Below are 56,118 nucleotides of genomic sequence, written 5' to 3'. Positions count from 1 at the left end.
GGTCGTCGAGCGCCACCACGACGGGCCGCCCCTGGGAGGCGGCGACCAGGGCGCTGGTCACGGCGTCGTGCAGCCGGAAGCTCGCGGCGCCCTCGGCGCTGTGGTCGACGGCGGCGGTGACCAGCGCGCCGGGGCCGGCCGCGACGCCGGGGGTCGGCTTCGGCGGGGACCCGGCGAACAGCGTGGAAAGACCGCCGCCGGCGGCCCGCTCCACCGCCGGCCAGCCCTCGGGGCCGAGCGCGCGGCGCAGCGCGCGGACGGCCTGGGTCCACGGCCAGTACCCCGGCGCGTTGTCCGACTCCCAGCAGGATCCGGAGAGCACCAGCGCGCCGCGCCGCCTGGCGGCCTCGGCCGCCTCGGTGACCAGCGCGGTCTTCCCGATCCCCGGCTCCCCCGTGACCAGCACGAGCCCGCCGTGGCTCGCCACGGTCCTGGCGATCTCGGCGTCCAGCACGCCGGCCGCGTGATCCCGCCCGATCAACCGTTCGAACAGCAGTGCGGTCCGTCCTTCCTTCCCCCGAGCCCCTGTACGAGGATGGCACAATGACCACTTCTCCGACCGCCCCCTCCGAGGCGGCAGGCCCGGCGACCCCGCGCGCCGTCGCGGACGCCTACGTCGAGACCCTGGCCGACCTCGACCCGCTCTACGGCACCAGCCTCGGCATCCGCCCCGGCGTCGCCGACCTCCCCGACTTCTCGCCCGAGGGGCGGGAGGCCCTGGCGGCGGCCCAACGCGCCACCCTGGCCGAGCTCGACGCGGCCGAGGCGGCGGCCGGCGGCCCCGGCGCCCTGCCGGCCGTCGAGCGAAGGGCCGGCCGGCTGCTGCGCGAGCGGCTGGGCGCGGTGCTCGCCGAACACGAGGCCGGCGAGGGGCTGCGGGAGGTCTCCAACCTCTTCTCGCCCGTGCAGCAGCTGCGTTCCGTCTTCCTGCTGATGCCGACCGAAACCCCCGACGACTGGGCGGTGATCGGGCGGCGACTGGCCAACGTGCCGGCCTCCCTGGCCAGTTACGCCGCCGCGCTGGCCGAGGGCGCGCGGCGCGGCCTGACCGCCGCGCCGCGCCAGGTGACCACCGTCGCCGGCCAGTTGGACACCTGGCTGGCGGCCGACTGGTACCGGGAGTTCGCCTCCGGCGGCCCCGAGGCGCAGCGGGCCGAGCTGACCGCGGCGGCGGCCAAGGCCACCGAGGCGCTCGCCGAACTGCGGGGCTTCCTGCGCGACGAGTACCTGCCGAAGGCCTCAGGCACCCCGGACGGCGTCGGCGCCGAGCGCTACCTCGTCGGCGCCCGCCGCTGGACCGGCGCCGACCTCGACCTCGGCGACGCGTACGCCTTCGGCTGGGCCGAGTTCCACCGGCTCGCCGACGAGATGCTGGCGGTCGCCGCCGAGGTGCTGCCCGGCGAGACGCCGCTGGCCGCGATGCACCACCTGGAGCACCACGGCGAGGCGATCGAGGGCGTGGACGCGATCCGCGACTGGCTGCAGAACCTGATGGCCGAGGCCATCGAGGCGCTGGACGGCCGGCACTTCGACCTGGCGCCGCCGGTGCGGCGCGTCGAGGCCATGATCGCCCCGCCGGGCAGCGCGGCCGCGCCCTACTACACGCGCCCCTCGCTCGACTTCTCGCGCCCCGGCCGCACCTGGCTGCCGACCATGGGGGCCACCCGCTTCCCGCTCTGGAACCTGGTCTCCACCTGGTACCACGAGGGCGTGCCGGGACACCACCTCCAGCTCGCCCAGTGGGTGAACGTGCAGGACCAGCTCTCCCGCTACCAGGTCAGCGTCGGCTCGGTCAGCGCCACCACCGAGGGCTGGGCGCTGTACGCGGAGCGGCTGATGGACGAGCTCGGCTTCCTCACCGACCCAGGGCGGCGGCTCGGCTACCTCTCCGCCCAGATGCTGCGTGCGGTGCGGGTCATCATCGACATCGGCATGCACACCGGGCGCCGGATACCGGCCGACGAGACCTTCCACCCGGGGGAGGTGTGGACGCCCGAGCTGGCCACCGAGTTCTTCGCGGCGAACACCGGCTGCGACGCGGCCTACACCGAGTCCGAGCTGACCCGCTACCTGGGCATGCCGGGCCAGGCCATCAGCTACAAGCTGGGCGAGCACGCCTGGGTCGCCGGCCGCGAGGCCGCTCGCGCGGCGGCCGGCGCGGACTTCGACGCCAAGTCCTGGCACATGGCCGCGCTCTCCCTCGGCTCGCTCGGCCTGGACGACCTGACCACGGAGCTGGCGACGCTCCGCTAGCCGCGGTGTGCTGGCCGCCGGGCTTGGCCGTGGCGTCAGGCGGGGCGGCTGCCGCCGCCGCGGACGACCAACTGGTCGAGGAGGCGTTCGGTGGCCGCCGTCACGGTGGCCACCGCTTCGTCGAACGCGGCCTGGTTGTGGGCGGCCGGCTGGCGGAAGCCGGACACCTTGCGGACGTACTGGAGGGCGGCGGCGCGGATGTCGTCTTCCGTGACATCCGGCGTGGCCGGCGGACGGAGCGTCTTGATGCTGCGGCACATGCGTCCAGTGTGCCGGGCGCCGCGAAGCGGCGTGCTCCGCCGGTGGGCCGACCCGCCGCGCGGCGGGTGGTGGCGTGGTTGGGTTTCCCCACCCGCCCGCCCTTCCGCGCTGTGCGCGGGGGCGATGGCGCGGCGCGTCGGGGCGTCGCGGTCTGTCGGTGGGGCAAGCCTCCGCGCCGGGGGCTCGTGCCGGTGCGCTTGCTCACCCGCGGCCCGCGCGGCGGCCGTGCGGTGCGTCGGGACGTCGCCGTCTGCCGGCGGGGCGAGCCTTCGTGTGGCGGGTGGTGGGGTGGTTGGGTTTCCCCACCCGCCCGCCCTTCCGCGCTGTGCGCGGGCACCTGTCCTCCACGCGTCTGCCTTGCCCACGGCGGCCGTGTGCGGGCGCCCCGGCGACCGGCGCGGCGCGTCGCCGTCTGGAGGGGGCGAGCCTCGGCGTCCCGGCGGTGGCGCTGGTGCGTTTGCCCCCCCACCCACCCGTCCTTCCGCGCTGCGCGCCCCCGTGGCCGCAGTGCGAGGCGCGTACTGTTGGCGCGGCTGCCCCGCGCTGCCGGCGCTGCGCGTCTGCCGCCGTGGTGTGGGCCACCCGGGCCGGCCCGCGGCGGCTCGTGCCGCGCCCCGGAGCCCGGCGCGGTGCGCCGAGGCGCCCTCGCCTGCGGGCGGAAGGTGTGACAGGCTGCCGGTCAGGCCGGCTTGCGGCGGCCGCGCCGTCGCCCGAGCCCGCGCGGCCAGCGCGTCGCCGCCGCGCAGCGGCAAGCCCGCCCAGGCGCTCGGCCCCGGCCGGCGCGCAGCGCCGCCGCGCCGCCGAAGCCCGCCCGGCCAGGGCCCCGCGCGTCATAGTCCACACACTCACCGTCATCGTCCACAGCGCCGGTCCTAGCATCAAAACGATTCACCCCCCACACAATCCGGACGGAGAATCCCATGCGCAGGACGAGCGCGCGATTCAGGCTGGGCAGTGCAGTGGCAGTGATGACAGCGGTGGTGACCCTCGGCGGGCTCACCGCGACGAGCGGAGTCGCGGCGGAGCCCGTCGAGACGGTCGCCGTCGGGACCCCCACCGGCTTCGGGCGGGCCACCACCGGCGGAGCGGGCGGCAGTGTCGTGACGGTGACGTCCGCCAGTGCCTTCGCCTCGGCGGCACAGAGCAGTTCCACCCAGGAGATCCGCGTCAGCGGCACGATCAACCTGTCGAGCATGACGCGGGTGACCTCCAACAAGACGATCATCGGCGTCGGCAGCAACGCCCGGATCACGGGCTACGGGCTGAACATCCGGCAGGCCAACAACGTGATCATCCAGAACATCACGTTCTCGGGCTCGGCCGACGACGGCATCAACATCGAGTACTCGACCAACATCTGGGTCGACCACAACAACTTCACCGGCCACAACGACGGCGCCCTCGACATCAAGCGGGCGTCGGACAACATCACCGTGTCCTGGAACCGCTTCTACGGACAGGACAAGAACAGCCTGCTCGGCCACTCGGACGACAACAGCTCCGAGGACTCGGGTCGGCTGCGGGTGACCTACCACCACAACTGGTACGACGGCACCAACCAGCGCAACCCGCGGGTGCGCTTCGGCAACCCGGTGCACGTCTACAACAACTACTACAGCAACATCGGTAGTTACGGCGTCGCCTCCACCACCAACGCCGGCGTGCTGGTCGAGGGCAACTTCTTCGAGAACACCGACGACCCGTTCCACCGGGGCGAGGGCAGCTCGCCCGACGGCGCGCTGGTGGCCCGTAACAACCACTTCGTCAACTCGGGCACCGGCGAGACCGGCGGCAGCGTCGCCGGCATCCCGTACAGCTACAGCGTCGACACCCCCTCGGGCGTCAAGTCCAGCGTGACCTCCGGGGCCGGTGTCGGCAGGATCTGACCCGCCCGACCCGGAACCACCCGCACCACTCCCGGACTTCCCGGCGACAGGCCGGCGGCTCGCGGTATCCCACCGTGCCGCCGGCCTTGTCGGCGTCGCTCCCCGGCGCTATCGTCCACGCCACCCCAGCACTGAAACGTTGAAAGCCCCCAGCGCCCCCAGCGCTCGCAGCCGTCCGTCCGTCCCAGGAGCGAGGAAGCCCCATGGCGGAACACGGGTCCCCACCGGCGTGGCGTCACAACGGTCAGCGGCAGCCGCGGCCACGGCGTCTCCGCAGGCCGACCATCGGCCTGGTCACGGCCAACATCCACCTCGGCGTCGGCGCCTCGCTCTGGTCCGGCGTGCTCGAGGCGGCGGAGCGCGAGGACGTCAACATCGTCTGTTTCCCGGGTGACGCCCTCACCCCGGGCGGCGCCCCGCGCAACGCGCTCTACGAACTCCTCGACCAGTCGGGCCTGGACGGCGCGATCTGCTGGACCTCGACGCTCGGCCTGCCGGTCGGCGGCGAACGCTCCGCCGCGCTGGTCCGCAGGCTGGGCGGCCTGGCCCAGGTGATCAGCCTCAACCGGGCGCTGGACGGGCACGAGACGCTGCTGCTCGACTCGTACGCGGGCATGCGCAAGGCCGTCGGGCACCTCGTCGAGCACCACGGCCGCCGCCGACTCGCCTGCCTGCGCGGGCCGATGGCCAACCCGGTGGCGCTCGACCGGTTCCGCGCCTTCAGCGACGCGCTGGCCAGGTACCGCATCCCGCGGGACCGGGCGCTGGTCTCGGCCTCCCTCGACTACGCGGCCGGCGCCGGCGCCACGGCGATGCGGGTGCTGCTCGACGTGCGCGGGCTGCGCCCGGGGCGCGACTTCGACGCCGTCGTGGCGTGCAGCGACGTGCTGGCCGCCGACGCGCTGCGGCTGCTCACCGAGCGCGGTGTGCGGGTACCCGAGGACGTCGCGCTGATCAGCTTCAACGACTCGGTCGAGGCAAGGATCAGCGACCCGCCGCTGACCTCCGTGGCGCTGCCGTTCGGCGAACTCGGTTCGCTCGCCGTGGAGACCATCCTCGCCAGGCTGCGCGGCGTCCGGCCGCCGGAGCGCAGGGCGGTGCCCGGCACGCTGGTCATCCGCAGGTCCTGCGGCTGCCCCTCGCCGCTGGTCACCCAGGGCGGCGCGGGTCCGCAACCGCCCGCCGAGCCGCCGGAGTCGGCGCCAGGCCCGCTCGACGAGGAGTTACGCACCGCCTTCCACGCGGACGCCGAGGCCGACGGCGGCTCGTTCCTCGGCGAGTTGGAGCGCCGCGTCGGGGGCATCGAGGGCTTCGAGGACGTCGCCGCCTGGGACCGCGCGCTGCTGCGGCTGCGCGCCGCGGTGCCGGCCGACCTGCGGGCCGAACGGCTGCTGGGCCAGGCCAGGTTGATGGTGGCCGACAAGTCGCGCCGGCTGCTGGAGTACGAGCGCTGGACCCTGGAGCAGGAGTCCCGGCGGCTGCGCGTGCTGTCCACCACCCTCACCACCGCCGTCGACCTCTCCGAGATCGACGCGGCACTCGACCGCCATCTGCCGCAACTCGCCATCCCCGGGCACCGGTTGGTCGTCGCGGAGGCCGAGGGCGGGGCGCCGCAGGGGCCGCCGCCGCTGCCGCCGGTGGACGGCGAGCGGCGGTTCACGGCCGTGCTCGAACCGCTGCACATCGGCGACGAGCCGCTCGGCTACGCCGTGTTCGACGCGGGGCCGCGCCGCTTCGCCGCCCGGCACGGGGCGCTCTACCGGGCGCTCGGCGAGCAGATCAGCGCCGCGCTCAAGGGGGTTCGGCTGTTCACCGAGGTGCGCCGGGCGAGGGACGCCGCCGAGCAGGCAAGCAGCTTCAAGACCCGGCTGCTCGGCAACGCCAGCGACGAGTTGCGCACGCCCGTGGCGGCCATCCTCGGCCACACCACGCCGGGCGAGCCGGCGCACGAGGAGGCGGCCCGGCTGCTGCGGCTGATCGACGACCTGCTCGACCTCTCGCGCTCCGAGATCGACGCGCTCGGCCTCGACCGGCGGCTGCTCGACCCGCGTCCGCTGCTCGCCGAGACGTTCCAGGACGCGGCGGCCGGCGGCCGGCTCGGGCTGCCGCGCCGGCTGCCCGCGCTCTGCGCCGACCCGGACCGGCTACGCCAGATCGTCCACAACCTGTTGACGGCGGCCGGGCGTTACCCGGACCTGAGCGTGGACGTGGCGCCGCCGTGGCTCACCGTGCTGGTCACCAGCCCCGAGTTGGCCGCGCCGTCGCACGAACCAGCCGAGGACGAGCGGTACTTCCAGCCGTTCGCGGCCGGCGGGCCCGGCGGCCGGCTCGGCCTGGCGATGGCCCGCAGGCTCGCGGTGCTGCACGGCGGCTCGGTCACCCTGCACCGTGGCCCCGGCCCCTTCGGCTTCCGGCTCGACCTGCCGCTGCCCACGCCGGCCGAGCCGACCGGGCCCCGGGCCGCACGGGGTCCCGCCGGCCCCACCCTGCTGATCGTGGAGCGCGCGCTGCCCGAGGTGGCCACCGTCGCGCGCCGGCACGGTCTGCGCCCGCACCGGCCGCACCAGGACGAGGACATCGCGACCGTGGTGGCCGCCCACCCGCCGGCGGCCGTCGCCTGGGACGCCGGCCAGGCGACCCCACAGGAGTGGGCCGCCGTCCGCCGGCTGCACGACCATCCGGCGCTGCGCGACGTGCCGTTCCTGCTGTACGGCCCGATCGTCGGCAAGGACCTCAACCAGGCGCTGCACGCGCTGCGCCCCTCGGGGCTCGCCGCGCCGGCGCTGGTGGTGGGCGGCTCGGCGGCCTCCAGGGAGCGGTTCAGGCGGCTGCTGACCGGCGTGCTGCCCGGGCGCACGGTGCGGGCGGCGGCGGACGGGACGACGGCGCTGGCGCTGCTGGCCGAGGAGGCGCCGGGGCTGCTGGTCGTGGAGCGGGTGCTGCCCGACATGGGCGGCTTCGAGCTGGTGGAACGGCTGTGGCACGACTGCCCGGTGCTGATGCTGAGCGACGAGGGGTTCACGTTCGCCGACGTCCGGCGCGCCGAGCCGCACCCGGGGCTCGTCCTGCTGGGCCGGGGCATCCTCACCGACGCGGAGACGGCGCGGCTGCTGACGTCGTTGACCTCGGCCTCGCAGCGCCAGCAGCGGGCGGCCGACCCGGCTCCGGTGCGCTATGCGCTGGCCTACATCGAGCAGCACTACCGGCACCGCTTCTCGCGCTGGCAGATCGCGCAGGCGGCGGGCGTCAGCGAGGACCACCTGGGCCGGCTCTTCCACCGCGAACTCGGGCTGACGCTCTGGGAGTACCTGACCCGGCTGCGCATCGAGCGGGCCAAGGAGCGGCTGCAACGCAGCGACGACAACGTGCAGACGGTGGCCCGGGCGGTCGGCTTCCACGACCGGGCCTACTTCAGCCGGGTCTTCCGGCGGCTGACCGGGGTGGCGCCGCACGCCTACCGCGACGCCTCGTGACCGGGGCGGAAAAGGGTTGGTGGCCGCGCGGGCGCCGCTGTTACGGTCGCGGGTCGTGAACGACGACTGGCTGACGGTGAACCGCGAGAACTGGGACGACCGGGTGCGGGTGCACGCGGCGAGCTCCTTCTACGACCTGCCGGGGTTCCGGGCCGGCGCCTCGCCGCTCCGCGCGTTCGAGCGGGCCGAGTTGGGCGAGGTGGCGGGGAAGCGGCTGCTGCACCTGCAGTGCCACATGGGGCAGGACACGCTGTCCTGGGGGCGGTTGGGGGCGGAGGTCACCGGCCTGGACTTCTCGGCGAAGGCGGTCGAGCAGGCCCGCGCGCTGGCGGCCGACGTCGGCCTCGCCGACCGGGCGCGCTTCGTGGTCTCCGACGTCTACGAGGCGCCCGCCGCGCTGGCCGGCGAGCGGTTCGACATCGTCTACACGGGGCTCGGCTCCCTGGTGTGGCTGCCCGACCTGACCCGCTGGGCCGAGGTCGTGGCCGGCCTGCTGGCCGAGGGTGGGGTGCTGTACCTGGTGGAGTTCCACCCGGCCACCGACATGCTGGGGGAGGACGGGCGGACGGTCGACCACGACTACTTCGACGCGGCGCCGTCGCGCGAGGACTACGCGTACACCTACACGGACGGGCCCGCGCTCGAGAAGACGGTGTCCGTGCAGTTCCTCCATCCGCTGGGGGAGATCGTCAGCGCGCTGGCGGGGGCCGGGCTGCGGGTCGAGTTCCTGCACGAGCACCCGTTCACGATCTTCCAGCGCTATCCGGTGCTCGAGGAGAGCGAGCCGGGGATCTTCACCTTCCCGCCGGGGCATCCCCGGGTGCCGCTGATGTTCTCGCTCCGGGCGCGCCGTTGAACAATTTGTTTACGTCATTACGTTGACAACGTAGCGGGCGCCGAGGCAGGCTTGTGCCATGACGGAAGCACTCGCACCCGACCCGTTCACTCCTCCCGACGCCGCGGCGGCGCGCGAACACCGGGGCGCCGCCGCGCTGTTCAGAATCGCCGAGCGGCACGCGGCCACCGAGGCGCAGCGCGCCCGCCAGACCAACCCGCACCTGCCGGCCCCACACGAGGCCGTCCGGCTGGTCGCCTTCCTGCTGAGCGGCGCGGCGCAGCCAGAGGAGGGGGAGCCCGAGGTGGACCGGGCGGACATCATGGCCGCGCTGACGCTGGTGCCCCGGGTGCGGGCGGAGCTCGACGAACTGGAGGCCGGGCTGCTCACCATGGCCCGCGGGCGCGGGCTCACCTGGCAGGAGATCGCCTTCGGCCTCGGCCTCGGCACCCCGCAGGCCGCCCGCCAGCGGCACGCCCGGCTGAGCGAGCGCGCGCCCGAGGCGGGCGACGACTGAGCCGAGCGGCCGAGGGGCTCAGGCGATCCTGGAGGTGGAGGAGCGCATGCTGCGCTTCTCGTACTCGGCCTTGGCGGTCTGCAGCAGCCGCTGCCACGAGGCGACCGTGGGGCGCCTGCGCAGCAGGGCGCGGCGCTCGCGCTCGGTCATGCCGCCCCAGACGCCGAACTCCACGCGGTTGTCCAAGCCGTACGCCAGGCACTCGGCCCGCACGGGGCAGCCGCTGCACACCGCCTTGGCGCGGTTCTGCGCGGCGCCCTGAACGAACAGTTCATCCGGATCCGTCTTGCGGCAGACCGCGTGCTTAGTCCAGTCCACAACCCAGCTCATGCCGGTGCCGTTCCTCTCCCAGACGAGGGCTCCCCCACGGCGGCAAGTGGCATATGACCGCTTGCCAGTTGAGGACGTTACGGAAGGCGGAGGGCAACGCAACACCCCCTATGGGCCTAATCTTTGATGGCCCGATCGGACTATGCGGTCCGTGAAGTCACCCGTGTGAGGGATGTTGGGGGTCCTGGTGGGGAGAACGAGGACTCTCTCTGTGAAATACCCAGCGGAACGGAAACCACCCGTCCGGGCTAAGGCGACTTGACGGCGCCGCAGAGGGTGGCATAGAAGCGCCGGAACGACGGTACCTCCCGGGCGGCCGCGCCGCCCGGGGTACCGCGAAAAACCGGGAAATCCAAGGGGACCAAGGGAGAGGCCGGAGGCCTCAGACCAGCGCGGCCAACTCGGCGGCCGGCAGCGAACCGGGCTCCCGGCCGTCCCGCGCGAAGGCGTTGGCGATCCGCGTCAGCGCCTCGTTGACCGGGGTCGGCACCCCGTGCAGGCGGCCCAACAGCACGATCTCGCCGTTGAGATAGTCCGCCTCGATGGTTCCGGTGCCGCGGCGCAGGCTCTGCCAGGACGAGCCGCGGCTCGCCGGCGCCCCCGGCACCTCGCAGATGTCCATCCGGTCGCCGCGCAGCGCGCGTTGCTCCTCCTGGCCCGCGAAGGGGATGCCGGCCGCCGCGAACACCTCGCGGCCCTCGTTCGCGGCCCGGTGGAACAGCTCGCCGAGCGCCGGGTCGGCGTCGAGCGGCCCGGCGACCGCCTCCACCGAGTTGGCCAGGTTCATCAGCAGCTTGGCGTACTTCCAGCGCATCACGTCCTCCTGGACCGGGGCCAGGAAGCACGAGCGCTCCAGGTCCGCGGCGATCCGCCGCGCCGTGTCGTCCACGCCGCCCGGGTAGCGACCGACGTGCAGCATCCCGCTCAGCGGGGCGCAGGGCGCGACCACCACGCCCGGCTCCAGGAACACGGAGGGCAGCCACACGCAGACCCCGTACACCCGGGCGAACCGCCGCAGCGCGAGACGCTCGTTGGCCACGCCGTTCTGCGCGCACAGCAGCGGCAGGTCGCCGGCCACCGGGGCCCAGGCGTCCAACGCGGCCACCGTGTCCTGCGTCTTGACGGCCAGCACCAGCACGTCCTCCGCCGTCGGGCGGTACTCCTCGGGCCCGGACAGCACCGGCAGCCGCAGCGTCAGCGAGTCGTCCGGGGTGAGCAGCCGCAGGCCGCCCTCCCGCAACGCCTCGCCGTGCGCGCCGCGCGCCACGAGCACGACCTCGTGCCCGGCCTGTGCCAACCGTCCGCCTATGCTTCCGCCGACCGCGCCGGCGCCGATGATGATGTAGCGCATCACACCATTCTCGCTCCGGCGCGCCCCGGCCCGGGCCACGGGCGGGGCGCGCCGGACCCGGCGTCACCAGTAGACGACGACCCGGTCGCCTTCGGTGACCTCGTCGAAGAGCTGGGCTATCGCGGCCTCGTCCCGGACGTTGACGCAGCCGTGGGAGGCGCCGTTGTAGCCGTTGGCCGCGAAGTCCTGCGAGTAGTGCACGGCCTGGCCGCCGTCGAAGAACATCGCGTAGGGCATGGGCGAGTCGTAGAGCGTCGAGTGGTGGTTGCGCGACTTCCAGTAGACCTCGAACTCGCCCTCCCTGGTGGGCGTCTCCTCCGCGCCGAAGCGCACGTCCACCGTCATCCGCACCTCGCCGTCGATCACCCAGGACAGCGTCTGCGAGGTCTTGGAGATGCACAGCACGCGGCCCGTCAGGCAGCGCTCGTCCAACTCCTGCGCCGGCTCGACCTCGGGGATCTCGACGGGCGGGAACATCTCCTCCTGGCTCGGGGCCCTGGTCTGGCTCGTCAGCGCCTCCCAGGTCGGCTCGAAGACCGTCCCCGTGGCCTCGATGCCGGCCGCCTCCTGGAACGCCCGCACCGCGGCCGTGGTGACGTCCCCGTAGTAGCCGGTGGGGTTCTCCTCGAAGTGGCCCGCCTGCTTGAGCCTGGCCTGGAGCTCCCGCACCTGGTCCGAGTTGTCCCCGTAACCGAGTATCTGCTGGGGCGGGTACAGCTCGTCCTGGCTCGGCGCGCCCGTGGCCTCGGTGAGCGCCGCCCAGGTGCTCGCGAACACCGTGCCCGAGACGTCGAGGCCCTCGGCCCGCTGGTACTCGGAGACGGCGCCCAGCGTGACGTCCCCGTAGTAGCCGGTCGGCTGGGCCAGGAAGTGGCCGAGCGCCGCCAACCTGGCCTGGAGCTCGCGCACCTGCTCCGACTCGTCGCCGAAGTCGAGCACGACCTCCTCGGCCTCCTCCTCGGCCGCGCCGTCGTCGGCCTCCGACTCCCCGTCCTCCCGCGGCGATTCCTCCTCGCCCGGCGCCGAGCTGGACGGATCGTCCGACCCCCCGCCCTCGGCGCCCTGCGCCGAACAGCCGGTGAGCAGCAGGGCAGCCACGGCGGCTGCGGCCGCCGCCGGAGCGGCCAGTCTGCGGAAGAGCGCGGTGCGCATCAGTGTTCCCCCTGGAGCTATCGGACCCTAAAGGACCTCACTGATAAAGATGCGCCTACCCGGCGGAATGTTGCACCCGGCCCATAACGAAGCAGCCACGATCGGCGCACGGCCGTCGCGCACGGGGGCGCGCGGGCGTCAGCCCGTGGCGCGCCCGGGCAGCAGCGCGAGCACCGAGTCGACCGAGGCCACGGCCTCGGGGTCGGCGGCCCGCTTGTCCTCCCGGTAGCGCAGCACCCGGGCGAACCGCAGTGTCACACCCGCCGGATAGCGTGTGGAACGCTGCACCCCGTCGAACGCCACCTCCACCACGAGTTCGGGGCGCACCCGCACCACCCCGCCGTCCTCCCGGTCCCGCGCGCCGTCGTCCTTGGCCAGTTCCAGCAGGCGTTCGGTCTGCCAGGCGAGCATGGCGTCGGTCATGCCCTTGAAGGTCTTGCCCAGCATCACGAAGGAGGTGCCGTCCGCCGACCGCGCGCCCAGGTGCAGGTTGGACAGCCGGCCGCGGCGCCGGCCGTGGCCCCACTCGGCGGCCAGCACCACCAGGTCCAGGGTGTGCACCGGCTTCACCTTGAGCCAGGCCGCGCCGCGCCGTCCCGCGTTGTAGGGGGCGTCGAGCGCCTTCACCAACACCCCCTCGTGGCCGCGCGCGAGCACCGCCTCGGCGAACTCCCGCGCCGCGCGCCTGGACTCGCCGGACGCCGGTTCTGGCACCGGCAGCCGCCGCACCCGGCGCGGCTCGGGCGCCACCCTGGCCAGCTCGGCGTGCCGCCGCTCGGTCGGGAGCCCGAGCAGGTCGCGGCCGTCCACGGTCAACAGGTCGAAGAAGACCGGGGAGAGCGGCAGCGCGCCGGAGAGCGAGCCGACCCGTCCCGACACGTCCTGGAACGGGTGCGGCCGGCCGGCCTCGTCGAAGGCGATCACCTCGCCGTCCAACACGGCGCTGGCCACGTCGAGTTCCAGGGTGGCGGCGCGCACCTCGGGCAGCCGGTCGGTGATCTCGTCCAGGGTCCTGGTGAAGATCCGCACCGCGTCGCCGTCCCGGTGCACCTGCACCCGGATGCCGTCCAGCTTCTCCTCGACCACGCAGGGCCCGAGCCGGTCGAGCGCCTCGTCCAGGTCCTCGGCGGTCTGCGCCAGCATCGGCAGCACGGGTCGGCCCACGGTCAGCCGGAACTCGGCGAGCGCGTCCCGGCCGCGCGCCAGCAGCGCCTCGGCCACCGCGCCGAGCGAGCCGCCGAGCATCACGGCCCGCCGCACCTCGTCCGGCGCCGCGCCCACGGCCGCCGCGAGACCCTCGACGGCGAGCGCGTCCAGGGCGCCCTGCCTGAGCTCGCCGCTGATCAGCCGGATCAGGAAGTCCTGCTCCTCCTCGGTGGCCTCGGCGAACAGCGCGCCGAGCAGTTCCCGGCGCCGGCCCGTGGCGCCGGCGCCCGAGGCGGCGGCGATGCCGGCCAGCGCCGCGTCGGTGGCGGTCACCGTGAGCCTGGGCTCGGGCGCGGGCGGCGGCCGTTGGCCGGACAGCGCCCGCCAGCCCACGCCGAGCCGGCGCTGCGGCAGCCGCCCGGCCAGGTAGGTGACGACGACCGGGGCCTGGGCCGGCTCGGTGGTGGCGAGCAGCCCGGCGAGCGCGGCGACCTTCGCCGACCGCGACCTGGTGGCCGCGACCTCCCGGGAGGTCCGCGCGACGTCGGCGAGCAGCATGCTCCTCATCCTCGCCCGGCCCGGCCGGGCGCGCACCCGCTCAGCGCAGCAGGTTGAGGCTGGCCACCACGGTGAACAGCAGCACCAGCCGCTCGAACCTGGCCTGGTCGATCCGGCGGATCAGCCGCCGCCCGGCGAACGCGCCCAGCAGCACGCCCCCGGCCAGCGCCGCGTTCAGCAGCAGCGACTCCCCGTCGATCAGCCCGAGGCCCACGCTGAACGGCACCTTGAAGAGGTTGACGATGAAGAAGAACCAGGCGGCGGTGCCCAGGAACGCCAGCTTCGGGAAGCCGGCCGACAGCAGGTACAGCGACATCACCGCGCCGCCGGCGTTGGCCACCATCGTGGTGAACCCGGCGAGCAGCCCGAACACCGGGGCGCGCCACCGGCCCGTGCCGGTGTCGGTCTCCGCGCGCCGCTGCCGCCACAGGTGCAGCGCGACGACCGCGAGCAGCACCCCGCCGATCGTGCGGCGCATCACGGTGTCGTCGACCACCGCGATGAACCCGACGCCCAGCACCACGCCGACCGCCACGGAAGGGAAGAGCCGCAGCAGGGCCGACCAGTCCACGTGCCTGCGGTAGGCGCGCACGGCCAGCATGTCGCCGAAGATCAGCAGCGGCAGCAGCGCCCCGCTGGACTCGCGGGCGGGCAGCGCGGCGGCGAACAGGGCGACGCTGATGGCGCCGATGCCGCCTATCGAGGTCTTGGCCAGGCCCACCAGGGCCGCCGCGACGCCGAGCAGCGCCCAGTCGATCCCGCTCAGCCCGCTCACCACATCCGGAGACTCTATTCACTCGAACGGGTCGGTGGGGAACTTGTCCGGCGTTCGGTACGTGATAACGGCGTGACGAAGTTTCGGCTACCGAGCGTGTCGCGGCCCCGGATGCCGCGCACGGTGCGCGGCAAGCGCACCCTGGTGCAGGTCGTCATGGCCGCGGTGGTGCTCGCGCTGCTGCCGGCCACCTGGGTGCACGCCTCCACCCACGACCGGGTCAGGTCGGTGGGGGACGCGCCGTCCGCGCCGGTCGCCGTGGTCTTCGGCGCCGGGCTCCGCGCCGGCGGGGAGCCGTCGGCGTGGCTGGCGCACCGCCTCGACGCGGCCGCCGAGCTCTTCCACTCGGGCCGGGTCCAGGCCCTGCTGGTCACCGGGGACAACAGCACCGAGGAGTACAACGAGCCGGACGCCATGCGGGAGTACCTGGTGGGTCTCGGTGTGCCGGCCGAGCGGATCGTCGCCGACTACGCCGGCTTCAACACGTGGAACTCGTGCGCCCGCGCCGCCGAGGTGTTCGGCGTCACCCGGGCGCTGCTGGTCTCGCAGGAGTTCCACATACCCAGGGCGCTGGCGCTGTGCCGTGCCGCCGGCATCGACGCCCACGGCGTGGGGGTGCCCGAGCGCCTCAGCGGCCTGCGGGTGTTCAGCTCGCTGCGGGAGCTCGCGGGCGCCGTCCCGGCCGCCTGGGACGCGGCCTTCACCCCGGAGCCCCAGTTCGCCGGGCCACGTGAGACACGTCTCCAGGAGATCCTTGCGGCCGTAGGAGAAGAAGATGATATGGGTGGTAGTTAACCTGCTGGTCGCTTGACGGCGAGGTGGAGTTTCGCCCGGGGGACTAGACAGGCCCGACGTCCCTGGTCCCGAGACCCGCGAACGGAATCATGCCCCACTCCACCCCCACGACCGCGGCCGTGTCGACGCCGACCACGCCGACCCCGCGCGGCCCCGCCCCGTCCGCTCGCGAGCACCGCCACGACGTCGACCTGATGCGGGTGATCGGCTCGGTCGCCGTGATCCTCGTGCACACCGCTTCCTCCTTCGTCCACGTCGTCGAGGACCAGGAGGCCAACGGGGCCGGCGCCTTCTGGGTCGGGCACGTCGGGGAGTCGTTCAGCCGGTTCGCGGTGCCGCTGTTCTTCGCCATGGCCGGCTGGGTGGTGCTGGTGGGCGCCCCGCCCAGGGACGAGCGGAAGATGTGGACACGCATCGTCCGCAACGCCGTGCCCGTGTTCGTGTGGAGCCTGGCCTACGTCGCCTGGGCCTGGCTGCGCGACCGCAACGACGACCCGGCGGTCGACCTGGCCACGCAGTCCTTCTTCGGCGACATCCGCCCCGCGTACCACCTGTGGTTCATGTACGCCTACATCCCGATCGTGGCCGTGCTCGCCTTCGCGGTGCTGGTCAGGGCCGGCAAGCACCCCTGGGGCCTGGGCCTGGCGCTGCTCGGCGTCGCGGCGGGCCCGACCGTGTTCTCCACGGTGACCGAGGTCACCGGCTTCGACGGGCTGCCCGAGTTCGGCTGGAGCTTCGGCACCTACCAGGTGATCTACGCGGTCGGCGGCGCGCTGCTGATCGGCCTGCCCCACCGGGTCCCCGCCCGGTGGCGCTGGGGCCTGCTCGCGGTCCTGGTGGCGGCGCAGGCCGGCATCCTCTGGTACTCCACCCAGGTCCACTACCCCATCCCCTACGCCCACCTGTTCGTGGGCGTCTCCACCGTCTGCCTGATCCTGCTGCTCAACCGGGTGCGGGTCCCCGAGCGGTGGCGGCCCGCGCTCTCCAGGCTCGCCGGCGCCTCACTCGGCGCCTACCTGGTGCACGTGTTCTTCGTCGAGGAGCTGGTCGACCCGGTCGTCTCGGCCGACATGAGCGGCTTCGTCGCCGCACTGACGCTGCTGGCGATGCTGGCCGTCATCGTCGCGCTGTCCTACGGCGCGAGCCTGCTGTGGGAGCGCCTCGGCCTGCGCCGATGGCTCGGCTGAGCGGAACGGATCCGCCACCGCGAATTCACCAGGAGGACGCGGTGAGGTGAAGTCCCGTCAGGTTTGCCCTGTTAGAAGTTCTCGATCCGAACTTCGGCTTCGAAAACCTGATGAACGGGACCATGCTCACCACCATCCCAGCCCCACCGGCCGTCGCCGCACAGCCCGAGCCGGTAGCCCAAGCCCGCGAGCACCGCTTCGACGTCGACCTGATGCGCCTGGTCGGCTCGGCCACGGTGATCTTCGCGCACACGTCGGCCACCTTCATCCACGCCACCGACGACGACCGGGCCAACGGGGCCGGCGCCTACTGGGTCGGGCACATCGGAGACTCGGTGAGTTCGTTCGCCGTGCCGCTGTTCTTCGCCATCGCCGGCTGGGCGGTGCTGGTGGGCGCCCCACCGCGGGACGAGCCGCGCGTATGGGCGCGCGTCGTCCGCAACAGCGTGCCGTTGTTCGTCTGGAGTCTGGCCTACGTCGCCTGGGCCTGGCTGCGCGACCGCAACGACGACCCGACATCCGACCTGGCGGCCCAGGCGTTCTTCGGCGAGATACGCCCGGCGTACCACCTGTGGTTCATGTACGCCTACATCCCGATCGTGGCCGTGCTCGCCCTCGTGGTGCTGATCAGAAACGGCAGACATCCCTGGCGGCTCGGGCTCGCGCTGCTCGGCGTCGCGGCGGGCCCGACCGTGTTCTCCACCGTGGCCGAGGTCACCGGCTTCGACGGGCTGCCCGAGTTCGGCTGGAGCTTCGGCACCTACCAGGTGATCTACGCGGTCGGCGGCGCGCTGCTGATCGGCCTGCCGCACCGCGTCTCCCGCCGGCTCCGCTGGGCGCTGGCGGCCACGATGCTGGTCTCGCTGGCGGCGGTCGTCTGGTACGACACCACCATCCACTATCCGATACCCAACGCCCACGTCTTCGTGGGGATCGCCACCATCTGCGCGATCACGCTGCTCAACCGGATACCGGTGCCGGAGCGCTGGCGGCCCACGCTCTCCCGGCTGGCCGGGGCGGCGCTCGGGGCCTACCTGGTGCACGTCCTCATCGTCGAGGAACTGGTCGACCCGGTCGTCTCCGCCGACCTGAGCGCGCCGCTCGCCGCGCTGCTGCTCGTGGCGATGCTGACGGTCACCCTCACGCTGTCCTACGGCGCGAGCCTGCTGTGGGGACGCCTCGGCCTGCGGCGTTGGCTCGGCTGAGCCGACCCCAGGGCTCACCCCCGGCGCATGGAGCGCCGCACCTTCCGGGCAAACCGCAACGCCGTGCGGCCGCCCGGGAGCTGGCCCGTGATGCTGGCGCCGATGCCGCCCGGCAGCGCCAGCGTGGTCAGCCGCGCCCGCACCACATAGCGGGACGCCGTCCTGCCCTGGTTCGCGGCCAGCCACTCCTGGGCCTCGGCGCGCAGCTCGGGGTAGCGCTTGAACTGCATGCAGTAGCCCACGGCCCGCACCAGCGGGCCGAGCTCGGCGCCGACCCCCGCCCGCGCCGTGACCACCTCGCCGGCCCCGCGCTCCTCGATGTCGGGGACCAGGGCGTCGACGATGGTCAGCGGGATGCGGTTGCTGTTCTGGAACGGGGTGAGCCGCCCGAGCACCGTGCCGGTGCCGAGCCGGGCGATCGGGATGCCGTAGTAGGCGGCGGCCGTCAGCAGCGCGGTGGAGAAACACCCCACCACCAGGGCGGGCCGCAGCCGGTGGAACACCGTCTCGGCCAGCATCGGCGAGTCGAGCACGGTGAGCCGCACCCCGACCTCGGCCGCCGCCTTCTCCAGCGCCTTGGAGTAGCGGGCCGGCGCCGTCGGATGCGGCTTGAAGACCACGGAGTGGCAGCCGGCCGCGGCGGCACCGCGCAGCATCCGCGCGTGCAGCTCCTCCTCCTCGGCCGGCTCCAGGATGTTCAGCGCGGCCAGGTACTGGCCGAGGATGACGGCCGTGGACTCGTGCTCCGCGCCCTCCAGGGTGGCCAGCACGGACGGGTCGCCCTCGGCCGCGCTGATCTCGTCGAGCACGGCGCGGAACGCGTCGTCCGGCACGGTCTCGGCCGGCACGCCGTAGTCGGTGAGCAGCATCGGCGCGAGACCCGGCACCAGGTCGAGGTGGATCAGCCGCTGGATGCGGCAGGCGGTGTTCCAGTTGAGCCGGTCCCTGGTCGGGCCGTAGCTCATCAGGCCGTCGGCGTAGACGTGCACGTCGGCGTCGGCGAAGATCGCGGCCAGTGCGATGGAGTGCTTGGCGTGCACCGACTCGACGACCAGGTCCATCGGCCCGTCGGGCAGTTCCCAGGCGGTGCGCAGCAGCCGCTCCCATATCGGGACGTCGTGTTCGCGCGGGGTCCAACTGCCCGGATGGTGCGGCTCGATGGCGTCGTTCCAGCTGATCACCCGGTCGAAGCGGGTGACGATCCGGTCCCAGCCGGTCATCTCGGAGAGCAGCACCGAGGTCTCGGGGATCGCGGCGTTGTTGCTCACCAGCAGGATCCGCTCCTCGGCGGCCTCGTCGGGCCCGAAGAGGCCGGCGTCCAGCGCGGCGGCCAGCGTGGCGGCGCCGTAGAGCGTGGAGACCTCGAAGATCTGCGTGCGCGCGGGGGTCGTGGCTTCGGTGCTCATCAGGCCGCGGTCACCTTACGCGTCGTCGTCCGGCCGAGCAGCCGGCGCAGCACCCGGCCGCGCTCGGGGCCCATCTCGTTGATCGTCCGGTCCAGCAGTTCCTGCGGCATCCGGTGGAGCGCCTCCGACGACATCTGCCGCAGCCTGCGGGCCACGTCGGACTGGTGCCGGTCCGCCTTGCCGATGTGGAAGGCGATCATGGCGCAGTAGGTGCGAACGATCTTGGGCAGGAACCGGTCCGCCTCGGGGTGGGCCAGCACCTCCGCCATGATCAGGTCGTGCGCGGGGATGAAGTCCAGCTGCCGCTCGTCGCCGACCTGGGTGAGCGAGTTGCTGATGCCGCGCCGGTAGAACAGGCCGTGCAGGCCCACCGAGACATAGGAGCGCGCACGCAGGTGCAGCTGCCAGGTGAAGACCCGGTCCTCGCAGGTGCGCAGGTCCGGCTCGAAGCGCACGCCGAGGTCGTCGAAGACGTTCCGCCGGCAGACCATGGACCAGACGTTGGGGTAGTCCACCATGCTCTTCCGCTGCGCGGGCAGGATGCCGTCGCGCGGGTCCATCAGGGTGTTGCGGCGCGGCGCCGGCGCCCGCTCCAGGGTGCGGCTGGTGCCGGTGACCTGCACGTGGTCGGTGCGCACGAAGTCGCAGTCGAACGACTCGACGGCCGCGAGCAGTTGGGTGAGGTAGCCCGGCGCGTACCAGTCGTCGCCGTCGAGGAAGGTCAGCCAGCGCCCGCGGGCGGCGTCGATGCCGGTGTTGCGCACCCGGGAGATGCCGCGGTTGGTCTCGTGGTGGATCACCCGGACCCCGGGGATACGGGCCGCGGCCTGGTCCAGCATCTCGCCGGTGGCGTCCTTGGAGTGGTCGTTGACCAGAATGAACTCCCGGTCGTCGCCCACGTTCCGGGCGAGCGCCCGCAAGGTGTCGGGCAGGAACTCCTGCATGTTGTAACAGGCGACGATGACGGAGAGTTTGGTCACGCTGGCTTCCAGTGGCTTTGGGCAGGTAGAACGCGACGTTAAACAGATTGCCGGCGCGAAAGGGTACGGGAGGGTGACGTCAGGGTGAACGGTGTCGGTACGGTCGATGATCCCACCGCCTCGCCCGGCGTGTGACGAGGCGGGCGAGGCGGCGGGGCACGCACCGGGCCGAACCGCCGGACGGCGGTGCGGCGGTCAGGAGCCGAGCTGCGCGGCCACGTCGTCCGCGTAGCTGGTCAGCCGGGTGTAGACGCCCGGGTAGCCGGCGCGGGCGCAGCCGTAGCCCCAGGAGACGACGCCGGCCAGCCTGCCGTCAAGCACCAGCGGCCCGCCGCTGTCGCCCTGGCAGGTGTCCACGCCGCCCTGCGGCAGCCCCGCGCAGACCATGGCCGCCGCGTCGAACTCCGTGCCGTAGGACTCGTCGCAGTCGGCGTCCGAGACGGTGGGCACGACGGCGGTGCGGAGCTGGTTGGAGGACGGGCCGTTCTCCCTGGTGGTACCCCAGCCCACGACCCGCGCCGAGCTGCCCGCGGCGTAGACGTCGGTGTCCGCGGCGCCCACGTAGGGCAGCGTCTGGTACGGCATGGCCTCGGCCAGCGTGATGACCGCGACGTCGTTGGTGATCGTGGCGCCGTCGTACTCCGGGTGCACCCAGATGTCGCTGGCCTCGATCTCGGTGCCGTCGGTGCCGTTGCGGTAGGTGCGGCCGCCCACCACCACGACGTCCTCCGCGTCCTCGCCCTCCATACAGTGCGCCGCGGTGACCACCTTGGTCGAGGTGACCAGGGTGCCACCGCAGTACTGGTAGCCGCTGGTGTCCGTGATCTGCATGACGTACGGGTAGGCCGCGGCCGTGGTGGTGGAGCCGCCGACGATCGGCTGGGGGGCGGCGCTCGCGGCGGGCGCGGTCAGGACGGCGGCGACGGTGGCGACCGAGGCGGCCGCGGCGACGGTGGCCAGGGCACGACGGCCCGCGGGCAGGAGGGACATGCTTCTCCTCAGGGTGGTGTGGGGGTGGAGGGGAAGTACCGACGGAGAGGAACGGTGGGGGAAGGGGTGGGGGCGCGGCGTCGTTGCCTGGCGCGAAGGGCCCCACCGCGTGCGCGCGGCCGCTCGGTTTCGCACGACGCGACGCGTGGTCGCTTCACGCTAGCCGGCACGGGAGGCGGCCCCCAAGAGGGGAACTCCCCATAATCGGGGGCCCTTTGGCCCTCCGGCGCGGACCCCACATGGGGAAAACCCGCTGTGGGGCGCGGGGTTCAGGCCGGCGCGCCAGCCGCGAGCCGAACCACGTCCACCCGGGAGCGGACGCCGAGCTTGCGGTAGACCCGGGTCAGGGTGGCCTCGACCGTCTTGACGCTGACGCACAGCCGGGCGGCTATCTCCCGGTTGGTGCCGCCCTCCGTCACCAGGCCGACCACCCGGCGCTCCATCTCGGCGAGCGCCGCGAACGGGCCGCCACCGGCGACCGTATCCCGGCCGCGCGCCGGGGGGATGGAGCACACGGGGGGCGCGAGCGTCGGCGAGGGGCGGGCGGCGCCCGCCGTGAGCGCCGCGAGCGCCGCGAGGCGCTGGTCCTGCGGGGCCTCGGCGCGCAGCGCGGCCGGCAGCAGCGGATGCGTGAACCGCACCACCCCGTCCTCGGCCGGCGGCTCCACCAGCCGCAGCCGGACCGCCTCGGCCACCTCCACCGCGGCCCGCGGCCGCCCGGCCGCCCGCAGCGAGTCCACGGTGGGCGACGCGGGCCCGAGCCCCGCCCCCAGGCTCGCCAACAGCAGCGTCTGGCGGGCGCCCGGCGCCAGCGGGCCGAGCAACCGACGTGCCTCCGCACGCAGTTGGGCGGGCATCGGCAGCGGCTCGCCGGGACGGGGCACCGCGCGCCCGCCGGCGACCGCGCGGGCCAGCTCCAGGGCGAAGTGCGGGTTGCCGCCGCTGGTGCGGTGGATCTCTCGCAACGCCCAGCCGGGGACGCCCGCCGCCAGGCGCCGCCCGAGCAGCTCCGCGAGCGGCCCGAACTCCAACGGCCCCACCGGCAGTTCCTCCGCCGGCTGGGGCAATGCGCGTAGATGAAGGGCGACGTCGCCACCCGTCAGCGGAGTGCGCACGGTGGCCACCACGCCGACCGGCAGCCGCCGCACCCGGCGCGCCGCGAAGGCCAGCAGCTCGGCGCTCGGCCGGTCCAGCCACTGCAGGTCGTCGATGGCGAGCAACACCGGCCTGCCCGGCCGGGCCAGGGCCCGCAGCAGCGACAACACCGCGAGCCGCAGGGCGAGTTCGCCCTGCCGTCGGGACACGGCCGGCGGACCGCCGGTGAGCGCCGCGTCCAGCGCGGCGCGCTGCGCGGCCGGCAGCGCGTCGACGGCGGCCAGGCCCGACTCGTCGAGCTGGTCGTACAGGTCGATCAACGCCAGGAACGGCAGCCGCGACTCGGCGCGCGCCGGCGCGCAGCGCAGTACCAACGCGCCGTCCTGGTCGGCGCGGTCGGCCAGCGCGTCGAGCACCGCCGTCCGCCCGATGCCGACCGGCCCGGACAACAGCACCGCCCGGCCGCGGCGCAGCCGGTCCCCGGCGCGCGCCAACAGCTCGGCCCGGCCCACGAGGGGCCCCTCGGCGCCGAGCTCGGGTGGGGGACGGCCGTCCGCTGTGTCGAGCACCGATCAATACTGATCGAAACCCCGGCCGCCGCTCAATACGACGTCATCGGACCTTCACGTCCGGACCGCGGCGCGCCGGTTCGGCCCGGGGCGTTCGCGGAGCGCGTACCGCGCGACGGCTGCCCTCGCCGCGCGGCGTTCCTACCCTGGGGGGATGAGCGACCACGCCCCGAAACCCGCCCCCGACGAGGCGGAGCGCGCCGCCCGCGTCGTTCCCCTGACCCCGCGCCCGGAGGCGCCCCGCGCCAAGGAGCCGCTGTGGCGGCACCTGGTCGGCGACGTGCTGCGCCACGAACGCCGGACCCAGGAGCGGACCCTCAAGGACGTGGCCGACGAGGCCCGCATCTCCATGCCGTACCTCTCCGAGCTGGAGCGCGGTCGCAAGGAGGCCTCGTCCGAGGTGCTCGCCGCCGTCGCCCGCGCCCTCGGCCTCAGCCTGGCCGAGCTCCTCGCCCGCGCCCACGGCCGACTCGCCCCCACGCCCCGCACCACCACCTCCTCCGTCACCCGCCTCGCCCCCCGCCACGGCCGCACCCCCGGCCGCCACTCCAGCGAACTGCGCCTCGCGGCCTAGCCGCGTAGCCGCGCGGAGCGCGGCATCGGGACCGGGGCGCCCGCGCCGCGTGACCGGGCGCGCCGGGGCGGGTGGCCGCGTGCCGGCTGCGCCGGGGCGGGGTGGCTGCCGCCGTCCGGGGTTGGCGCTTGGCGCCTGCGGCGAGTCGTCGCCTGCTTGCCCCCGGCGCCGAAGCGGATGGCCGTTGCCGGGCCCCGCGCCGCTGTGCGTCGGCGCCGCTCCGTGCGCGGTTCGCCGCTGGCGTGCCGGCCGCGCCGGGGCGGGGTGGCTGCCGCCGTCCCAGGTCGGCGCTCGGCGCTGCGGCGAGTGTCTGCCGGCCGGGCGGCCCGGCCGGCGGCGGCCGGGCGGTTCACCGCGTGACTAGGTGGCGCGTGGGGTCAGGCCGTCGGCGCCGCACCGGGCCAGCGCCCGCTTGGCCGCGCCGACGTGGCGCACGGCGCGCACGGGTCGGCGCCGCATAGCCGCGTGGTGCGCAGGCGGGCACGGCCTCTGCGGCGGGTTGTTTGCCGGCCGCTGGCGCGGCACTGCGCCTGTTATCGGTGCCGCGCCGCCCGCTCGGTCCGCGTTGCGCCGAAGCCGGTGGGCGCCGCCCGGGCTGGAGCGCACGGGCCGCGCCAACCGGGCGGTTGACCTGGCCGTCGCGGTCGCCGGCGCCGCTCCGGCCGGCCCCCTGTCCCGTCCGGATCGCCCGGCCCGCGTGGTCAGGCGCCCGGAAGTGACGGCCGGCGGGTCAGGACCTGGTCCGCGAGGCCGTACTGCACCGCCTCGTGGGCCGTGAACACCCGGTCCCGGTCCATGTCGGCGCGGAGCGTGGCGACGTCGTGCGGCGTGTGGCGGGCCAGCACCTCCTCCACCTGCGAGCGGATCCTGACCATCTCCTTGGCCTGGAGGCTGAGGTCGGAGACCGTTCCCTGCCGGCCGCCGCTCGCCGGTTGGCCGAGCAGCACCCTGGCGTGTTCGAGCACCACCCGCCGGCCCGGGTCGCCGCCGGCGAGCAGCACGGCGGCCGTGGACGCCGCCTGCCCGACGCAGATGGTGGAGATCGGCGCGCTGACGTAGGTCATCGTGTCGTAGATGGCCATCAGCGAGGTGTACGAGCCGCCCGGCGAGTTGAGGTAGATCGAGATCTCGCTCTCCGGGCTCGCCGACTCCAGGTGGATCAGCTGCGCGATGACGACGTTCGCCACGCCGTCGTCGATCTCGGTGCCGAGGAAGATGACGCGCTCGGAGAGCAGCCGGCTGTAGATGTCGTAGGCGCGCTCGCCGTTCGGGGTGCGCTCGACCACGGTCGGAATCGTGTACTGGCTCATCCTCAGAACCCCGTCCTTCGCTGAAGGCCGGCCGGCCGCACGTCGTCCAGCGACGTCAGCACGTGGTCGACCAGCCCGTACTCCCTGGCCTCCTCGGCCGTGAACCAGCGGTCGCGGTCGCCGTCCCTGGCGATGGTCTCGGGGGACTGGCCGCTGTGCTCGGCGGTGATCCGCTCGATGGTCCGCTTGGTGTGCTCCAGGTTCTCCGCCTGGATCTCGATGTCCGCCGTGGTCCCGCCGATGCCGGCGGACGGCTGGTGCATCATGACGCGGGCGTGCGGCAGGGCGTAGCGCTTGCCGGCCGCGCCGACGGTGAGCAGGAACTGGCCCATGCTGCCGGCGAACCCCATGGCGAGCGTGGCCACGTCGTTGGGGATCAGCCGCATCGTGTCGTAGATGGCGAGCCCGGCGTGCACCGAGCCGCCCGGGCTGTTGATGTAGAGGCTGATGTCGGCCTTGGGGCTCTCGGCCGAGAGCAGCAGGAGTTGGGCGCAGATCCGGTTCGCCGACACCTCGTCGACCTGCGTGCCGAGGAACACGATCCGCTGGGTGAGCAGGCGGGCCGCGAGATGGTCGTCGAACCGGCTGGGCGGGGTGTCCCCGTCCGCCGCCCGGATGGGCAGGGTTGCTGTCATCGGTCCTCCCTGTCGAGGTTCGAGGGGCGAGGTATGCGCCCGGCGCCGGCGCGCCGGGCCGCTCTCCTCCCACCCTCGGCCGGATCCGGCGCGCGCCGAAGGTTTCTCGGCCCGTGGCAGATCTCCTCTCAGCCGAGCGCCAGCCGGGCGCGCGACCGCTTATGCGAACGACGTTCGACAGCTAGCATCCGGACCTTGACTGGGAGCGCTCCCAACCGCCCGGGCTCCCAACCGTTTTCGCCCCACCCCCCCCACCTCGCGGCATCGAACGGAAGGGACGACCGTGCAGAGCCGTACGCCTCCCCCACTCATCCCCCTCCTGACCCCCCTGCTGACCGCCCTCACCGCGCTGGCGATCCTGCTCGGCCTGGCGGTCGCCGCCCCCACCGCCCACGCGGCGGAGGACCGCCGGCCGCCGGCCGTCGCCTCGGCCCAGTCCACGGTCGCGGCCATGCAGCCCGGCTGGAACCTCGGCAACACCCTCGACTCCACCGGCTCGGACGAGACCTCGTGGGGCAACCCGCGGGTCACCCGCGAGCTGCTGCGCTCCATCAGGGCGCAGGGCTTCAACAGCGTGCGGATCCCGGTGACCTGGAGCCAGCACCAGGGCGCGGCGCCCTCCTACACCATCGACCCGGCCTACCTGGCCCGGGTGAGGGAGGTCGTCGACTGGGCGCTGGCCGAGGGGCTCCACGTGCTGATCAACGTGCACCACGACTCCTGGCAGTGGGTGATGAACCTGCCGACCCAGCACGACGCCGTGCTGGCCCGGTTCACCGCCACCTGGACCCAGATCGCGAACACCTTCCGCGGCTCCTCCGACCGGCTGCTCTTCGAGAGCATCAACGAGCCGTTCTTCGAGGGCAGTTCGGGTGACGCGCAGAACGCCCAGCTGCTGCACGAGCTCAACACCACGTTCCACGGCGTCGTCCGGCGCTCCGGCGGCAACAACGCCAGCCGGATCCTGGTGCTGCCGACCCTGCGCACCAACGCCGACCAGGCCAGGCTCGACGAACTGACGGCCACCTTCACGGCGCTGAACGACCCCAACCTGGTGGCCACGGTGCACTTCTACGGTTTCTGGCCGTTCAGCGTGAACGTCGCCGGCTACACCCGGTTCGACGCGGAGACCCAGCAGGACCTGGTCAACACCTTCGACCGCGTCCACAACGCGTTCACGGCCCGCGGCATCCCGGTGATCGTCGGCGAGTACGGGCTGCTCGGCTTCGACCGCCACACCGGCGTCATCGAGCAGGGCGAGAAGCTGAAGTTCTTCGAGTTCCTCGGCAACTACGCGCGCTCGCGCCAGCTCACGACGATGCTGTGGGACAACGGCCAGCACTTCAACCGGACCACGCTCCAGTGGACCGACCCGAGCCTCTTCCGGCAGATCAGGTCCAGCTGGACCACGGCCTCGTCGACGGCCGCGACCGACCAGATCTTCGTCCGCCGCGGCCAGACCCCGGCCGCCGCGACCATCGCCCTGAACCTCAACGGCAACACCCTGAGCTCGGTCCACCACGGCTCGACCCAGCTGGTGCGGGGCACCGACTACACGGTGAGCGGCGACCGGCTCACCATCACAGGACCCACCCTGGCCCGGCTCACCGCCTCCGGGGCCTACGGCGTCAACGCCGTGCTGTCGGCCCGCTTCTCGCGCGGCGTGCCGTGGGACCTGAACGTCATCACCTACGCCCCGCCGACCGTGCGCGCCGCCAGCGGCACGACGAACGGGCTGACCGTCCCGACCGCGTTCAACGGCGACCAACTGGCCACCATGGAGGCGGTCTACTCCGACGGCGGCTTCGCCGGGCCGCACAACTGGACCTCGTACAAGGAGTTCGGCGCCGCGTTCTCGCCGAACTACAGCGGGGGCGAGATCACCCTGCCCGCCGCGTTCTTCGCCGAGGTCCGCGACAACTCCACGGTCACGCTGACCTTCCACTTCTGGAGCGGCACCACCGTCCGCTACACCCTCACCCGCTCCGGCTCCACGGTCACCGGCACCCCGGCCTGAGGCCCGGGGCCGACGCCCGGGGGTCTAGGACCGGACCGCCGGCTGGGTGTTGGCGGCGTGCAGGTCGATCATGGTCCGCACCGGCGGCGGCAGCCAGGCGTCGACGGTGGCGGCCCACGGGTTGGCCAGCCGCTCACTGATCTCGGCCACGCTCGGCCGGGCCGCGGGATCGGGCGCCAGACAGCCCTGCACGAGATCCCGCAGCCCGGCCGGCAGCATGCCGAGGGCCGCCTGGACCGGCTGCCCGTCGGCGAGCGCCGCGATGCCACCGGCGTGGCACAGCACCATGCCGTACGCGTACACGTCGGTGGCGGGCGTGACCGCGCCGCCCGTCAGCTGCTCGGGCGCGAGGAAGCCGGGCGTGCCGACGACGTGTCCGGTGCGGGTCAGGGCGGTGCTGTCGACGGCGCGGGCGATCCCGAAGTCGATGACGCGGGGGCCGCCCTCGGAGACGATGATGTTGCTCGGCTTCAGGTCGCGGTGGATGATGCCGCAGCCGTGGATGCCGTGCAGGGCCTCGGCCACCCCGCCCGCGATCATGTACAGGGTGGGCGCGGGCAGCGCGCCGTGCCGGTTGATGACGTACTGGAGCGAGGGGCCCGGGATGTACTCGGTGGCCAGCCACGGCGGTTCGCCGTCCGGGTCGGCGTCGACCACGGCCGCGGTGCGGACGCCGCCCACCCGCCTGGCGGTCTCGACCTCCCGCGCGAACCGCCGGCGGAACGCGTCGTCGGCCTCGAACTGGCCGCGGATCACCTTGACCGCCACCAGCCGCTGGTCCGGTGAGCGGCCCAGGAAGACCGTGCCCATCCCGCCCTCGCCGAGCCGCGCGACCAGGTCGTAGGCGCCGACCCGGCGCGGGTCGCCGCTCTCCAGCGGCCACTGTCCCGTCTCGGCGGGGCCCGAGGCCCGAGGGCCGCGCGCGGCGGGTCCCGCGTCGACCGGGTCGACGAGGATCCGGTCGATCCGGACGCCCCAGGCCGCCGCGGACGCGCTCAACTCCTCGTGCAGCGTGGTGCCGATCCGGGTGCGCGAGCCGAGCGCCTGCTCCCGGTCCAGCGAACCGACGTGCGCCCGCACCGAGTTGTCGACCTGCTGCTGCAACGCCTGCTCGTGGTCGGCGACGTCGTACATCGCCTGCACCGGGTCGAACACCTCGACGTAGAGGGTGATGTCGATGCTCAGCTGGCCCCCGTCCCTGGTGGCCACCGGCGCCGCCGTCATCCGCACCACCCGCAGCCTGGTCTCGACGCGGTGTGCGACCTTCTCGATCCACGGGATGACCAGGTTCCAGCCGGGCCGCAGCGTCCGGTGGTAGCGGCCGAACCGTTCGACGAGGAAGACCTGCCCGGCCGGGACGGACTTGGCCGCGGTGATCCCCAGCACGATGAGCAGCGGCAGGCCGACCGCGTTGGCGATCAGGGTGATGACGAGATCCAAGGCCACTCCTCGGCCGGGGTGTGGTGCACGACACGGACGACGCGGCCAAGACTACGGTTCGCCGTTCCTCGGCCGTGACGCCAACGACCCTTCGCCGCAAGGCTGTTGCTTGTCAATTCCGTCAGTTCCCGAGCCCGGGGGGTACAGCCCGCTGTAGTCCCGATCGGGTGGCCAGCGGGCTCGGCCGCCGACCCCGCCGTCACTAGTTTCGTTGTTCGTCAGCCCAGCCGAGACCGAACCACCGTGACGGGAGCCCGACATGGACGACCCCTACCTCCTCACCGGCGACACCGCGAGCGCCCCCACACCGCCGTCCGCCGCCGCCCGGCCCGGGCTGCTGCCGGGACTGCTGTGGCTGGTCCTGGCGGTCAGCGCGGTCGGCAACTCCGTGGGCTCGCTCGCCGGAGCCCCGACCGCCGCCAACCTCGCCTTCGGCTCCGTCACCGTCCTCAGCGGGGCCGCCCTCGTCGCGCTCCGCCTCAGGTCGCGCCGGTGAGCGCCACCGCCACCCGGCCGGCCCCCGCGATCGTCCTCACCCGGGTCGGCAAGACCTACCCGGGCGGGGTGCGCGCCCTGCACGACGTGTCGTTGACCGTGGAGCGCGGCACCTTCCTCGCCGTGATGGGCCCCTCGGGCTCCGGCAAGAGCACCCTGATGCACTGCGCCGCCGGGCTCGACGTGCCGAGCGAGGGCGGCGTCTCCGTCGACGGGCACGAGATCGGCCGGCTGAACGAGACGCGCCGCACCGAACTGCGCCGGGAGCGCGTCGGGTTCGTCTTCCAGTCCTACAACCTGGTGCCCTCGCTCAGCGTCGCCGACAACATCACCCTGCCGCTGCGGCTCGCCGGCCGCGCCCCGGACCGGGAGTGGGTGAACGCGCTGGTCGAGCGGGTCGGCCTCGCCGGCCGGCTCGGCCACCGCCCGACCGAGCTCTCCGGCGGGCAGCAGCAACGCGCCGCCATCGTCCGGGCCCTGGTGGCCAGGCCGGCCGTGGTGTTCGCCGACGAGCCGACCGGCGCGCTCGACCTGCGCACCGCCCACCAGGTGCTCGACCTGCTGCGCGACCTCGTCGACGAACTGCGGCAGACCGTCGTGATGGTCACCCACGACCCGGCCGCCGCCGCGCGGGCGCACCGCGCCCTGGTGATGGCCGACGGCCGCGTCGTGGACACCCTCGACCGGCCCACCGCCGTCGAACTCGCCGACCGGCTCGTCGCCCTCGGAAAGGACTGAGCCCCATGCTGCGTCTCGCGGCGGACATGGCCAGACGCCGGATCACGGCCCTCCTCGCCGTGGCGTGCGCGGTGCTCGGCGGCGCCGCGCTGATCACCGCGACCGGCGTGCTCGCCGAGTCCGGGCTCCGCTCCCACCTGCCGGCCGGCCGGCTCGGCGACGTGGACGTCGTGGTCGCCGCCGACCAGACGTTCAGGACCGGCGGCGACCTGCCGATCGCGCTCCCCGAACGCGGCCGGGTGCCGGCCGGGCTCACCGACCGCCTCGCCGAGCTGCCGGGCGTCACCGCGGCCGTCGGCGACCTCGGCTTCCCCGCCGCGCTCGTCGCCTCCGACGGCCGGGTCGTGGCGACCGAGGACCCGGCGACCGCCGGGCACGGCTGGGCGTCGATCGGCCTGTTCGCCGACCCCGAGGTCGACGGCGCGCCGCCGGCCGGCGCCGGCGAGGTCGCGCTCGACGCCGCCCTCGCCGCCGCCGGCGACGTGCGCGCCGGCGACCGGGTCCTGGTCTCCGCGGCCGGCCGGACGGCCGAGTACCGCGTCTCCGCCGTGGTCGACGCGCCGGGGGCCGGCCTGCTCTTCGCCGACCCGACCGCCGCCGACCTCGCCGGCCGCCCCGGCACGGTCGACCTCGTCGGGCTGCGCGCCGAGCCGGGCGGTGCCGCGGCGCTCGCCGCCGCGGTACGGGACGAACTCGCCGAGGAACCCGGCCTCACGGTCGCCACCGGCGCGGACCGCGGCGACCTCGCCGAGCCCGCGGCCGGCGCCGCGCGTTCCCTGCTGATCCTGCTCGCCGGCTCGCTGTCCGGCGTCGTGCTGCTGGTCACCGGCTTCGCCATGGCCGGCGCGCTGGCCGTCTCCGTCGCCGGGCAGCGGCGCGAACTCGCCCTGATGCGGGCCGTCGGCGCGACCCCGAAGCAGATCCGCCACCTCGCCGCCGCCCAGGCGAGTGTGATCGCCGCCGTCGCCCTGGTGCCCGGCGTCGCCCTCGGCTATCCGCTGGCCGAGCGGTTCAGGGCCGCGCTCGCCGAACGCGGCGTCCTCCCCGAGGCCCTGCCGCTCACCCGCGGCCCGCTCCCGGCGCTCCTCACCGTCCTCCTGGTGGCGGTCGTCGTCCAGGTGTCGGCCAGGGGCGCGGCGTGGCGCGCCTCCCGGATGCCGGCCACCGAGGCGGTCGCCGAGTCGCGCGTCGAGCCGCGCGTCCCGTCCCGCCTCCGCACCCACGCCGGGCTGCTGGTGATCGCCGCCGCGACCACCCTCTCGGTCGCGCCGCTGCTGGCGCGGAACGCGCTCGGCGCGGCCGCCACCTCGATGGCCGGCATCGTCGGGGCGATCGGCCTGGCCATGGCCGGCCCGGCGCTGGTCGGGCGGGCGAGCGGCGCCCTCGCCAGGCGGCTGCCGGCCCGCGCCTCGGCCGCCACCTGGCTGGCGACGGCCAACATCCGCGGCCACGCGCTGCGTCTGGCCGGCGTCGTCAGCGCCCTCGGCATGGCGGTCGCCTTCGTCCTCACCTACGTCCTCGCCCAGACCACCGTGCTGGCCGCCGCCGACGCGGACGTGCACGACGGCACCCTCGCCCAGCACCGACTCGCCGCGCCGGCGCTCGGCGGGCTGCCCGCCGACGTGCTGCCGGAGGTGCGGGCGACCCCCGGGGTCCGGGCCGCGGTCCCGGTCGGCACCACCACCGTGATCCACTCCTACCGGATGCTCGGCGAGACCGAGGTGGAGTCGGCGTCCGCGCTGGTCCTCACCCCGGACGCGCCGGCCGTCCTCGATCTCGACGTGCGGGCCGGCAGCCTGGCCGACCTCACCGGCGACACCGTCGCGGTCAGCGAGGACGTCGCCCGCACCCGCGACGCGGGGCTCGGCTCCCGGGTGAGCCTGGTGCTCGGCGACGGCACCCAGGTCGAGGCCCGCGTCGTCGCCGTCTACGCCCGCGGCCTCGGCTTCGGACCGATCGCGCTCTCCCGCGACCTCGCGGCCGGCCACACCACCGGTGACCTCGACCAGAGCCTGCTGGTCCGCACCGACGACGAGGTGGGCGCCGAGGCCGCCCTCGCCGAACTCGTCGCCGCCCGCCCGGGACTCACCGTCGAGGCGACCGCCCTCGACACCGGCGGCGAGGCCCCGCCCGAGGTCTGGATGAACCTGGCCGTCGTCGTGGTCCTCCTCGGCTACCTGCTGCTCACCATCGCCAACCGGCTCGTCGCCACCACCGCCCAGCGCCGCGAGGAGATCGCCGCGCTCCGCCTCATCGGCACCACGCCCCGGCAGATCCGCGCCATGATGCGGCGCGAGGCCGCGATCGTCACCGCCGCCGCGCTCGCCGCCGGGCTCGCCCTCTCCGCCGTCCCGCTCGCCCTCCTCGGCCAGGGCTTCCTGGACCGACCCTGGCCGGCGGGACCCGGCTGGCTGCTGCCGGCGGCCGCCGCCACGGTCGCCGCCGTCGCCTTCCTCACCACCGAACTCCCCACCCGCCGGGCGCTGCGCGCCGCGCCCACCGGCTGAGCCGCGGGACCGCCGGTCACGCCATCGTCTTCGCCCCGTCCAGGGCCTCGCGGACGATGTCGGCGTGGCCGGCGTGCTGCGCGGTCTCCGCGATGATGTGCAGCAGCGCCCGGCGGGCCGACCAGCGGGCGCCCGGCTCCCACCACGGGGCCTCAGGCAGCGGGTGGTCGACGCTCAGGTCGGGGAGGGTGGCCACCAGCTCGTCCGTCCTGCGGGCCGTCTCCTCGTACTCGGCCAGCACGCCCGCCAGCGTCTCGCCCGGCAGCAGCCGGAACTCGTCGGCGAGCCTGGCCTGGTTGGCCTCGTCGGTGAACTCGCCGAGCGCCGATGGGCCCTCCTGGATGAACGCCACCCAGCCCCGCTCCTGCGCGGAGACGTGCTTGATCACCCCGGCCAGGCACAGCGCGCTGACGGTGGTCCGCCGGCTGGCCTGCTCGTCGGTGAGGTCCCGCGCCGTGTGGCGCAGGAAGTGCCGGTGCAGCGCCAGCGTCTCCAGCAGGTCGGCCCGCTCCGAGTCCAGCTTCGCGTCCTGAACGGTCATGATCTCCGCCTCTCGGTCTCTCCGTCGGTCGAGAACGACGCTATGGTCCCCTCCGGCCACTTCCTGACCTGAATTACGGGGAGACTCACTCGTATGGCGAACACCAGCTCCCGGACCCTGCGGCTGCTCTCCCTGCTCCAGACCCACCGCTACTGGCCCGGCACCGAACTGGCCGACCGGCTCGACGTCTCGGTCCGCACCCTGCGCCGGGACGTCGACCGGCTGCGTGAACTCGGCTACCCGGTCGAGGCGCGCCGCGGCGTCGAGGGCGGCTACCAGCTCGCGGCCGGCGCCGCGCTGCCGCCGCTGGTGATCGACGACGACGAGGCCGTCGCCCTGGTCGTGGCGCTGCGGGCCGGCGCGCAGGGCGGGGCGGAGGGGATCGCGGAGCCGTCGGTCCGGGTCCTGTCCAAGGTGACGCGGGTGCTGCCGGCCCGACTGCGGCGGCGCGTGGAGGCCCTGCACGCGATGACGGTGCCGGCCGGCTGGGGGGCCGCCGGCGACGCCTCCTTCGACCCGGCCGTCCTCACCGTCCTCGCGCTGGCCTGCCGGGACGACGAGCAGCTCCGCTTCACCTACACCGCCGCGTCCGGCGAGCCCACCGAGCGGCACGTCGAACCGCACCGCCTGGTCTGCCTCGGCCGCCGCTGGTACCTCGTCGCCTACGACCTCACCCGGCACGACTGGCGCACCTTCCGGATCGACCGGCTCTCCGGGCCCCGCACCACCGGCGGCCGCTTCCGCCCCCGGCCGCTCCCGGCGGCCGACGCCGCCGAGTTCGTCCGCAGCGGCCTGCGGGAGCTGCCGCGCCCCCACCGGGTGGAGGTGCTGGTCGACGCCCCCGCCCCGACCGTCCGCGCCCGCGTCGGCCGCTGGGGCACGGTCGAGGAGGTCGACGCCACGCACTGCCGGCTGCTGATGACCGCCGACACCCTGAACTGGCCCATGCTGGCGCTCGGCACCCTGGATGCCGACTTCACCGTCCTCGCCCCACCCGAACTCCGCGACGAACTCCGCACCTGGGGCACCCGCTTCACCCGCGCGGCGCTGGCGCCTGACGGCGCCTGAGGCCGTGCGCCTGCCGGCGCGGTCTCGTGCGTGGCGGCGCGCGGCGCCGCTGCGAACGGTGAACGGGCCGGCCCGCGTCGCCTGCCGGCGCCCGGCCCCGACCTTAGGCGGCGGCCGATGCCTGACGGTGCGCGGCGCCGCGCCTCTGCCGGCACGGTGCCGTGCGCCTGCCGGCGCTCGGCGCGGCAACGAACCGCTGGCGCGTCCGGCACCCTTCGCCGCGCTGCCAGGCGCACGTCGTGGCTGCGAACCGCGACGGGGGCGACCGCGTGTCGTCAGGCGGCGCCTGGGGCCCATCCGGTTGGGGCGGTCTGCTTCTGGCGATGCCCGGGCCCCTGCCTTGGTCGGTGGCGGACGGCTGGCCGGCGTGCGGCGCGCGCCCGGCGTGGCTACGAACGGCGGCGGGGGCGGCCGCCGCCGCGGCGGCCGCCCGTGGTTCCGGAGCCGCGGCGTGCGCCGGTGTTCTGACGCCTGCCCTGCGACGCGCCGCCCTTCGCCTGCGCCTTGCCCTTGGCACTCTTGGCGCCTGCGGCGCCCTTCGCGCCTCCCGCCGCGGTCTCCTTCTGGCGGCCGCGGGAGCTGTTGACCGTGCGGCCGCGGACGATGCCGATGAAGTCCTCCATCAGCTCGGTGGTCCTGTCCTCCCGCCACGCCAGGCCGACCCGTGACTCGGGGACGCCGGTGAGCGGCCGGTACGTGAGGTCCCTGCGGTGGTACAGGCGGGCGAGCGACTGCGGCACGACCAGCAGCCCCACCCCCGCCGCCACCAGCTCGACGGCGTCCGCCGTCGTCGCGGGGCGCTCGTTCGCGGCGCGCCCCGGTGGCCGTTCCCAGTCGAGCGTGTCGTCGAGCGGGTGCAGCACCAGCTCGTCCGCGAGGTCCTCGACCGACACCTCGTCGACCGCCGTCACCACGTGGTCCTTGGGCACCACGACCACGGTCGTCTCGGTGTAGAGCGGGATCAGGCTCAGGTCCGTCCGGTCGGTCGGCAACCGGAGGAAGCACGCGTCGGCCTCGCCCGCGCGGAGCGCGTCGGACGCCTCGGCCACCGGCACCCCGGCGAGCGTCAGCGGGACGTCGGGCATCCGCTCGCCCCAGATCCGCACCCACTTGCCCGGGGTCACGCCCGGCACGTACGCCAGCCGGAACGAGGGGGCCGCTTCCGATTCCGTCACGACGTCCGTCACCCCGCCAGGCTAACCGGTCCTGGTCCGAGGGCCGGGCGCGCGCTCGTTACCCTTGGCGGCATGACCTCGCACCGGACCTCCCAGACGATGAAGCCCGCCACCGCGGCGAAGAAACTGGAGGTCTACCTCCCGGCCACCCCCGCCGAGTTCCAGGAGGGCGTCGTCACGCGCGCCGAGCTCAACGCGCTGCAGACCGACCCGCCGCAGTGGCTGCGGGACCTGCGCCGTGACGGACCGCACCCCCGCCCGGTGGTCGCGGCCAGGCTCGGTGTCTCCATCGCAGGGCTGGCGCGGGGCGGGGTCACCGAGGCCCTCACCACCGAGCAGATCGAGGCGCTGCGGAACGACCCGCCGGAGTGGCTGGAGCGGGAGCGCGCCACCCAGGCCGAGGTCCGCAAGGAGGCGGACCGCGTCAGGGAGAAGCAGGAGAAGCGGGAGAAGAAGGAGAAGGACGCGGCCCGGCACGACGTGCCCACCACGCGGTCACGGAAGTAGCAGTGCGGCCCTGATTGCGATGAGCGTGTAACTTCTCATCCTTCCCAGGTGGTTGAGTGAATACTCTCCCCCTCGTTCGTCGAAACGCCTCGAGGGGGATATCTGATGCGCAGGACCATACGTCTCGCCCTGCCCGCGGTCGCCGTCGCCACCGCGCTCGTGCTGGCCGGCTGCAAGAGCGGACGGGGCGGCGGCTCGTCGTCCGACGACCATGGCGGTGGGAGCAGCAGCACCGGCGGCCAGCACGACGACGATGACGACGACCTCGACATCGACTTCGGCGGCACCAGCGGCGGGGGCGGCACCACCTCGGGCGGCGGCACGGGCGGCAGGACCGACACCGACACCGTGCCCACCAACGCCCAACTCGAAGGTGACTGGTACACGGGCGTCGACCCGATGGCCGCCAACCTGGAGATCGAGGCCGGCCAGGTCACCTTCTACGAGGACTTCGACGTCGAGGGCGACGTCTGCGAGGGCACCGTCAGCGACGGCCGCCTGACCCTGACCAGCTGCGAGCAGTTCGGCAGCCAGAGCTGGAACGAGGGCGGCGCCAACCTGTTCCTGTCCGGCGACGTCCTCCAGGTCACCTGGTCCTCCGGCACCACGATGGAGATGCGGAACATCCACACCCCCGGCAGCTTCACCGACGCCGAGCTGGCCGAGCTGGAGGCGACGATCGACCGCATGAACGGCATGTGAGGGCAGGCAGGGGCAGGTAGGGCGGCGCGGCGGGGGCCGGGCGGCGCCCCGCCGCCGATCACGCGGTCACGCCGGGGCCGGGGAGTGCGGCCCGGTGTCCTCCCGCACCGCCGCGAGCACCTGGGCGGCGGCCCGGTCGGCGCCGGCCAGCAGCGGGGACGGGGTGCCCGGGGTGGCGCCGATGGCCGAGCCCGGCTGCACGCCCTCGGCCGGGATGCCGAGCACGACCACCCGCTCGTCCGCGACGCCGGCCGCGTCCAGGAGGTGGAAGCCGTCCGGGGTGACGTCCAGGGTGCCGCTGGACACCGGCGGGCCCTGGTCGCTCGGCCAGCGGTGCAGCCGCGCCCGCCCCTCGCGCAGCAGCGCGTCGAGCAGCGGGTCGTCGGTGTCGGTCACGATCCCCTTGGACATGCGGGTCTCCACGAACGCGCGGGCCCGCACCGGCGCGGCCCGTCGCACCGCGGACCGACCGACGAACGCGCCGTCCTCGTGGCTCACCGAGGCGTCCTCGCCGAGCAGTTCGAGGACCCCCGCGTCGATCAGGGCCAGCACCTGGGCGGTGCGGTGTGGCGGCGGACCGGACGCCAGGGCGAGTCCGAGCGGGGTGAACCAGCCGTCGACGTCCCGCGCGACGCTGCCGCCGTCCAGGGCGCCGCGGGTCACCAGTCGCCGCACCGGGCCGCGCAGCGCGGCCATGGCGCGGTTGACGGCGTTGCGCGGGCTGGTGAGGGGGGCGTGCATCGCGTCCAGCTCGTCCTCGACGTGCTCGCGCACCCACCGCCGCCAGGTCTCCTCGCTCACCGGGCCCGGCGAGCGCGGCCGGTCGAGCCGGCCCACGGACAGCGCCCAGCGGTCCGAGGTCACCGCGGCCGCGACCACCTCGTCCACCTCCGCGTCCCGCGTCGCGGCGCGCAGCCGGTCGAGCAGCTCCGCCTCGTCGGCGCCCGGCCGCAGCGCCTCCGGGCGGTGCGCGAGCAGGGTGGAGAGGTGCGCCCAGGCGAACTCCCGGGCGAGCCGCGGCCACACGTCGCGGCGGAAGTCCCGGCCGCGGCCGGCGGCCGTCCGCTCGAACCAGTCGCGGGTGGCGAGCCGCGGCTCGTACCGGGGCGGGAACCCCGTCGGGTAGGTCGCCTTCGACCGGTACGGCAGGCCGCGCCGCGAGCCCGCCACCAGGTGCGGCTCGCGGCCGCTCGGCAGGTAGCGAAGACGCGCCGGCCGCGCCGGGTCGCCGGCGGGCTCGAAGCCGCCGCCGCGCCCCTCGGTGAGCAGCGCGACCACGTCGAAGAAGTTCGCGCCCAACCCCGCCACCAGCACGGTCTCGCCGGCCGGCACCAGGTCCCAGTCGCGTTCCGCGGGCATGCCGGGCTCGACGTAGACGAGTCCTTCGCGCTCGGCGGCCGCCACCAGGGACCGCACCCGCGGCGAGCGCTTGGCCTGCACCATTCCCTGGGCCAGCACGACGACGCGGCCGGTCAGCTCCTGACCGTCGGCCAGCCGGACGGTGCGGGACCCGTCCTGGGCCGGCGCCAGGTAGACGGCGGTGCCGATCAGCCGGGTGACCGCCACCCGGCCCGTGGCCTCGGCCCGCGCCAACTGCTCCCGGTAGTACACGCCCTGGATCCGGCGGGTCGGGTAGGACCACGGGCGCAGCTCGGCGGCCTCCGCGGCCACCCAGGCGGGGCGGTCCGGCGGTGGGTCGCTCTCGCGCGCCCAGGTGATCAGGTCGGGGCCCGTCGTCACCGGGCCCGTCATGGGCGTGGACTCGTCGGTGTAGATGGTGGTGTGGGCGCTGTAGGTGTTGTTGAGGAGCAGCGGGGACTGGTCCGTGCGCCAGGTGGCGCCGGCGCCGACCTCCACCCGGTCCACCACGGCCACCCGCACCGGCGGCGCGTCGGCCGGGTGCCGGGCGGCCAGCCGCTCCACGACGGCGACCGCGCGGGGTCCGCCGCCGACCACGACCGCGTCGAAGGCGGTGGCGGCCGTCACGCCGACTCCGTGGCCGTCGCCGTGGCCGTCACCGCCGCCGACGGCTCCAGCGCCGCCGGCCGCACCTCGACGCCGTTCTCGCCCCGGCTGACCCGCACGTCGAGCCCGTAGACCCGGCTGAGCACGGCGGCGTCGAACGCCTCGGCCGGCGGCCCGTCCGCGACGACGCGCCCGCCGTCCAGCAGGACCGCCTGGTCGCAGAAGTGCGCCGCGTGGTTGAGGTCGTGGATGGCGATCAGCGCGGTGACGCCCTCCTCGCGGGTCACGGAGCGGACGATCTGCAACGTCTCGATCTGGTACCGCAGGTCGAGCGCGGACGTCGGCTCGTCCAGCAGCAGCACCCGTGGCTGCTGGGCCAGGGCGCGGGCGATGAGCACCCGCTGGGCCTGCCCGCCGGAGAGCTGGGACAGCGGCCGGTCGGCAAGATCGGTCAGGCCGAGCCGGTCGATCGCGGCGTCCACGATCTCCCAGTCCCGCCGGGTGGGCCGCAGCCCGATGTGCGGGGTGCGGCCGAGCAGCACGGCCTCCCGCACGGCCTGTTCGAAGGGCGTCGCCCCCGACTGCGGGACGTAGGCGACCACGCGGGCGTGCTCGCGGCGGGAGACGGCCAGCAGGTCCTGGCCGCCGAAGGAGACGGTGCCGCCGGCCGGCGCGAGCACCCGGGCGATGATCTTGGTGAGGGTGGACTTCCCCGAACCGTTCGGGCCCAGCAGGGCGCAGAAGCCGCCCTCCGCCACCCGCAGGTCGACGCCCTCCAGGACCGGGTTGCGCCGGTAGGCGAACCGGACCGACGCGACATCGAGACTCACTGGGCGGCCCTCCTGGTCAGGATCAGGTTGATGAACACGGGGGCGCCGATGAAGGCGACGACGATGCCGACCGGGATCACCGAGGGCGCCAGCACGGTGCGTCCCACCGTGTCCGCGACCACCAGCAGCAGCCCGCCGGTGAGGAAGGAGAACGGCAGCAGGTAGCGGTGGTCGGCGCCGATCGCCAGGCGGGCGATGTGCGGTCCCACCAGGCCGACGAAGCCGATCACGCCGCAGAAGGACACCACGACCGCCGCGAGCACCACCGAGACCACGATCAGCCCCACCCGCACCGCGGTGACGTTGACGCCGAGGCTCTTGGCCGCGTCGTCGCCGGCGAAGGCGATGGCGTTGAGGTCGCGGCTGAACCAGAGCAGCAGCGGCAGCGCCGCCAGCGCGAAGCAGCCCACCACCAGGACGTCGTGCCAGCCGGCGTCGTTCACCGAGCCGAAGGTCCAGCGCACGATGGCCTGGAGGGTGTTCTCGTCGGCCACGAACTGCAGGGCCGCGGTCATCGCCTCGAAGAGCTGGGTGAGCGCGATGCCGAGCAGCAGCAGGGTGGCGGCGGACATCGCCTTGGCGGAGGCCAGGCCGAGGACCAGCGCGGAGACCGCCAGCGCGGTGCCGAGCGCGCTGCCGATGACCAGCCACGAACCCGATCCCGCGGAGCCGCCGGTGACGAGGATCGCCAGCGCGGCGCCGAACGCGGCGGCCGGCGAGACGCCCAGCGTGAACGGGCTGACCAGCGGGTTGCGCAGCAGGCCCTGCATGACCACGCCCGCCATCGAGAGCGCCGCGCCGGCCGCGAAGGCGAGCAGCACCCGGGGCAGCCGCAGGTTGATGATGACCGAGTAGGTCTGGGCGAAGTCCGCGTCCAGCACGCCGCCGAACACGCGGAGGCGGACCGCGCGCCACACGTCGGCCAGCCCGGCGTCGGTGGTGCCGGCCGTGACGCACCAGGCGATGACGAGGACGGACAGCACCGTGCCGGCCCAGAGCACCGCCGGCCGACCCGTCCACGCCCGGCGCCGGCCGTCACGGCCCCGGCCCCGGCCCCCGTCTCCGGCCTCCGACGGCTCGGAGGCCGGCGCGCGGGGGACGGGCGCCGCCGCCGTCTCGCCAGCTGAGATGCTCATCTCGCGTCAGCTCACCTTCTGGATGTACGCGTCCGCGCCGGGGAACTCCGTGCCCTGGAACTCCTCGGCCCACCGCGCCAGGTAGTCGCCGGGCTCGACGTCGGCGAACTCCTCGGGGTGCAGCCAACTCGCCAGGTACAGCGCCCCGATGGCCTTGGACAGACCGCTGGTGGCCCAGCCGTTGGTCACGAAGACCCGGTCGCCGGTGGTCGCCGAGAGGTCCTGCCAGCCGGCCCGCCCGAGCAGCTCGTCGCGCAGCGTGTCGAACCGCTCCTGCCCCGTCGGCTCGGCGGAAGGCCCGAACTCGTGGACCACGACCTCCGGATCGCGCTCCAGGATGGCGGCGGGGTCCACCGTCGTCTCGGACTGCTCGTCCCCGCCGGTGTCCAGGTCGCCGAAGACGTTCTCGCCGCCTGCGGCCACGATGATCTGGTCGAAGCCCGAGCCGGGCAGCCCGGTCAGGTACGGCTGCTCGGTCTCCCAGTACACGCGCACCGGCTCGGTGCCGGCCACCCGCTCGTCGATCAGCCCGAAGATCTCGTCGTAGAAGCCGGAGACCCGCTCGGCACCCTCCGGCTCGCCGAAGACCTCGCCCAGCAGGTCCACGGTCTCGTGGAACACGTCGAAGTCCCAGGCGGTGGCTACGACCACGGGGATGCCGAAGGACTCAAGCTGCTCGCTGGCCTCCTGCCAGGCCCCGTTGCGGGGCAGGATGAAGACGTCGGGGTCGAGTTCGACGACCGACTCGTAGTTGATCTCCTGGAGGTCCTCGCTGACCACCTCGTCGTCGGCGATGCCCAGGTAGGGCAGGCGGGTCTGCGAGACCCGGTCGAAGCCCACGACCCGGTCGCCCGCCCCGATGGCCTGGGCGAACTCGTTGCCGTAGCTGTTCAGGACGACCGCGCGCTCGGCGGGCCCGTCGAGCTCCACGGTGCGGCCGACGTCGTCGACGACGGTGAGCGAGCCCTCCCGGTCGCCGCCGCTCTCCTCCGCCGTGTCCTCGGTGGTGACGGTCCCGCAGGCGCCGGCCAGGAACACGACGGCGGTCGTGGCGGCGAGCGCGGAGATCCGGGGCAGGCGTTCTCTCATGACGTTTTCCTTACGAGTGGTTCGGGGATGCGGGGTGGTCAGGGCCAGTAGGGGTCGCCGAGGCTGAGCATCAGCCGGTTCGCCCAGGCGAAGAAGGAGGTGGCCGCCACCAGGTCGGTCAACTCGACGTCGGTGAGCCCCTCGGCGCGCAGCCGGTCCACGTGGGCCGTGGTGGCGCTGACCGGGGTGGTGGCGAGCGCCGCGGCGAACTCGACGATCGCGGCCCAGCGGGAGTCCTGGCCCTCGGCCAGCGGCGCGGTGCGCGGCGGCACCCAGTCGGCGTCCCTCCCCAGCGAGACCCCGAGCAGCCGGTCCACGTCCGCCGGGCGCTTGGACATCTGGGCGGACTTCCGGGCGTGCACGGAGGCGCAGTACACGCAGTCCGTCACCTTGCTGGTCGCCGCGGCGGCGAGCTCGCGCTCGGCGCGGGGCAGGCCCTCGACGGTGGCGAAGATCGCGGCGTCCAACGCGGTGCGGGCCGCCAGGACCCTGGGCAGCCGGGCCAGCAGCCGGAAGTACTCGCCGTTGGTCTTGCCCCGGAAGGAGTCCTCCTGTTCGGCGGTCAGCTCCTCGGTCGGCACCGGCGCCACCCACGCCGTCCAGGACAGCAACTCCCTGGTGTACTCGACGGGCCGCGCCCGCCCGTTGGACGCCGTCCGCGCGGTGCTCTTGACCCGCCCGCGCCCGGGCGTGGCCCGCCCCGGCCGCGCCGCCACGTCCGGGCCGCGCCCCTCGAGCAGCCGCAGCCCCTGGATCGCCCGCGCCTGGAACGCGGTGAACGCCGCGACCTGCGAGATCGCCACGATCTCGTCCGGCGACCACCCGGCCGCGGCCAGCCGCTCCAGATCCTCGCGGGTGGCCAACGCCGGCGAGACGGAGACCAGGTCGACATGGGCCGCCGCCGCCCGCAACGCCGGGTCCTCGGGAAGCTCGTCCCCCCACAGCGCCGGATCGCCGCCCCGCTCCGCGTGCTCCTGAACCAGCTCCGCCACGCCGTGCCAGCGCGCGGCCAACGCGGCCAGGCCACGCCGCACCGGTACCTCGTCGCCGAACAGCGCCTCCCCGGCCTGCTGGGCCCGCGCCGCCACCAACGGCTTGGTGCCGCGCGCCGCCTCGACCCCCTCCCCGAGACCGGCCAGCCGCCCGATGTCGTCCTGCTCCGTGGTGCCCATGAACTCCGCCTCGCCGTGCCTGCTCACTGAAGGCCGAGGCACGGGCAAACCGCTCGGCCGTCCACATATCAAGACGGAGTTCTCGCTATTCGAGAGCTCACCGGAGCACGCTTGCCGCATCACCGCAGCCGGGTCGTCTCCCCGGGGGCACCCCACCGTGCAGGAGGGTTGCCGGCCAGCTAGCCGGGGCTTCACGCTGGCACTCTTGACCTGCGCGGAAACGTAGCCGACGAAAACGCCCCAGAGAACCCGCTGTCCGCCATATGAGACATGCGTCCACGGGCCGGGTGGCACCTGGTCCGCGCCTCACATCTCCGACACGATGACGCGATGCGTCCCTTCCGCTTCCTCACCGTCGTCGGCGAACAGCACGACGGACCCGGCCTGGCCGCCTTCGCCCGCCGCGCGGAGTCGATCGGCTACAGCGCCCTGGTGATCCCCGACCACCTCGTGGCCCAGTACGCCCCGGTCCCCCTCCTCGCCGCCGCGGCCGCGGCGACCGAGAGGCTCCGCGTCGGCACCTTCGTGTTCAACACCAACCTGCGGCACCCCGCCGTCCTGGCCCAGGAACTCGCGACGCTCGACCGACTCTCCGGCGGACGCCTGGAGATCGGCTTCGGAGCCGGCTGGAACAAGCCCGAGCACGACGCGATCGGCATCCCCTTCGAGCCCGTCGCCACCCGGGTCGCCAGACTCACCGAAGCCATCCGGGTCCTCAAGGGCTGCTTCGCCGACGAGAGGTTCACCTTCGCCGGCGAGCACTACACGATCACCGACTACGACGCCCAGCCCAAGCCGGTCCAACGCCCGCACCCGCCGATCTTCGTCGGCGGTGGCGGAAGGCGACTGCTGACGCTGGCCGCCAGGGAGGCGGGGATCGTCGGCCTGGCGCCCCGGCTCGGGAGAAACGAGCAGGGCCTGCCGACCCTCGACGCACCGAGCATCACCCTCGCCGCCACCGAGGAGAAGATCGGCTGGATCCGCGAGGCGGCCGGCGACCGTTTCGCCGAGCTCGAACTGAACAGCTACCCGACCGGCGGCCCGATGGTCCTCACCCACGACGCCAGGGGCGAGACCCGCAGACGGGCCGACCAACTCCGCGAACGCACCGGCGTCGAACTCACCGCCGAGGAGATCGCGGAGTCCCCGCACGTGTTCATCGGCTCCATCAGAGAACTCACCCGCAAGTTCGTCGACCTGCGCGAACGCCTAGGCATCAGCTCCTTCCTCCTCGACGACATGGAGACCTTCGCCCCGATCGTCGAGGAGCTGGCGGGTCGCTGACGGCCCCGAGCACGTCAGGTCAACGGCTCGATCGGCTCCGGGGACGCGAACCGGCGCAGGACGTTGCCCGTGAGGCGGGAGACGTCGTTGTCGTAGCCGTTGTGCGCGAGGCTGCCGGCCCAGGCGATGGAGCCGGTCGAGAAGACCGCCCCGTTCCCCGCCGTCGTGAAGTACACGACGTCGGCCCGGACCTGGAAGGAGTCCGTCCCGCCGAGACCGTCGAACGGGAAGAGGATCTCCTCGGCGACGAGCGGGTAGTTGTCGGAGTGGCGGCCGGCGCTGGTGGCGAGCAGCCGGGCGTGCGCGGGGGTGCCGAGCGACAGGTCGTACCGGTCGCACTCGTGGCCGGCCGCGCCGCCCCCGACCAGCCCGTGGTCACCGATCACCCGCACGTCCTCGAGACCCCGGGTGATGAAGGCGACCTCCGGGTCGGCGAAGTCGGCGAGGGTGGCATACGGCGACGAGCGGTCCATGCCCTCGGTCGTGAACCCGACCCCGAACAGCTTCTGCGGCGCCCGCCCCCGGTTCCGCCACAGGCCACCGCGCTCCGGGGTGAAGGCCATGTGCAGCTCGCCAGGACGGGCCTGCCAGGCGCGACACCCGCTCTCGCCCTTCCGCACCTCGATCAGGTGCGGCTTGTCGGGGTGCTGGCTGGTGACCCAGTAGAAGCCGTTGGCGCCGAGGTACATCGCCCGCCCGCCGTCACCGAGGTAGCGCTCCCAGGCGTCGAGCATCCGCGCCGTGTAGTACTCCGGGTGCGTGCCGGTCAGCACCACCCGGTACCTGCCGAGCAGGTCCGCGCCCTCCCGGTGCAGGTCCTCGTCGGTCGCCACATCGAAGTCGACCCCGGTGCCGGTCAGCCAGTCGACGATGTGCAGGTCCGCCGGGAACTGCCACAGCGAGCCCGTGGCGTGCCGGAAACCCGGCCGCATCGTGACGATCGGCCGCAGCCTGCTGGACACCGCGACGCCGCTGCCGTCGGAGTGCAGGTCGTAGGTGGACAGGCCGAACTCGGGGTGTTCCTGCAGGTGCAGGTCCGCGGCGGCGATCACCGAGGTGTGCCCCATGATCGACTGCGCCACCGGCACCTCGGGCAGGATGTGGTCGTTGGCGTACGCGAGGTAGCTCATGGTGGGGAACAGCAGCAGCACCCGCGAGGTCGCCGTGGACCGGGGCGGGAGTACCCAGAACGGGATGTGGTCGACGTGCCCGCCGAGCCGCACGCGCAGGGCGTACACGCCGCTCGCCAGGCCGTCGGGCACCACCAGCCGCACGTCGGTCTCCCAGCCGGCGTCCTCCAGCGCGTCGTCGTGGAAGTGCAGGGCGCCGTACTGCTCCGGCGCGTGCCGGTAGTTCTCCTCCTGGCCCGTCCAGTTCCAGCCCGTCATGCCGCGGTAGGGCGCGTTGTGGCAGCGGCCGTGCCAGCCGTTCGGTCCCGCGTCGGCGCAGTGGTCGGAGGCGACGCCCGACGCGCCGATCTCCGCGCCGAAGTCCCATCGGGCCAGCAGCCCGGCGGCCGGCCGCTCGCCCCGCGCGAGGGCGGCCACGGTCGCGTCGTCCGGCGCCCGGTCGAAGACCGCCGGCGAGTCGAGCTTGCCGTTGAAGTGACCGGCCGTCGTGGCCCTGCCACCGTCCCAGCACGCGGCGAGCACCACCGGGGCGTCGGCCCGCCCCGGCGACGCGGCGCCGGTGCCCGAGCCGGTCACCTCGGCCGCCAGACCGGCCGCCGGGCTCCACAGGCTGTTGACGGACGTGAGCGTGGGGACCGCGGCGATCCGGGTGGTCCCGCCGTCCCAACCGGCCGTGACGGAGTACCAGATCCACGGCAGCAGCGGCGCGTCGGCGGCCGTCTCGTGCACCGTGTCGCCGTCGCCCAGACGCAGCGTCAGCAGCCCGCCCCGCAGGCCGAGCCACCAGCCCGTCCCCGTCGCGGCGTCCCACCGCGACAGGAGGGTCCCACCGTCGACCTGAGGCGTGGTCGGCTGCGCGAACACGTGGAGCCCTCCCGACGCGCCGAGCGCCAGGCCGCCCCCGTCCTCCACCAGCACGGCCGATCCGGTCCGGATCTCCTGCCGGCGGGCGGGATAGCGGCCGGTGGCCGGAGTGTCGACCACCTCCTCGGAGAAGCCGGGGCCGGCCGGGTTGGTGTCGCCGTTGCGCAACCGGACGACCTCGGCCTCGAACTCGCCGGGCTCGTCACAGCTGATCCGGAACTCGATCGGCTCACCTGGCGCGACCGACAGCCGATCCGCGTAGCCGGTCACCGCGGGGCGCGGGACGTGGATCACCACGCGGACTCTCCCGCCGCGGCGGAACGCATGTCCGCGACCCGCTTCAGGAAGACGGCGTGCATCGCCTCCGCCTCGGTCCGGTAGGGCCCGTCGTCGAGCACGACGGGAGCCTCGCCACGCACCCCGGCGAGCGCCCCGACGCGGTACTCGTGCCAGGGCCGGACCGCGACGATGACGTACTTCCCCGGCAGCGCCGCCCGGCGCTGGTAGCGCAGCACCCGCTGCAGGGCGTCACTGTGCGGGCCCGCCGGGTTCGCCGCGTGCTCGGCGATCACCTCGTCCGTGCACAACCGGACCGCCCTGGCCCGCGCACCCTTTTCGAACAGCTCGTAGACCTCGAGTTGTCTGTCTCGCATGGCTTCCACTACCTCGCTCCGGGAGCGCCAACGATAAGCAGCGCCCCCACCGGCGACCGGGGTGTTTCACCCCTGCCATGCCTCGCACTCACCTGGACGGCCGCGGCGCGCCGTCCGGTCAGAGCCGACCGCTGTGGCGCAGCCGGAGCCGGCGCCGGGGATGCGAACGCAGCACGGGGTGGAGGTCCCAGCCCTGCTCCGAGGCGACCCGCAGGACGTAACCGGCGCCCGCGCCCCGGAAGTAGTGCACTCCGAGGTCCAGATCGCGCTGGAGACCGTGGGAGGTCTCCACCCGCCGGGTCTTCCCGGCGATGTGACGGTCCACGCGCGCCCGGTAGTACGCCGAGTCGCCCTCCCGCACGAGCGCCACCGGGGTCACACACCAGCGGGGGATGAACGGCACCCGGACCAGCATGGCGTCCAGCACCCGTGTCGCGCCGTCCTCGGTGCGCGGCAGCACGTAGACGACCAGTTGGACCACCGCGGCCACGCCGTAGAAGCAGGCCATGAGGGCGATCCACACCACCCACCACAGCGGCAGGAACACCAGGGTCAGGGGGAACAGCAGCAGCCAGCGCGGCGCGGCCGGCCGGACGGGAAGCGGTCTCCAGGCAGGATCGTCGTAGTCAGGCACGGACGGTGTTCTCCCCCGGGTTCGTCATGGTGCTCGACGGCGTGCCGAGTCTACGCCCGGCCCCGGGCGTGCTCGGGTTGGGCGAGTGTGGCCACGGCGGTGACCACCGCGGCCCTGCGCCCGGTGGGGGAGTCGTGGCCGGTCTCCGTCCGCAGCGCCTTCAGCGACCAGGAGGCGGTGTCCCAGCTGATCACCAGTGCGATCACCATGGCCATGAGTTCCAGGGGTGGGATGTCGGCGCGGACGCGGCCTGCTTTCTGAGCGGCTTCGACCGCGGTGACGTTCCGGCGGTACTCCTCGACCTCGGCGTCGATGGGCTGTTGCCGTTCGAGCCCCGCCCACAGGTACAGCCGCCGTACGTGCGGCCGTTGCTGTAGCCGGTCGTACAACTGGCCGGCGTAGTCGGGCAGGTTGCCGGCGTCGATCGCGACGGCTGCCGCCAGCTCGGTCATGCTCTCGGCGACGACCTTGTCGAACAGCTCCTCCTTGGTCCCGAAGTGCATGTAGATCGACCGCTTGTTGGCCTGGGCGGCGTGGGCGATGCGGTCGATCCGGGCGCCGGCCAGCCCGTGTGCGGCGAACTCGTCGACTGCCGCCTGCATGAGGCGTCGCTTGGTCTCGGTGGCGTCGGGTGGCATGCGCTCATCGTACATAACCATCCAGATATTTACACGGCACCGGTCTCGGGGTATGAATATATCCAGTTAGTTACATGGGAGGAGCAAGACATGACGCAGACCTGGTTCATCACCGGCACGTCCTCCGGCTTCGGCCGCCACCTCACCGAACAGCTGCTCGCACGGGGAGACCGGGTTGCCGCCACCGCGCGACGCCCGGAAAGCCTCGACGACCTGGCGGCCCGCTACGGCGAGCGGCTGTGGCGGTCCCGTCTGGACGTCACCGACACGAGCACGATGCGCCAGGTCGTGGACCGCGCGTTCGCCGAACTCGGCCGGATCGACGTCGTCGTGTCCAACGCCGGCTACGGGCTCTTCGGGGCCGCCGAGGAACTCACCGACGAGCAGATCGACCGCCAGATCGCGACCAACCTCACGGCCTCCATCCAACTCGCCCGCGCCGCCACCCCGCACCTGCGCCGCCAGGGCGGCGGGCGGTACATCCAGATCGCCAGCATCGGTGGCCAGGTCGCCTTCCCCGCGATGAGCCTCTACCACGCCACCAAGTGGGGCATCGAGGGGTTCTGGGAGTCGGCCGCCGCCGAACTCGCGCCGTTCGGCATCGGCGTGACGGTCGTCGAGCCCGGCGTCTCGCGCACCAACTTCGGCGCCGGCGGTGCGGTCCTGGGCGCGCCCCTGCCCGAATACGCCGACGGCCCCTCAGGCCAGTTGCGACGCGTGCTCTCCGGCGAACTGCCCCCGCTGCCCGCACCCGGTGACCCCGCGAAGATCGCGGCGGCCATCATCGCCTCCGCCGACCAGGCCGAGGCGCCGTTCCGCCTCACGCTGGGCTCCGACGCGTACGCGCTGGCGACCGCGGCCCTGCGCGACCGCCTCGAAGCCCTCGAAGCGGGACGAAGCCTCGCCCACTCCACCGACCACTGAAGGGAAGCCCGCCATGTTCGACTTCACCGGCAAGACCGTTCTCATCACCGGAGCCTCCGGCGCACTCGGCACCACCCTGGCCGCCCGGTTCTCCGAAGCCGGGGCCAACACCGTCACCGCCGCCCGAACCGGCTACGACCAGCTCGCCGCCCGTCTCCCCGGCCCCTCGCTCGGTGTGCCGCTCGACGTCACCAGCGAGTCGGACTGGACCGACGCGATCCACCGGACCGAGGCCCACTTCGGGCCACTGGACATCCTCATCAACAACGCCGCCTACCTGCGCGTCGGCACCGTGGAGAGCATCCCGCTCGACGAGTTCCAGCGCGTGCTCGACACCAACCTCACCGGCGCCCTCCTCGGCATCCGCGCCGCGGCCCCCTCGATGCGCGCAGCCGGCGGCGGCGCGATCGTCAACATCAACTCCGTCGCCGGCCTCGCGGCCGCCCCCGACCTCGTCGCCTACAGCAGCAGCAAGTGGGCACTGCGCGGCCTCATGCGCGCGGCCGCCAAGGGACTGGCCCGCGACAACATCCGCGTCAACTCCGTCCACCCCGGCATCATCGAGACCCACCTCGCCTACGGCCCCGACGGCAACGCACTCGTACCGGTGGACGACTTCGCCATCCCCCGCAACGCCACCCCCGACGAGATCACCGACTTCATCCTCTTCGCCGCCTCGGACCAAGCCCGCTTCGCGACCGGCTCCGAACTCATCGCCGACGGCGGCTTCACCCTCGGCCCCCTCACCTGACCGTCCCCCGGGCTCGCAACGCACCGGCCCGCCGGGCGTCGGCGGAGAAGCGGGAGGCGATGGACCGGCTTGTCGCCGAGGTGCGCGCCCACCGCCTCGCGGAGATCCGGCAAAAACAGGCGCTGATCCAGCGCGCCGTCGCCGCGGCCATGGAGGGCTCCGCTCCGCGGGTGTCGGCGATCGAGCATGGTGACATCGACCGTGCCGAGTTGGCGACGCTCCGGTCTTACGTAGAAGCTCTCGGCGGACGGTTGCGCGTGGTCGCGGACTTCGGTGACGCGGAGTTCACGGTTGCCTGACCGCTCTGGCAGGCGGCTCGTACATCGGTCTGGACAACACAACGGCCCAGGCTGGGGATCATGTCCCTGACCTGGGCCTTAACCACTGGAGCGGGCGACGAGAATCGAACTCGCGCTCTGAGCTTGGGAAGCTCATGTTCTACCATTAAACTACGCCCGCCGGGAGCAGCCGTGGTGGCTGTTCGCCGGGGTCAGCTTACCGCATGTGGGGGCCGGCGGGGTACGCCGGAGTGGCTGCGGGGGTGGTGTCGGTGTCTTCCCCTAGGGTGGCGGTCGTCATCCGGAGCAGGGAGAGGGAAGCGTTGCAGGCAGCCTTCGAAAGCGTCACCGTGGTCCGCTGTGCCGAGGGGCACGTGTTCAGTACGTCGCGGTTTCCCTTGCAGCAGTTGGGGAGTGAGCGGATCGGGCCCGGGCGGTTGTTGCGGTGTCCGCGGTGTGCGCGGTTGCGGAACGTGGTGCCGGTGAAGGGCGTCACGTCCGGGTTCGGTGGAAGTTCAGGTAGGAGCGGGACGGCGTAGGGCCGCGCTGGCCCTGGTAGCGGGAGCCGACCTCGGTCGAGCCGTAGGGGTGCTCGGCCGGGGAGCTCAGCCGGAACAGGCAGAGTTGGCCGATCTTCATGCCGGGCCACAGCTTGATGGGGAGGGTGGCCATGTTGGAGAGCTCCAGCGTGACGTGGCCGGAGAAGCCGGGGTCGATGAAGCCGGCCGTGGAGTGGGTGAGGAGGCCGAGGCGGCCCAGCGAGCTCTTGCCCTCGAGGCGGGAGGCGATGTCCTCGGGGAGGGAGATCACCTCGTAGGTCGAGGCGAGGACGAACTCCCCGGGATGGAGGATGAAGGGCTCGTCGCCTGGCGGCTCGATCATGCGGGTCAGATCGGGCTGTTCGGTGGCCGGGTCGATGTGCGGGTAGCGGTGGTTCTCGAAGACCCGGAAGTAGCGGTCCAGCCGTACGTCGATGCTCGACGGCTGGACCATCACCGGGTCGTATGGCTCGATCCGCACCCGTCCGGTGTCGATTTCCGTCCGGATGTCCTTGTCTGACAGCAGCACGCCCCGAGGCTACAGGGTGGCTAGAGGGTGCCCAACTTGACCAGCATCAGGACGGCGAGCAGTTGGATCGCCGAGGCGGCCAGGGCACGGGGCCAGGGGATCTCGTGGGACCGGCTGACCATCATGGTGAACAGCAGGCCGGCGAAGAGCCAGGTGGCCCAACCGACGAGCTGGACAACGGGGTTGGCGCCGCCGAGGAAGAGCGCCAGGGTGAGGCGTGGCACGTCGGTCAGCGTCATGATCAGCATGGCGAGGCCGGCCGTGGGTGCCCAGATGCCGTTGCCGCCGAACTGGCGCGCCAGGTTGTGCGTGACGGTGCCGAGCAACAGGGCGCCGAGCACCATGACCACGCCGGTGACCAGGAGGTAGGGCACCAGCGTGGAGGCCGTCGAGTCGAGGGCCGACTCGCGGGCGCTGTCCAGGCCGAAGACGGCGAGCAGGCCGTAGAGGAAGGTGACGATCAGCGCCGGCAGCCACATCGGGTAGTCCCGCATGCGCCAGAAGGTGGGGCTGGGCCGGAAGATCACGCCGACGAGCAGTTGCTTCCAGGGGAGCGGCGGCCCGGGTGGGGGCGCGTCGCCGGCCGGGGCGTGGTCGTCCTGGCCGGCGTGGGGCTGCGTCGAGTAGGGATCGGGGGCGCCGTAGCCCGGCGGGTAGCCGCCGGGGGCGGGCTGTGGGTAGGTGGGCTGCTGCCCGTACGCGTGGTGTCCGTACGGGTGCTGCTGATCGTCGCGCTCGTTTCTGAAACCGGCCACGAGTACGAACGTACCGCTTCCCGGTACCCGGAATGCGCCGGAGGGGCCGAGATGGGCCTCGCCCAGTGCCGCGAGCGCGGATGGACGTTCCCCAGACCCGTTCGACTCCTCCGGCAACCCGCCCTCCGCCCGGTCGCCGCGATCATGGCATGCCCGATCGGGCGGAGCAAGGGCGCTATTTGGCCGGTTCCGGAGCCGGTTCCGGCGCCGTCGCCCGGGCCTCGCTGTCGCCGTCGTCGGGCTTGCGAACGGACTCGAGCAGCAGCTGGGCCACGTCGACGACGCGGAGGTCGTCCTTGATCGCGCCCGCGGTGTCGGCGGCCTGCTTGCCGTTGACCGAATCGGTCAGCATCACGAGGCAGAACGGGCATGCGGTGGAGATGATGTCGGGGTTGAGGGAGAGCGCCTCGTCGACGCGTTCGTCGTTGATGCGCTTGCCGATGCGCTCCTCCATCCACATGCGGGCGCCGCCGGCGCCGCAGCAGAAGCCGCGCTCCTTGTGGCGGTGCATCTCCTCGTTGCGCAGGCCCGGAACGCGCCCGATGATCTCGCGGGGCGGGGTGTAGATCTTGTTGTGGCGGCCCAGGTAGCAGGGGTCGTGGTAGGTGATCAGGCCCTCGACGGGGGTGACGGGGATCAGCTTGCCGGCGTCGACCAGATGCTGGAGCAGCTGGGTGTGGTGGATGACCTCGAAGCTGCCGCCGAGCTGGGGGTACTCGTTGGCGATGGTGTTGAAGCAGTGCGGGCAGGTGGTGACGATCTTCTTGGCGGCCGCGGCGTTGAGGGTCTCCACGTTCTGCTGGCCGAGCTGCTGGAAGAGGAACTCGTTGCCCAGGCGGCGGGCGGAGTCGCCGGTGCAGGACTCGTCGCCGCCCATGATGGCGAACGAGACGCCGGCGATGTGGAGGAGTTCGGCGAAGGCCTTGGTGGTCTTCTTGGCGCGGTCCTCGAGGGCGCCGGCGCAGCCCACCCAGTAGAGGTAGTCGACGTCGGTGAGGTCCTCGACGTCCTGGCCGACGACGGGGACGGGGAAGTCGACCTCGCGCGTCCACTCCAGGCGCTTCTTCTTGGCCAGGCCCCAGGGGTTGCCCTTGCGTTCGAGGTTCTTGAGCATGGTGCCGGCCTCGCTGGGGAACGAGGACTCGATCATGACCTGGTAGCGGCGCATGTCGACGATGTGGTCGACGTGCTCGATGTCGACGGGGCACTGCTCGACGCAGGCGCCGCAGGTGGTGCAGGACCACAGGACGTCGGGGTCGATCACGCCGCTTTCGGCGGCGGGGGCGACCAGCGGTCGTTCGGTGGTCTCGTTACTCTCACCGGCGAGAAGGTAGGGCGCGGTGGCGTGCGCTTGGTCCCGCAGGGACATGACCAGGAGCTTGGGGGAGAGGGGCTTGCCGGTGTTCCAGGCGGGGCACTGGGACTGGCATCGGCCGCACTCGGTGCAGGTGGAGAAGTCGAGCAGGCCCTTCCAGGAGAAGTGCTCGATCCTGGAGACGCCGAACTGCGTGTCCTCGCCGCCCTCCTCGTCGAAGACGGTCTCGAAGTCGATCGGCTTGCCGCCCGAGGTCATGGGCTGGAGCGGGCCCAGCGCGGTGGAGCCGTCGGCCTCGCGCTTGAACCAGATGTTGGGGAAGGCCAGGAAGCGGTGCCAGGCCACGCCCATGCTGGTGTTGAGGGCGACGGTGATCGCCCAGGTCATGGTGGTGCCGAGCTTGACCAGGGCGACGAGGTAGACCAGGTACTGCAGGGTGCCGGTGGACAGGCCGTCGAAGGCGGCGACCAGGGGGTAGGTGACGAAGTACGCCGGCCCGTAGCCGTCGACGTGGTGGAGGGCGCCCTCCAGGCCGCGGAGCAGCAGGATGCAGACGCCGATGGTGAGGATGACGTACTCGACGAAGTAGGCCTGCCACGCGGTGGAGCCCGCGAAGCGGGACTTGCGGCCGGCCCTGGAAGGCAGGCTGAGCCGGCGGATGACGATCAGTGCGGCGATGCCGAGGGTCGTCGCCAGCGCGATGAACTCGATGTACATCTCGTAGGGGACGAAGCCGCCGAGCACGGGCAGGGTCCAGTCGGCCTGGAAGAGCTGGCCGAAGGCCTGGACGATGGTCAGGCCGAGGGTGAGGAAGCCGATGGCCACGAACCAGTGCGCGACGCCGACCGGGGCCCAGCGGTTCATCCGGGTGTGGCCCAGGAACTCGCGGGCCAGCGTCAGGGTGCGCTGGCGTGGGTTGTCGGTGCGCTGTCCCTGCGGCACGGGCTGGCCGAGGCGGAGACGGCGGACGATCTCCACGACGGCCCGGCCGAACAGCGCGACGGCGACCGCGGTGAGCACCAGCGAGACGACGATCGCGACGAGTTGCATGACGGCGGCTCCTCGGGCGGGCGGACGGAGGCGGAGTGCGCGGCCCGGCTGGCTGCCTGGCCGGCAGGGGCTAGCAAGATAGCCCAGCGAAATCCTACTGGAGGGTAACTTCACCTGACCAGCCGATCGGCCGCGGTATCGGGCCTCGCGACCGCCGGCCGGCGAGCCGTCAGTTGACTTCAAGTTATCTTGAAGTAAGAGCCTGTATCCCGCACGGGGACGAGACGTTCCCGGAGATCGACGTACTCGAGACAGGGGACAGGCACATGGGGCAGGAGCGGCATGAGCTGGCCGTCGCGGTGATCGGCGGAAGCGCCAGGGCCGGCAGGTTGGGCCCGGCCGTCGTGGCGTGGGCCGCGGACCAGGCGGGGCGGCGGGACGACATGGTGGCGGACGTCGTCGACGTGGCCGTCGCGGAACTGCCGTGGGACATGGGCGGATACGGCGCGGACCCGACGCCCGGGGCCCTGGCGCCCCGACTGGAGGCCGCCGACGCCTTCGTGGTCGTCACGCCCGAGTACAACCACAGCTACCCGGCGGCGCTCAAGAACCTGATCGACTGGCACCGCCGGGAGTGGCAGGCCAAGCCGGTCGCGTTCGTCTCGTACGGCGCCTTCTCCGGCGGACTGCGGGCCGTCGAGCACCTGCGGGGGGTCTTCGCCGAGCTGCACGCGGTCACCGTCCGGGACACCGTCAGCTTCCAGAACGCCTGGGAGCGGTTCGACGCCGCCGGCCGGCCCGTGGAGACCGAGGGCTGCGAGCGGGCGGCCAAGACCATGCTCGACCAGCTCGCCTGGTGGGGACACGCGCTGCGCGACGCCCGGGCGGCACGCCCCTACGCCTCATGAGCACCCGCGCCGTCGCCGGCGTCATCGTGCTCGGCGCGCTGACGACCGTGCTGGACACCACCATCGTCAACGTCGCCCTCAACCCGCTGGTCCGCGAGTTCGACGTGCCGCTGACCACGATCCAGTGGGTGGCCTCCGGATACACCCTGGCGCTGGCCGCGGTCATCCCCGCCACCGCCTGGGCCATGGCGCGGTTCGGCAGCAGACGTCTCTACATGCTGGCCATGACCGTGTTCACCCTGGGCTCGGCACTCGCCGGGCTGGCCTGGAACGCGGAGTCGCTCATCGGCTTCCGGGTGCTGCAGGGGGTGGGCGGCGGCATGGTGATGCCGGTGGGCATGGCCGTGATGATGCAGGCCGCCGCCAGGGAGGGGAAGCAGGGCGCGATGATGTCGCTGCTCGGGCTCCCCATCCTGGTGGGGCCGGTCGCCGGGCCGGTGCTGGGCGGCTGGCTGGTGGACGAGGTCTCCTGGCGCTGGATGTTCCTCATCAACCTCCCGGTCGGACTGCTCACCGTCGTGCTGGCCCATCGGGTGTTCCCCCGGGACGCGCCGCAGCCGGGGCGCCGGCTCGACGTGCCGGGGCTGCTGATGCTCTCGCCCGGGCTCGCCGCGGTCATCTACGGGCTGACCCGGGCCAGCGAGGGCTCGGACGGGCTCGGCAGCCCCGCCGCGTTCCTTCCCGTGCTGGTGGGAGCCGCGCTGGTGGTCGGCTTCGTGGCGCGCTCGCTGACGGTCGCCGAGCCGCTGATCGACCTGCGGCTGCTGCGGCGCCGCCCCCTGGCTGTCGGCGCGACGACGATGCTGCTGTTCGTCACCGGCTACTTCGGGTCGATGCTGCTGGCGCCCATGTACTACCAGGAGGTGCGGGGGACCTCGGTGCTGGCCTCCGGGCTGATGTACGCCCCCGCCGGGCTCGCCGCCGGGACGATGATGCAGGTGGCGGGTCGGCTGGTGGACCGGGTGCCACCGCGGCTCGTCGTCCTCCCGGGCATCCTGCTGGCGGCGACCGGACTCGCGGCCTTCGCCGGCCAGGCGGAGCCCGACGCCTCCTACCTCCGGTTGGGGATCGCGCTGGCGGTGATGGGGACCGGGGTGGGGATGGTGATGATGCCGAACATCGCCGCGGCCACCAGGGCCATCGGACCGGCGGACGCGCCGGCGGCCTCCACCCTGCTCAACATCACCTCCCAGGTGGCCGGGTCCATCGGCCCGGCCATGATCTCCATGGTGCTGGCCGGCCGGCTCGCCGGGACCGCCGG

Annotated in this window: 50 protein-coding genes, 1 tRNA gene, 1 pseudogene and 1 riboswitch (1 of these 53 only partly in view); of the genes and pseudogenes, 23 read left to right on the top strand and 29 right to left on the bottom strand. The window is 73.5% G+C overall.

The window, feature by feature from the left end; genetic code table 11:
- On the bottom strand, positions 1-481 hold the beginning of the coding sequence (locus ACFWI8_RS06265) for an ATP-binding protein (protein WP_387086480.1). 2,771 nt of this gene lie to the left of the window's left edge; 481 of the gene's 3,252 nt are visible here — the first part of the coding sequence; it begins with the start codon at positions 479-481; its stop codon lies off the left edge, out of view.
- A 62-nt stretch (positions 482-543) separates the two neighbouring features.
- Between ACFWI8_RS06265 and ACFWI8_RS06260 the strand changes: the two genes are divergently transcribed.
- Positions 544-2,253: a DUF885 domain-containing protein gene (locus ACFWI8_RS06260; RefSeq protein WP_387086479.1), complete on the top strand. Its 1,710-nt coding sequence runs from the start codon at positions 544-546 to the stop codon at positions 2,251-2,253.
- 35 nt (positions 2,254-2,288) lie between these two features.
- Here ACFWI8_RS06260 and ACFWI8_RS06255 read toward each other — a convergent pair whose 3' ends face one another.
- A complete protein-coding gene (locus ACFWI8_RS06255) occupies positions 2,289-2,513 on the bottom strand; it encodes a DUF2277 domain-containing protein (RefSeq protein ID WP_387086477.1) in 225 nt (74 codons plus the stop codon).
- A 969-nt stretch (positions 2,514-3,482) separates the two neighbouring features.
- Here ACFWI8_RS06255 and ACFWI8_RS06250 point away from each other — a divergent pair.
- The 4 genes from ACFWI8_RS06250 to ACFWI8_RS06235 all read left to right on the top strand — a co-directional run bounded on the left by ACFWI8_RS06250 (position 3,483) and on the right by ACFWI8_RS06235 (position 9,225).
- Entirely contained in the window at positions 3,483-4,400 is a 918-nt protein-coding gene (locus ACFWI8_RS06250) for a polysaccharide lyase family 1 protein (RefSeq protein WP_387086475.1), read from the top strand.
- A 203-nt stretch (positions 4,401-4,603) separates the two neighbouring features.
- Positions 4,604-7,873 (top strand): substrate-binding domain-containing protein, encoded by a 3,270-nt coding sequence (locus ACFWI8_RS06245; protein ID WP_387086473.1) that lies wholly within the window; start codon positions 4,604-4,606, stop codon positions 7,871-7,873.
- Positions 7,874-7,928: 55 nt separating this feature from the next.
- Positions 7,929-8,729 carry a class I SAM-dependent methyltransferase gene (locus ACFWI8_RS06240; protein WP_387086471.1) on the top strand — a complete coding sequence of 267 codons (801 nt, stop codon included), beginning with the start codon at positions 7,929-7,931 and terminating at the stop codon, positions 8,727-8,729.
- A 58-nt stretch (positions 8,730-8,787) separates the two neighbouring features.
- Positions 8,788-9,225, top strand: coding sequence for a DNA-binding protein (locus ACFWI8_RS06235; protein WP_387086469.1), 438 nt, complete (start codon positions 8,788-8,790; stop codon positions 9,223-9,225).
- 18 nt (positions 9,226-9,243) lie between these two features.
- Here ACFWI8_RS06235 and ACFWI8_RS06230 read toward each other — a convergent pair.
- The 5 genes and pseudogenes from ACFWI8_RS06230 to ACFWI8_RS06210 form a co-directional block, all read right to left on the bottom strand.
- Positions 9,244-9,601, bottom strand: a pseudogene (locus tag ACFWI8_RS06230) (WhiB family transcriptional regulator).
- 336 nt (positions 9,602-9,937) lie between these two features.
- Positions 9,938-10,906, bottom strand: coding sequence for a ketopantoate reductase family protein (locus tag ACFWI8_RS06225; RefSeq protein WP_387086467.1), 969 nt, complete (start codon positions 10,904-10,906; stop codon positions 9,938-9,940).
- Positions 10,907-10,969: 63 nt separating this feature from the next.
- Complete coding sequence (locus ACFWI8_RS06220) at positions 10,970-12,058, bottom strand: peptidoglycan-binding protein (protein WP_387086465.1); 1,089 nt, start codon at positions 12,056-12,058, stop codon at positions 10,970-10,972.
- Between the two features lie 138 nt (positions 12,059-12,196).
- A complete protein-coding gene (locus ACFWI8_RS06215) occupies positions 12,197-13,762 on the bottom strand; it encodes an ATP-dependent DNA ligase (RefSeq protein WP_387086463.1) in 1,566 nt (521 codons plus the stop codon).
- Between the two features lie 40 nt (positions 13,763-13,802).
- The gene (locus tag ACFWI8_RS06210; protein WP_387086461.1) at positions 13,803-14,537 is read right to left on the bottom strand and encodes a sulfite exporter TauE/SafE family protein; all 735 of its coding nucleotides are present in this window, start codon (positions 14,535-14,537) and stop codon (positions 13,803-13,805) included.
- A gap of 111 nt (positions 14,538-14,648) precedes the next feature.
- On the opposite strand from ACFWI8_RS06210, the gene ACFWI8_RS06205 reads away from it, so the two are divergent.
- The 3 genes from ACFWI8_RS06205 to ACFWI8_RS06195 all read left to right on the top strand — a co-directional run bounded on the left by ACFWI8_RS06205 (position 14,649) and on the right by ACFWI8_RS06195 (position 17,724).
- Positions 14,649-15,332, top strand: a complete 684-nt coding sequence (locus ACFWI8_RS06205) for a vancomycin high temperature exclusion protein (RefSeq protein ID WP_387086709.1) — start codon at positions 14,649-14,651, stop codon at positions 15,330-15,332.
- A gap of 89 nt (positions 15,333-15,421) precedes the next feature.
- A complete protein-coding gene (locus ACFWI8_RS06200) occupies positions 15,422-16,519 on the top strand; it encodes an acyltransferase (RefSeq protein ID WP_387086459.1) in 1,098 nt (365 codons plus the stop codon).
- Positions 16,520-16,641: 122 nt separating this feature from the next.
- Entirely contained in the window at positions 16,642-17,724 is a 1,083-nt protein-coding gene (locus ACFWI8_RS06195; protein WP_387086457.1) for an acyltransferase, read from the top strand.
- Positions 17,725-17,738: 14 nt separating this feature from the next.
- Here the strand turns inward: ACFWI8_RS06195 and ACFWI8_RS06190 are convergent, their stop codons facing one another.
- From ACFWI8_RS06190 to ACFWI8_RS06175, 4 genes are all read right to left on the bottom strand, one after another.
- Positions 17,739-19,130 carry a polysialyltransferase family glycosyltransferase gene (locus ACFWI8_RS06190; RefSeq protein ID WP_387086455.1) on the bottom strand — a complete coding sequence of 464 codons (1,392 nt, stop codon included), beginning with the start codon at positions 19,128-19,130 and terminating at the stop codon, positions 17,739-17,741.
- Entirely contained in the window at positions 19,130-20,110 is a 981-nt protein-coding gene (locus ACFWI8_RS06185) for a glycosyltransferase family 2 protein (protein ID WP_387086453.1), read from the bottom strand. The genes ACFWI8_RS06190 and ACFWI8_RS06185 overlap by 1 nt, the downstream gene beginning before the upstream one ends.
- A 195-nt stretch (positions 20,111-20,305) precedes the next feature.
- On the bottom strand, positions 20,306-21,100 hold the full coding sequence (locus tag ACFWI8_RS06180) for a serine protease (RefSeq protein WP_387086451.1): 795 nt from the start codon (positions 21,098-21,100) through the stop codon (positions 20,306-20,308).
- Positions 21,101-21,369: 269 nt separating this feature from the next.
- On the bottom strand, positions 21,370-22,764 hold the full coding sequence (locus tag ACFWI8_RS06175) for an AAA family ATPase (RefSeq protein WP_387086448.1): 1,395 nt from the start codon (positions 22,762-22,764) through the stop codon (positions 21,370-21,372).
- 154 nt (positions 22,765-22,918) lie between these two features.
- Here ACFWI8_RS06175 and ACFWI8_RS06170 point away from each other — a divergent pair, with 154 nt between their 5' ends.
- Entirely contained in the window at positions 22,919-23,338 is a 420-nt protein-coding gene (locus ACFWI8_RS06170) for a helix-turn-helix domain-containing protein (RefSeq protein ID WP_387086445.1), read from the top strand.
- A 701-nt stretch (positions 23,339-24,039) separates the two neighbouring features.
- Here ACFWI8_RS06170 and ACFWI8_RS06165 read toward each other — a convergent pair.
- Complete coding sequence (locus ACFWI8_RS06165; protein ID WP_387086442.1) at positions 24,040-24,648, bottom strand: ClpP family protease; 609 nt, start codon at positions 24,646-24,648, stop codon at positions 24,040-24,042.
- A 2-nt stretch (positions 24,649-24,650) separates the two neighbouring features.
- Positions 24,651-25,283: a ClpP family protease gene (locus ACFWI8_RS06160; protein ID WP_387086439.1), complete on the bottom strand. Its 633-nt coding sequence runs from the start codon at positions 25,281-25,283 to the stop codon at positions 24,651-24,653.
- A gap of 283 nt (positions 25,284-25,566) precedes the next feature.
- Here ACFWI8_RS06160 and ACFWI8_RS06155 point away from each other — a divergent pair, with 283 nt between their 5' ends.
- Complete coding sequence (locus tag ACFWI8_RS06155; RefSeq protein ID WP_387086436.1) at positions 25,567-27,300, top strand: cellulase family glycosylhydrolase; 1,734 nt, start codon at positions 25,567-25,569, stop codon at positions 27,298-27,300.
- A gap of 24 nt (positions 27,301-27,324) precedes the next feature.
- On the opposite strand, the gene ACFWI8_RS06150 is transcribed toward ACFWI8_RS06155, so the two are convergent.
- Positions 27,325-28,740, bottom strand: a complete 1,416-nt coding sequence (locus ACFWI8_RS06150) for an SPFH domain-containing protein (protein ID WP_387086433.1) — start codon at positions 28,738-28,740, stop codon at positions 27,325-27,327.
- A gap of 259 nt (positions 28,741-28,999) precedes the next feature.
- Between ACFWI8_RS06150 and ACFWI8_RS06145 the strand changes: the two genes are divergently transcribed.
- Genes ACFWI8_RS06145 through ACFWI8_RS06135 form a run of 3 tightly spaced genes read left to right on the top strand, consistent with a single transcriptional unit; the run spans position 29,000 to position 32,480 of the window.
- On the top strand, positions 29,000-29,236 hold the full coding sequence (locus ACFWI8_RS06145; protein WP_387086430.1) for a hypothetical protein: 237 nt from the start codon (positions 29,000-29,002) through the stop codon (positions 29,234-29,236).
- Positions 29,233-29,973 carry an ABC transporter ATP-binding protein gene (locus tag ACFWI8_RS06140; protein ID WP_387086427.1) on the top strand — a complete coding sequence of 247 codons (741 nt, stop codon included), beginning with the start codon at positions 29,233-29,235 and terminating at the stop codon, positions 29,971-29,973. Before ACFWI8_RS06145 ends, ACFWI8_RS06140 begins: the two co-directional genes overlap by 4 nt.
- A gap of 5 nt (positions 29,974-29,978) precedes the next feature.
- Complete coding sequence (locus ACFWI8_RS06135; protein ID WP_387086424.1) at positions 29,979-32,480, top strand: FtsX-like permease family protein; 2,502 nt, start codon at positions 29,979-29,981, stop codon at positions 32,478-32,480.
- A gap of 16 nt (positions 32,481-32,496) precedes the next feature.
- On the opposite strand, the gene ACFWI8_RS06130 is transcribed toward ACFWI8_RS06135, so the two are convergent.
- Entirely contained in the window at positions 32,497-33,021 is a 525-nt protein-coding gene (locus ACFWI8_RS06130) for a DinB family protein (RefSeq protein WP_387086421.1), read from the bottom strand.
- 93 nt (positions 33,022-33,114) lie between these two features.
- On the opposite strand from ACFWI8_RS06130, the gene ACFWI8_RS06125 reads away from it, so the two are divergent.
- A complete protein-coding gene (locus tag ACFWI8_RS06125) occupies positions 33,115-34,089 on the top strand; it encodes a helix-turn-helix transcriptional regulator (protein ID WP_387086418.1) in 975 nt (324 codons plus the stop codon).
- Between the two features lie 389 nt (positions 34,090-34,478).
- Here ACFWI8_RS06125 and ACFWI8_RS06120 read toward each other — a convergent pair whose 3' ends face one another.
- Positions 34,479-35,264: a LysR substrate-binding domain-containing protein gene (locus ACFWI8_RS06120; protein ID WP_387086707.1), complete on the bottom strand. Its 786-nt coding sequence runs from the start codon at positions 35,262-35,264 to the stop codon at positions 34,479-34,481.
- A gap of 72 nt (positions 35,265-35,336) precedes the next feature.
- Here ACFWI8_RS06120 and ACFWI8_RS06115 point away from each other — a divergent pair, with 72 nt between their 5' ends.
- Together ACFWI8_RS06115 and ACFWI8_RS06110 are read left to right on the top strand one after the other, a co-directional pair.
- Positions 35,337-35,771 carry a DUF5997 family protein gene (locus ACFWI8_RS06115; protein WP_387086415.1) on the top strand — a complete coding sequence of 145 codons (435 nt, stop codon included), beginning with the start codon at positions 35,337-35,339 and terminating at the stop codon, positions 35,769-35,771.
- A 105-nt stretch (positions 35,772-35,876) separates the two neighbouring features.
- On the top strand, positions 35,877-36,473 hold the full coding sequence (locus ACFWI8_RS06110; RefSeq protein ID WP_387086412.1) for a hypothetical protein: 597 nt from the start codon (positions 35,877-35,879) through the stop codon (positions 36,471-36,473).
- A gap of 66 nt (positions 36,474-36,539) precedes the next feature.
- Here the strand turns inward: ACFWI8_RS06110 and ACFWI8_RS06105 are convergent, their stop codons facing one another.
- The 5 genes from ACFWI8_RS06105 to ACFWI8_RS06085 are packed head-to-tail and all read right to left on the bottom strand — an operon-like array spanning position 36,540 to position 42,665.
- Positions 36,540-38,459, bottom strand: coding sequence for an FAD/NAD(P)-binding protein (locus tag ACFWI8_RS06105; RefSeq protein ID WP_387086409.1), 1,920 nt, complete (start codon positions 38,457-38,459; stop codon positions 36,540-36,542).
- A complete protein-coding gene (locus tag ACFWI8_RS06100) occupies positions 38,456-39,268 on the bottom strand; it encodes an ABC transporter ATP-binding protein (protein ID WP_387086406.1) in 813 nt (270 codons plus the stop codon). Before ACFWI8_RS06100 ends, ACFWI8_RS06105 begins: the two co-directional genes overlap by 4 nt.
- Positions 39,265-40,404, bottom strand: coding sequence for a FecCD family ABC transporter permease (locus ACFWI8_RS06095; protein WP_387086403.1), 1,140 nt, complete (start codon positions 40,402-40,404; stop codon positions 39,265-39,267). The genes ACFWI8_RS06100 and ACFWI8_RS06095 overlap by 4 nt, the downstream gene beginning before the upstream one ends.
- 6 nt (positions 40,405-40,410) lie before the next feature.
- Positions 40,411-41,493 (bottom strand): ABC transporter substrate-binding protein, encoded by a 1,083-nt coding sequence (locus ACFWI8_RS06090; RefSeq protein WP_387086400.1) that lies wholly within the window; start codon positions 41,491-41,493, stop codon positions 40,411-40,413.
- Positions 41,494-41,531: 38 nt separating this feature from the next.
- Entirely contained in the window at positions 41,532-42,665 is a 1,134-nt protein-coding gene (locus tag ACFWI8_RS06085; RefSeq protein ID WP_387086397.1) for a peroxidase-related enzyme, read from the bottom strand.
- A 102-nt stretch (positions 42,666-42,767) separates the two neighbouring features.
- A riboswitch (SAM riboswitch) is annotated at positions 42,768-42,876 on the bottom strand.
- A gap of 119 nt (positions 42,877-42,995) precedes the next feature.
- On the opposite strand from ACFWI8_RS06085, the gene ACFWI8_RS06080 reads away from it, so the two are divergent.
- Positions 42,996-43,949: a TIGR03621 family F420-dependent LLM class oxidoreductase gene (locus ACFWI8_RS06080; RefSeq protein WP_387086394.1), complete on the top strand. Its 954-nt coding sequence runs from the start codon at positions 42,996-42,998 to the stop codon at positions 43,947-43,949.
- 14 nt (positions 43,950-43,963) lie between these two features.
- Here ACFWI8_RS06080 and ACFWI8_RS06075 read toward each other — a convergent pair whose 3' ends face one another.
- From ACFWI8_RS06075 to ACFWI8_RS06060, 4 genes are all read right to left on the bottom strand, one after another.
- Positions 43,964-46,240 (bottom strand): N,N-dimethylformamidase beta subunit family domain-containing protein, encoded by a 2,277-nt coding sequence (locus ACFWI8_RS06075; RefSeq protein WP_387086391.1) that lies wholly within the window; start codon positions 46,238-46,240, stop codon positions 43,964-43,966.
- Entirely contained in the window at positions 46,234-46,596 is a 363-nt protein-coding gene (locus ACFWI8_RS06070; RefSeq protein WP_387086388.1) for a hypothetical protein, read from the bottom strand. The genes ACFWI8_RS06075 and ACFWI8_RS06070 overlap by 7 nt, the downstream gene beginning before the upstream one ends.
- Before the next feature lie 118 nt (positions 46,597-46,714).
- Positions 46,715-47,230, bottom strand: a complete 516-nt coding sequence (locus ACFWI8_RS06065; RefSeq protein ID WP_387086386.1) for a hypothetical protein — start codon at positions 47,228-47,230, stop codon at positions 46,715-46,717.
- 50 nt (positions 47,231-47,280) lie between these two features.
- Complete coding sequence (locus ACFWI8_RS06060) at positions 47,281-47,868, bottom strand: TetR family transcriptional regulator (RefSeq protein WP_387086383.1); 588 nt, start codon at positions 47,866-47,868, stop codon at positions 47,281-47,283.
- Between the two features lie 90 nt (positions 47,869-47,958).
- Here ACFWI8_RS06060 and ACFWI8_RS06055 point away from each other — a divergent pair, with 90 nt between their 5' ends.
- From ACFWI8_RS06055 to ACFWI8_RS06045, 3 genes are read left to right on the top strand one after another with little or no spacing between them, the layout of a single operon-like run.
- Positions 47,959-48,792 (top strand): SDR family oxidoreductase, encoded by an 834-nt coding sequence (locus ACFWI8_RS06055; RefSeq protein WP_387086380.1) that lies wholly within the window; start codon positions 47,959-47,961, stop codon positions 48,790-48,792.
- A gap of 13 nt (positions 48,793-48,805) precedes the next feature.
- Positions 48,806-49,543, top strand: a complete 738-nt coding sequence (locus tag ACFWI8_RS06050) for an SDR family NAD(P)-dependent oxidoreductase (protein WP_387086377.1) — start codon at positions 48,806-48,808, stop codon at positions 49,541-49,543.
- A 59-nt stretch (positions 49,544-49,602) separates the two neighbouring features.
- Positions 49,603-49,842: an XRE family transcriptional regulator gene (locus ACFWI8_RS06045; RefSeq protein ID WP_387086374.1), complete on the top strand. Its 240-nt coding sequence runs from the start codon at positions 49,603-49,605 to the stop codon at positions 49,840-49,842.
- An 86-nt stretch (positions 49,843-49,928) separates the two neighbouring features.
- On the opposite strand, the gene ACFWI8_RS06040 is transcribed toward ACFWI8_RS06045, so the two are convergent.
- A tRNA-Gly gene (locus ACFWI8_RS06040) sits at positions 49,929-50,002 on the bottom strand.
- A gap of 142 nt (positions 50,003-50,144) precedes the next feature.
- On the opposite strand from ACFWI8_RS06040, the gene ACFWI8_RS06035 reads away from it, so the two are divergent.
- On the top strand, positions 50,145-50,360 hold the full coding sequence (locus ACFWI8_RS06035) for a hypothetical protein (RefSeq protein WP_387086705.1): 216 nt from the start codon (positions 50,145-50,147) through the stop codon (positions 50,358-50,360).
- Here ACFWI8_RS06035 and dcd read toward each other — a convergent pair.
- The 3 genes from dcd to ACFWI8_RS06020 all read right to left on the bottom strand — a co-directional run bounded on the left by dcd (position 50,314) and on the right by ACFWI8_RS06020 (position 54,009).
- Complete coding sequence (dcd, locus tag ACFWI8_RS06030; RefSeq protein ID WP_387086371.1) at positions 50,314-50,889, bottom strand: dCTP deaminase; 576 nt, start codon at positions 50,887-50,889, stop codon at positions 50,314-50,316. The genes ACFWI8_RS06035 and dcd overlap by 47 nt on opposite strands.
- A 20-nt stretch (positions 50,890-50,909) precedes the next feature.
- The gene (locus ACFWI8_RS06025) at positions 50,910-51,644 is read right to left on the bottom strand and encodes a Yip1 family protein (RefSeq protein ID WP_387086368.1); all 735 of its coding nucleotides are present in this window, start codon (positions 51,642-51,644) and stop codon (positions 50,910-50,912) included.
- Between the two features lie 175 nt (positions 51,645-51,819).
- Positions 51,820-54,009, bottom strand: coding sequence for a (Fe-S)-binding protein (locus ACFWI8_RS06020; protein ID WP_387086365.1), 2,190 nt, complete (start codon positions 54,007-54,009; stop codon positions 51,820-51,822).
- A gap of 266 nt (positions 54,010-54,275) precedes the next feature.
- Between ACFWI8_RS06020 and ACFWI8_RS06015 the strand changes: the two genes are divergently transcribed.
- Both ACFWI8_RS06015 and ACFWI8_RS06010 read left to right on the top strand, forming a co-directional pair.
- Positions 54,276-54,857 carry an NADPH-dependent FMN reductase gene (locus ACFWI8_RS06015; protein WP_387086362.1) on the top strand — a complete coding sequence of 194 codons (582 nt, stop codon included), beginning with the start codon at positions 54,276-54,278 and terminating at the stop codon, positions 54,855-54,857.
- Positions 54,854-56,118, top strand: a 1,265-nt coding sequence (locus tag ACFWI8_RS06010; RefSeq protein ID WP_387086360.1) for a DHA2 family efflux MFS transporter permease subunit, incomplete at its 3' end; no start/stop codon positions are given. The genes ACFWI8_RS06015 and ACFWI8_RS06010, both read left to right, overlap by 4 nt.

Source organism: Streptomyces sp. NPDC127098, assembly GCF_042722465.1.
GTDB classification, from domain to species: Bacteria; Actinomycetota; Actinomycetes; order Streptomycetales; family Streptomycetaceae; genus Streptomyces; species Streptomyces millisiae.
This window is presented reverse-complemented; position numbering and strand designations above follow the sequence as displayed.

Bases quoted from the DNA above. Each gene is read 5' to 3' on its own strand.
- ACFWI8_RS06235 (WP_387086469.1), top strand. From the start codon at position 8,788: ATGACGGAAGCACTCGCACCCGACCCGTTCACTCCTCCCGACGCCGCG.
- ACFWI8_RS06170 (WP_387086445.1), top strand. From the start codon at position 22,919: ATGAGCGACCACGCCCCGAAACCCGCCCCCGACGAGGCGGAGCGCGCC.
- ACFWI8_RS06020 (WP_387086365.1), bottom strand. From the start codon at position 54,009: ATGCAACTCGTCGCGATCGTCGTCTCGCTGGTGCTCACCGCGGTCGCC.
- ACFWI8_RS06050 (WP_387086377.1), top strand. From the start codon at position 48,806: ATGTTCGACTTCACCGGCAAGACCGTTCTCATCACCGGAGCCTCCGGC.
- ACFWI8_RS06110 (WP_387086412.1), top strand. From the start codon at position 35,877: ATGCGCAGGACCATACGTCTCGCCCTGCCCGCGGTCGCCGTCGCCACC.
- ACFWI8_RS06215 (WP_387086463.1), bottom strand. From the start codon at position 13,762: ATGCTGCTCGCCGACGTCGCGCGGACCTCCCGGGAGGTCGCGGCCACC.
- ACFWI8_RS06115 (WP_387086415.1), top strand. From the start codon at position 35,337: ATGACCTCGCACCGGACCTCCCAGACGATGAAGCCCGCCACCGCGGCG.
- ACFWI8_RS06195 (WP_387086457.1), top strand. From the start codon at position 16,642: ATGCTCACCACCATCCCAGCCCCACCGGCCGTCGCCGCACAGCCCGAG.
- ACFWI8_RS06015 (WP_387086362.1), top strand. From the start codon at position 54,276: ATGGGGCAGGAGCGGCATGAGCTGGCCGTCGCGGTGATCGGCGGAAGC.
- ACFWI8_RS06260 (WP_387086479.1), top strand. From the start codon at position 544: ATGACCACTTCTCCGACCGCCCCCTCCGAGGCGGCAGGCCCGGCGACC.
- ACFWI8_RS06180 (WP_387086451.1), bottom strand. From the start codon at position 21,100: ATGTCCCTCCTGCCCGCGGGCCGTCGTGCCCTGGCCACCGTCGCCGCG.
- ACFWI8_RS06095 (WP_387086403.1), bottom strand. From the start codon at position 40,404: ATGAGCATCTCAGCTGGCGAGACGGCGGCGGCGCCCGTCCCCCGCGCG.
- ACFWI8_RS06165 (WP_387086442.1), bottom strand. From the start codon at position 24,648: ATGAGCCAGTACACGATTCCGACCGTGGTCGAGCGCACCCCGAACGGC.
- ACFWI8_RS06225 (WP_387086467.1), bottom strand. From the start codon at position 10,906: ATGCGCTACATCATCATCGGCGCCGGCGCGGTCGGCGGAAGCATAGGC.
- ACFWI8_RS06055 (WP_387086380.1), top strand. From the start codon at position 47,959: ATGACGCAGACCTGGTTCATCACCGGCACGTCCTCCGGCTTCGGCCGC.
- ACFWI8_RS06045 (WP_387086374.1), top strand. From the start codon at position 49,603: ATGGACCGGCTTGTCGCCGAGGTGCGCGCCCACCGCCTCGCGGAGATC.
- ACFWI8_RS06145 (WP_387086430.1), top strand. From the start codon at position 29,000: ATGGACGACCCCTACCTCCTCACCGGCGACACCGCGAGCGCCCCCACA.
- ACFWI8_RS06080 (WP_387086394.1), top strand. From the start codon at position 42,996: ATGCGTCCCTTCCGCTTCCTCACCGTCGTCGGCGAACAGCACGACGGA.
- ACFWI8_RS06220 (WP_387086465.1), bottom strand. From the start codon at position 12,058: ATGCGCACCGCGCTCTTCCGCAGACTGGCCGCTCCGGCGGCGGCCGCA.
- ACFWI8_RS06160 (WP_387086439.1), bottom strand. From the start codon at position 25,283: ATGACAGCAACCCTGCCCATCCGGGCGGCGGACGGGGACACCCCGCCC.
- ACFWI8_RS06135 (WP_387086424.1), top strand. From the start codon at position 29,979: ATGCTGCGTCTCGCGGCGGACATGGCCAGACGCCGGATCACGGCCCTC.
- ACFWI8_RS06085 (WP_387086397.1), bottom strand. From the start codon at position 42,665: ATGGGCACCACGGAGCAGGACGACATCGGGCGGCTGGCCGGTCTCGGG.
- ACFWI8_RS06130 (WP_387086421.1), bottom strand. From the start codon at position 33,021: ATGACCGTTCAGGACGCGAAGCTGGACTCGGAGCGGGCCGACCTGCTG.
- ACFWI8_RS06090 (WP_387086400.1), bottom strand. From the start codon at position 41,493: ATGAGAGAACGCCTGCCCCGGATCTCCGCGCTCGCCGCCACGACCGCC.
- ACFWI8_RS06200 (WP_387086459.1), top strand. From the start codon at position 15,422: ATGCCCCACTCCACCCCCACGACCGCGGCCGTGTCGACGCCGACCACG.
- ACFWI8_RS06245 (WP_387086473.1), top strand. From the start codon at position 4,604: ATGGCGGAACACGGGTCCCCACCGGCGTGGCGTCACAACGGTCAGCGG.
- ACFWI8_RS06255 (WP_387086477.1), bottom strand. From the start codon at position 2,513: ATGTGCCGCAGCATCAAGACGCTCCGTCCGCCGGCCACGCCGGATGTC.
- ACFWI8_RS06125 (WP_387086418.1), top strand. From the start codon at position 33,115: ATGGCGAACACCAGCTCCCGGACCCTGCGGCTGCTCTCCCTGCTCCAG.
- ACFWI8_RS06060 (WP_387086383.1), bottom strand. From the start codon at position 47,868: ATGCCACCCGACGCCACCGAGACCAAGCGACGCCTCATGCAGGCGGCA.
- ACFWI8_RS06070 (WP_387086388.1), bottom strand. From the start codon at position 46,596: ATGCGAGACAGACAACTCGAGGTCTACGAGCTGTTCGAAAAGGGTGCG.
- ACFWI8_RS06250 (WP_387086475.1), top strand. From the start codon at position 3,483: ATGACAGCGGTGGTGACCCTCGGCGGGCTCACCGCGACGAGCGGAGTC.
- ACFWI8_RS06190 (WP_387086455.1), bottom strand. From the start codon at position 19,130: ATGAGCACCGAAGCCACGACCCCCGCGCGCACGCAGATCTTCGAGGTC.
- ACFWI8_RS06205 (WP_387086709.1), top strand. From the start codon at position 14,649: ATGCCGCGCACGGTGCGCGGCAAGCGCACCCTGGTGCAGGTCGTCATG.